Genomic DNA, 54,081 nt, shown 5'->3' with positions numbered 1-54,081 from the left:
GGAATCTCTTGAGGGATTTGTTACATGAGGGCTCGATCAGGCGAGCGTGTCAGTAGGACATCGCGGTTGATGTCTCGCGCCTCAACCAAGAGGCCGTTGAACCGACGGCATAAATCATGCTCACGGCGAATACCGTTGACCGGAAGCTGTTGCGAGGTGGACGGTTGCGCGGGACCGAAGTACACGACCCCTGGATCCCCGCAAACGGATCGATTCTCACCGAGGAACGTGACTATGAAACGGCCCACGCGACCTTTCGTCGTGGAAGTGAAGAAGAGGCGCGGCAGTCCTGCAAAACCGCGGTCGATCTGGGGCGATCTGGACCTTTCGGCTTTAGCGGCAGATCCTTCGGCCGTTACCGAGTTGACCTCTAAGCCGGTCGGAAACGATCGCGATACCGATCCCGCCATCAGGGAAGATGGCGCTGAGCCGGCCATCGCCGATGCAACCTATGCCGAACCGTATCCTGCCGAGGTCGAAGTAGAAGGCGGTGCTGAAGACCGTGTTCAGTCGATTCGAAAACGTGTCCGACGTAGCGACGAACCAAATTTGCCACGCGGGCAGCGTTGGAAGCGTCGACTGCCAAAAGCCCTTCGTCGGTGAACCGACAGATTGCTCTGCAAGGAATTCTGGTCCTGCGTTGGTGCTGATCATGACCCTGGCAGCCCGGTTCGCTCATCGGGATAGCGACGTTCCTCGATGATCGCCTTTGCCTTCTCAATCGCGACAATCGCCTTCGGCAGCCAGCGCTCGAAGTCGACCTTGGATAAACCCATCGGATGGGCGACATAGACCAACTGATCGAACAGCTCCTGGAAGTGGGCGGCCTTGCGCTGGATCGTCTCATGAAACTGCGATGGCACGGCTATTGACTCGGTACGGTAAGCGGCCTCCGCCCCGGGCCAGAGGCCGGTGACGTATGTCTCACCAGCCGTTTCGTAGTCGAATTTTTCGGCGGACCAGTCGTCATCCTGGACGGCCTGACGACAAGCATCGGCAGGCGTCGCGGCATCGTAGGTGCGGTGCCGATACACGGGCAGATGGTAGGTGCTTTCGACAGTGAATTTGGGCATTGCCATTCTCCTGGTGCAATATCCGACGCGCGAGAGCGTCGGACGTGGGTGAGATGTGAGGGCACTCGAATGCGCCTCCCAGGTGTGTTTGGCGGTCGGAGACTGCTTATGATCGTTCCGCATCGCTCGCCCCTGCCCTCCTCGACCGGGCGCGGATGTCCGACATTCGGCTGTCGATCTCTTCGTCGGAAAGATCCTCCAGCAGCTTGAGGACTGTCCCCAGCGCGCCGGCATTGACCAGGATGGTCCGCTTGCCGTGATGCTCCGGCGGCCAGGCACCGGGGTCCGCCTCGCCAGCGATGCCCTTGAAGTCGGCATGGGTGGCGGACCAGATCGCCTCGAGCTTTTCCTCGCGCGTCATGCTGTCGACGGCTCCCGTCCCATGGGCAACGATCGCCGCGCGCATGGCGTCCGGACTGCGTTTGTCGGAAAGGTCGCAGAAGCCGTGGAACCACCGTTCGCGACCGCGGATCCTGATCGCGAAAAACACGCTGGTAACGTTGCCGGCCTTGAATTCGGACATGCCGAACATGCCGGTTCGCTGGAACAGCGGCGGAAGGAGTGCGAGCATGAAGTGGTATTGTTCGGCGGCAATCTCGAAATACTCCCCGGCATAGGGCGTGCCGGAAATTGGATCGATACCCGGGGGTGTCTTTGTGCCGGTTGAAGAGGTGGAACATTTGCTCGCGCGTTGCGACGCCATCGAACACCTTTCGGAATGGGGGATGAGTGGACATGGCTGCTCTCCGATAATGGCCGGTCGCCCGCCACAGCAGCGCTGCAGCGGGCGACTGTCGGCGGTGACGGGATCGGTGGACCGGATTCACGCAGCCCGGCGTTCGGAATCGCGTCCGATGCCGGCGATGGCGCGGACAGCCGCTGCGAGCGCTGGAATGTCGTCGAGCATGGTCAACGCAACGAAGTGATTGGCCCCGCCGGCAAAGTCCTTGCGGCCCTTGCAGGTTCTGATCAGGATGCCGTGTCCCGAGGACATACCGAACTGCCCGATTTGAATGTATGCTCGGTCATGGTGCAGGGTGACTTCACCGGATACGGCGATCCCCGCCCTGTTCGAGCGGATTTCGAAGCTGCCGGGCGGCAGCGCCAATTCGGCGGCAAGTTTCTTCAGCCGCGAACGGGCTGTGGTGTGAAAACGTCGCTTCTGCTGCTCGTCGTAGGAGCAGCTTCTGTTCCAGTCGAACATCTCGATCTCCATGAATCGGAACAGGCCCGGCGCTCGCTTTGCGCGACACCAGGCCCGTCATCGGTTGGTTTATGCAGCGAGGAAGTCAGGCGGCCGTGCGGCCCTCGATGGCGTCGGCGCCGACTTCGTCAGCCGAGACCTCCTCAAGAAAGGCCCGACTGTACGAGTTGTTGGCGAGCCAGCGTTCTGCGGCCCCGCGATCCCTGGCGAGATGCAGGAGTTCCGGGCTGTCGCCGAGATCCTGCAGAACGCGGACCATGCCGATTTTGGGACGCTCGACGACCTCGAAGCGCAGATCACTTTCGACGGACCAGGTGCGCCGGACCGAGACGACGATGATGCCGCCTTGGCCGAAATCGCCTTCATGCAGAGTAAAACAGGCCGGCGAAATGTAGGTCGGCCGCTCGCGCGGTGGTTCCTTCCTTACCAGGCGGCCGGTGCCGTTGCGGCTGTCCCAGGCAGACAGCTTCTTTCTGAAGCGGGCGGGCGGCCTCGCCGTGCCGTCGGAATAGCGGATCACGCTCCCCAGAGAGGCGCAATCGTAAATTGTATGTGCGGACATGCGTATGTCTCCATGTCGGAAAACGAAAAAGGGCCCGGCCGAGATGCCGGGCCCGGTGCGGCGGGAGGCCGATTACTCAGCGGCCTGGAGGTGGTCGGGTTCCTCGCCGGCTTCGGGCGCCAGTTCATCGGAGGAGGTGCCGGTACCGTCGGCGAGGTAGGCAGGCAACTCGGCGGTCTCGCCGTCGAGCGCCGTCTCGTCCGTCACGTCGTGGGCGGCCGCTTCGACGCCTTCACCAATTGCGTCGTCGCCATCGAGGCGCAGCGGCTCCGGCAGCCAATTCGACCCTTCGAGAAGACGAGCGGCCTCACGTGCCATCAAGTCCTTCTTCATATGCTCGATGAGCTGCGCGGAGTCCTCGCCGCGTGCTTCGCGGACTGCCTGAACGATCCGGGCCTTGGTGACGCGGCCGAGATAGTTGTCCACCGCGGGCGACCAGCCAGCCTCGACCATGTCGAAGCCGAGCGTGGCGGCCAGCTCATCGGCATGAGCAAGCGCGCCCGGCCGCTTGTTCCAGGACTCGACCACGGCGTTGAGCGCGAGCGACGCGCAGTGCGCGAACAGCGCCTTGCGGCTCGCCTCGTCGAGACCGAGCAGAAATTCCCACAGCTTGTCGCTGTCTGGCATATCCCTGTCCCAGGCCTCGTGCCGCTCGGCGATCTCCTTCGCCCAGGGCGTCTCGGCGAGACCCTGGACCTGACCGAAGCCGTTGCTGGTCATGGTGATCTCGAGGCAGCTGTCCTTGGCGAACCGGTAGAACACCTGCAGCACCAGCGCATGGAGGACCGTGACGAAGGCGATGTCGACGTCACTTGCGAGCGCATTGCGCAGCGCAAGCGTCTTCTGCGCAGTGAGATCGAAGACGAGCCGTTCGGGCAGCGGCTTGATCCCTTCATCCTCGGGCTCTTCGGTCGTGTCGGATCCGCCGTTCGTGGACCGGCCGTTGACGACGACGCCATTGGCGCCGTCATCGGACTGCGACGGGTCGGTATCCCCGTCGCCGACCTCCTCGTCATCATCGTCTGCCTCGGCCCGCGGCTCGTCCTCGGAACGGACGAATCCCGTCTCGATCTGGAGCTGGCCATTGGCGCCGAGCGTGACGAACGCACCAGCAATGATCTTCTGGGTAGGGTCATAGACTTGGGGACGATCGCTGAAGGCGTCGAGTTCGGCGCCGAGCTGATCGAGCTTGTCCTCGATCTCCTGGTCGGCGTCCTCCATCTCGGCATACTTCCCATCGAGGGAATCATACTCGGCCTTCACCGCATCGTAGCGGGCGATCTCCTCGGTGCTCATCTCCGCGGGCTCGGCATAGACACGCCGCATGCCGGAGGTGTGACCGTACGGAAAGCTGATCGCAGCTTCGACCCACTTCCAGCCATCGGCGCGAACGGCCTCGGCATCGACCTTCAGCTTTTCGAAGACCAGCTGCTCGAGGAGAGCGGCGTCCTGGAACCAGCCACCGGAATCCTGCTCGAACAGGTCGCGCAGGATGACGCCGCCGGCGGCCTCGTAAGCTTCGGCGCCGACATAGACCGCGCGGCGATCGTCGGCACGCACCGTGGTCTCGGTCAGCAGGCGCCTGATGTAGTAGGGCTCCTGCATATTCGGGTTACCGGAGACGCGCTCCCAGACCTGCTCCTGTCGGACATGGTCGTCGGAGATCGAGAACGCCATGATCTGCTCGAGGCGGATCTCGTCCTTCTCGTAAAGCTCGAGCAGCTTCGGCGAGACCGAGGCGAGCCTCAGGCGCTGCTTGACGATCGCCGTCGACACGAAGAAACGGGCGGCGATCTCCTCGATGTCAAGGCCCTGCTCTCTCAGTGCCTTGAACGTGCGAAACTGATCGAGCGGATGCAGGTTCTCGCGATGCACGTTCTCGGCAAGCGAGTCCTCTTCGGCCGAAGTCGTTCCGCTGCGGTTGACAATGCAGGGGATCGGCTCATTCTTCGCCAGCCGCTTCTGCTTGACGAGGATGCCGAGCGCGAGATAGCGGCGGCCGCCGGCGGGCACTTCGAAGGTGCCGGTCTCCTCGCCGTCTCCATCGAGGACGGGACGGACGTTCAGGCTCTGCAAGAGCTTGCGCCGGCCGATGTCGGCGGCGAGCTGCTCGATGGTGACGCCGTCCTTTACCCGGCGGACATTCTCCTGTGACAAGACAAGCTTGTCGTAGGCGATGTTCTCCGAGGGATTCATTGCGATCTTCTGAATGGCGCTTTTTGCCATGGTCAGGGTCTCCTTGACGGGCGGCCCGGGGTCTCTCCTCGAACCTCCAAACCCGTCAGGAATCCTCCCCTCCCCCCTCTGCCTCTCGCCGCGCCGCGCCGGCGCAGGCCGGCGGCCTCAATGCGGTTCGGCGACATCGACCCGACCTGCCTTGCGCAAAGCTTCGAGCATGCGGGCATGGTCCATGAGAATGTGGACGAGTGCTTGTCGGTCTACTGTGACCGTCTTGCTGGTGCTGCGTGTGCGATCGTGCCGCTCATGCAGGGCCTCGAACTCGGCAAAAGTGGTATAGAGTTGCAGGAGAGGCCGACCGCTCATGGCCCGGTCCTCCGCTCGGCGGGCGCGGGCAACGTTTCGACTTCGGGGATGTTCCATATCTCGGCGCCGGCAGCAGCGTAGCGGATGGCGACCGCGTGCAACGGCGCGTAGGAGAGGCCGTGCCAGGGTGCCGGCTCGGGCGCACGGCCGACGGCCACCAGCGGGCCGCCCAGCGTCAGTTGCACCACGACATCGAACGCGACACACCGGCTGTCGATGACCGGGAGGCAGGCAGCGATAGATTGAGCCTTGATCGCGTCGCAGTCATAACCGGAAAGCATGGCGCCGTAGCCGTAGTGAAGGATGAAGCCGCCGCAGCCGAGGGAGAGGTGACCTCCCGGCGTCTCCAGAGCGGCGGCAATGTCGGCGGAATAGTCTGTGGTGAAGTGCTGTTGCAGTATGAGGAGGTCTCCGCGACGACTGGCGGGAGAAATCCCGCCTGGAAAGCCGTCAGGAGAAAAGCCATCCCCTCGACCGAGGGAATGGCGGGAAACCCGTATGGTGGCTGACCACCATGGCGATGCTGTTGCCTACAGGGGTGCGAAGGTTGGCCGTTCGACATTGACCCGATACTTTCGGCGCAGCGCTTCGATGGCCATATCCTGGCGTTCGACCTTGCGCCGCAACCGATCGAGATCGGCCGCGGCACTGTCGGTCAGTCGATCAAGGACTTGGAGATAGGCTTCCTCGTCCTTGCCGGTCCAGTTGGACATGCGGCGGTTGTAGCGACGCATTTTTGGGCGCGAACGAATGGTCTCCTCTTCGCCGCGATCTCGCAGCGATCGTTCGAGTTCGAAGAGATTGTGGCGTGTTTCGCGCAGGCGGGCTTCCATCCGGGTCAACGCAGTGCAGGCTTCAGGATGGCTCATCATGGCTTGCCTCCTTTCGTCCGGCAGAAATCAGCTTTGCGACGTGGCGCACCACGACGGGCCGCGTATCCGCCTCCTGGGCGAGGCGGCTGATCAACTCGAGGTCGGCATCCGAGCAGTCGCAAGAATTGCGGCGGGTCAGCTGGCGAGGTCGAATAGCTTCTTTGCCTTGCCTTCCAGCTCGAGCCGGACATCCTGATGCTGCTTGTCGCGCGCAACCCGTGTGATGCCCTGCACGAAATCGAAGACCGAAGCAGGAGGATGGCCCTCGTCGGCGAGGACTGCGTCGATGATTTTCGTGGTTTCGCCCTTCGAGAAGCCACGCTTGCGCAGGAAAGTGATCCGATCGTCATCGTCGCGTGCGACGATCCGCTCGCGCGCCGCCTTGATGCCGTTTATGAAGGGCATGGGCGAAGATTCGGCGAACTGGATCAGCGCCGGCTCGGCTTCGAGAGCAAAGCGCGAAGCTGCGTATTTGGAGTGGCGGATGGTGATTTCCTGGAAATCCTCGACGCCCCATAGATTCCTGTTGCAACACACGGCACGCAGGTAAAAGCTAGCAATCCCAAGGGTTTTCGAGCCCACCTCGCTGTTCCAGGCATAGAACCCGCGGAAGTAGAGATCGGGTTCGCCGTTCGGTAGCCGACCGGCTTCGATCGGGTTGAGATCATCGACAAGGAAGACAAAGATGTCGCGGTCGGAGGCATAAAGCGTCGTCGTGTCCTTCGAAATATCGACGTTTGGGTTGTAGATGTGGGTCGACCAATCGAGCACGCCCGGCACCTTCCATCGCGTATCGCCGGTACCGTTGCCGGCGATCTTCTGCACTGCCTCGACAAGTTCATGGTCGAAAATTCTCCCGTAATCTGGCCCCGTCACTGCTCGAAGCTCGAGACGGCCGTTCTCGACTTCGAGCGTCTTCACCTGCTCGGCGCGGTGCGTGGAAAGGCCATATTGCAGGTTAATGCCGGCGAGCGATGCCGGAAGCTGGCGCAGATAGGTCGCCGGTGCGCCGACCAGACTGGCGAGCTGGCCGAAACTCCAGTGCGTCGGCGCGACTGGTGCGTGGGCACCCGGCAGCATCAATGTCAGGCGTTCGGGATTGTCGCGGGAAGCCTCGACGCGGATGGCCTCGCTTTCCACGATCCGGGTCTTGCTTCTTGCCGACCGCCGTTTCACCGAATTGTGGAGATCGGTGAGGGACAGGTAGCGTTCGTCGTCTGGCCGGTTGAACCATTCCGACGACACGCGGCTGATGCGCTGGCCGCGGCTGACATCGACCTTATAGCCGTTGGGGGCGATGCGAGTTGGCGCCTGGATTTCCGTATGGGTCATGATCTTTCTCCGCGACGGGAGCCGGGAGCCTCTCTCCCGGTCTCGACCCGCCACCGCATCCCGGCCTACCCTCTGCCTCTAGCCACGCCGCGCGAAGCGCGCGCGGCGGCAGCGCGCCCGCGACGGGAGGAGGCCGGCCCCGGGGCCGGACCGCCGCGAAGCACTGCTTGCGCTCGAAAAATCCTGAGGGTTGCTTCGCCGGTGAAACCGTGAATCAATGAAATCAGGGGATGCGGCGGCGTCCGGAGCGATGGAGGCGATGCGACGTTTCAGGCTTGCTGATCGGGTTATCGAGGAAACAGCACCGGATCTGCAGGACGTGCTTGCCTATGCGTATCGGCATCGTATCCGGCCACTATGCCTTTGCAAGGAACCGGGCCTCGCGATGTACGTCGCACAGGTCGGCGACCAATTTATCGTCAAAAGGATGCCGCTTTCGGGAAGCGAACATGATTCGGCTTGCCCGTCCTACGAACCGCCCGACGAATTGTCCGGGCTCGGCGTGCTCATAGGGAGCGCCATCCAGATCGATCCCGAGAGCGGCCTGTCGGCGCTCAAGGTCGGTTTCAGCCTGACGAAGGTGGGTGCACGCGCAACTCCTGTTACTGGTGCGGACGGTGCCGACAGTGTAGCCGGCGAGACGAAGAAATTGTCGCTGCGCAGCCTGCTGCACTATCTGTGGCACCAGGCCGAATTGACAGCCTGGACGTCGCGATGGGCCGGCAAGCGCCATTGGTGGAACATTCGATGGCATCTGCGCGAGGCAGCCCGGCAGATGACGGTAAAGGGCGGCATGCTGAGCGATGTGCTGTTCGTGCCGGAACCGTTTCGCACCTCGGACAAGGCCGCGATCGAGCAGCGGAGAGCCGCGGCCCTCGCGCCTGCATTGCCGCCAAGGAGCGGTGCTCGAAAACTGATGATCCTGCTTGGCGAGGTCAAGGAAGTTTCGCCGTCGCGGAGCGGTCATCGACTGATCGTCAAGCACATGCCGGACTTCCCGTTCATGCTGGATGAAGAGATCCACCGCAGGCTTCGGGTACGCTTCGAGAATGAACTGATGCTGTGGAGCGCTGACGAAGCTTCCCACCTGACGGCGATCGCGACCTTCGGGCTGACTCCGACGGGGCTGGCCGTCATAGAAGAGATGGCGGTGATGGTGGTTTCGGAGAACTGGATCCCATACGAGTCGGTCTATGAAAAGAAGCTGGTCGAGGCGCTCGCCAAACTGAATACACGAAGCGTGAAGGGCTTGCGCTATGGCTTGGTCGCGGAGCGGCCGAGTGCAGCGGCAGTGGTGCAGCGGCAGCCGCGTCCGCTCGCGCTCTATATTATTCCGCCCACAGTGGACGAAACCTACGAGGAAGCGCTCGATGAGCTCATCGCATCGCGACCGGAAGTCGATGCCTGGACGTGGCGAGTGGCGGACGGAAAAATGCCGTCGCTGATGGGTCGGTGAGGATTTTTTCGAGCCGCGATCCGGTGGTGCTGTTCCGTGTTGTAAATCGAGATTGGTTGCCGCTCCTTGCCCATACCTGGCCAATCGGTTGGGGCACGTCGCCGTTATGAAAACTAGACCATTCTCAGAAGGGCAGGTCAGCATCATACGCCACGATCGCCTCGTGATCTGGCTGCCGTCGATGACAATTCAAAGGCTGGCCGGCAATAGGCTGCGATTCTCGCTGAGGAAGAACTCCACTTGTCGCCGACGCTATCGATGGCATGGTAGAGTTCTTAGGATCGCGAGCGCTGCCGGCTTTGCTGTCATCCGATGCGCCGCGGCGGCCGATCTTTGCCATCAAGCGCTTTTGCGCGGCCCTTCTATGCTCCCAGCCAAGTCACTCGGGCGCCCGGCCTTCTGATAACCCTCGGTTCCATATTGGTCGGGCCGAGTATCGTACATCCGAACGCTGCTGCCGCCCGTGGCCTTCGCCTCATAAAGCGCGCGATCAGCGGTTTCGAACAGCTGGTCCGCGCTTAGCCCATCGAAGGGAGCGATCGCGACACCAATGCTGGCGCCAACCTTCAGCGGCTCGCCGCCGAAGTCGCAACCGGGTTTCAGAGCATCGAGAATACGCCACGCCGTCACCAGCACCTCAGCCTTGCTGTCGATGCCCTCCACGAGCACCGCAAATTCGTCGCCGCCAATCCGGGCGATCGTGTCGGTTGGACGGCACACGTCCCGCAGCAACAAGGCGAACTTGATCAGCACCGCGTCGCCGATTGCATGCCCGAAGCGATCGTTGATCGGCTTGAAACCGTCGAGGTCGAGATCGTGCCGGAACTTCGAGCGGTTTCCGACCGATTTGGTGATGCTTGTTCAATCAGCATTTTGAGCAATAACCTCAAAGACATACTGTATATTGCCAGATCTTGGCGCCCCACAGGGGTGCGCATTTCGGCGACGGCCGGATCACGGTTGCCCGCTTATCTGTCCGGTATGGGGCGCGTCATGCTGGCCAACCTGCACCCCGAGGAGATGGAGCAATACTGGAAGGTATTTAAGCCCGTTAAAGCGACGAGGCGTACAGTTACAGATCGCTGCGAGCTCGAAGAAATATTCGAAGACATTAAAAAATAAGAACTATGCCGTTGTGGCCGATCAGTTGACGGATGGCTTGATTTCCATTGCAATTCCAGTTCGCGGAGTAACGGGGGAAGTTGTTGCTGCGATTAACAAAACAGGTTTTGGCGAAGCAGTGACTGAGGAATTGATGGTCCGCGAGAGGTTACCATACCTGCGTATTGCGCCGATTAACATACAGAATAGGATAATAGATTATCAGATGCTCGAAAGAGCGCTGTCCAGAGCCGTTCATGACTAGAAAATCCCCAGCATCGTTCAAGTGTTATTGACTGTCATTTTGTAGACCCGCCTCGGACCTCAACGATTCCAGAAGGTTGAACTGAATGGCGACGCCCGCATTGTCTCGCGAAACTTGGCCAGTCTGTCGAGTCCCAGGCGGATCCGGTCGACGCCGAGCGCGAAGGAGAGCCTTATGAATGGGCTTCTGCCAAATGCCGCGCCGTGGACGGACGAGATTTCCGCTTCGTTCAGCAGCGCGTCGACGACATCCTTGTCTGAAGTGAGCAGTCTGCCGCGCGCGGTGCGGCTGCCCAGCCATCTCGAGCAGTCCACGAAGCAATAGAAGCTGCCGTCGGGCAGGTGAGGACGCAGCCCGTCGATACGCGACAGACCTGACACAAGAACGTCGCGCCGCTCGCGGAACGTCTGCCGGTTGATCTCCAGGAACGTCTGGTCGCCGGTGAGCGCCGCAAGCCCAGCCGCCTGCGCGATGCTGCTCGGCGCCCCCTGTATCTGACCGAGCAAGCTCGCGATCGGCCGCATGACGGCGCGTGGCCCAGCCGCGAAACCGAGACGCCAGCCGGTCATGCAATACCCTTTCGAGAAACCGTTCACGGTAATGATTCGGCCGGCCAGATCAGTGGCAACCGCGACAAAGGACGCCGGCCGCTCGTCGGTAAAGTATATGTGTTCGTAGAGCTCGTCTGTGACTACCCAGACGTCGGGGTGCTCTCTCAGGACGGATGCAAGTGCGTCGATCTCGGAACGGCTGTAGACGGCGCCGGTCGGATTGACCGGCGAGTTGAAGACCAGGGCCCGCGTACGCGGACCGATCTTAGCGCGCAGGCACTCGGGAGTTAGTTTGAAGCCGTCATCCACCTCCGCGTCAATGATCACCGGTTGTCCGCCAGCCAGCGTGATCAACTCCGGATAGGACGTCCAGTAGGGCGCAGGTACGATCACCTCGTCGCCGACGTCGAGGATCGTAAGCAGCGCGGCGACCAGCAGGATCTTGGCGCCGCCGCCGACCACGACGTCCTCCGGACGTACGGCGATGCTGTTGTGGCGTTGCAGCTTGTCCGCAAGCGCTTCCTTCAGGTCGGCAGTGCCGTCCGCGGCCGTGTATTTGGTGAAATTCCGCTCAATCGCGGCCATGCCGGTCGCCTTCACGAACTCGGGCGTATGGAAATCGGGCTCACCCAAACTCAGCGGAATGATGTCGCGGCCGAGGCGCGCCAGCTCGGCCGCGCGCCGGTTCATTTCGAGGGTAGGAGACGGCTGTACGCCCAGTGCAAGCCGAGACAAAGGAGCGGCCGAAACGATCATGAGAACCTCGAGGTGGCTACCTGGCGCAACCGCTTAATCGTCGGCAATTCCACGAGCTTGCCTTCGAAACGAAGAGGCTGCCCGGGATCCAGGTCGAACGCCGCCACAATCCTTTTGGCACGTTCGATCTGGGTGGCGTCAGGCGTCAGGATTTCATGAATCGCCGCAAGCTGCGAAGGATCCTTGACCACCTTTCCGGTCATGCCAAGGGCGCGGGCCCGCGATGTCCAACGGCGCAGTCCGGCCTCATCGGACAGGTCCGCAAACGGTGCGTCGACAACGTCAAGCGCTGCATGGGCGGCGGCGGCCACGATTGCAGAGCGGGCATGGAGCAACGGCTCCCACTCCATCTCGGCGCCCATGGCGGTGGACATGTCGAATCCACCGAAGATCAGCGACCGTTGCCGCGGATGCGCCCTCGCGATCGTTGCGGCATTCGTCAGCGCCTGCGGCGTCTCGATGATGGTGTGAAGCTGGCAGCCGAGCCCCTTCTCATCCAGGAGTTCGCCAGCCCAGCGCACCTCTTCAGCCGTTTCCACCTTTGGCAGCACAATACCAACCGGCGGGAAAGCTGCCTCGATGCAAGCGAGGATATCACGCAGACCCTCGCCGGAGCACAACCGCGCCGTCGGCGGTGCAAAGCGCTCGAAGCACATGGAAGGCGCCGCGTTCGATATTGCAATGTCGAACCATGATCCGGTTGCGTTCGAGGCGGCCGCGCGGGCGGTCGGATTCCTCGGCTTCGGCTTTTATCCACGGTCGGGCTTCATGCACATCGATCTGGGTCCCGCGCGGCAGTGGGGCGAGCGCTTCCCGCCGCGTGAAACGGCGTTCGCTGCCGAGACCCCACCTGCGCGCGAAGTTCTGGCGGAGAGCCGCACCATGAAAGGCACTGGTGCGGCCGGTGTGGCGACACTGGGCGCCGCGGGTGTCGAGGTGGCGCAGAGCATCCTCAGCGAGACGCAATCAGCCATTCTGCCACTCGTGCCCTACCTGGACACGCTGCGCTGGGTGTTCATCGCGGTCGCGCTTATTGGCATCGCCCTCGCGATCTATGCCCGCATCGACGACTGGAAACGTGGACGGCGATGATCATGGCTTTGCTCGGCGCGATCACCAGCAGCCCGTGGGCGCGTACCGCCCTACGATACAGCGTTCTCGCGCTCGCCGTCCTGCTGTTCCTGTTCTCCCTACGGCGGTCCGGCGAGAGAGCAGGTCGTCTCGTTGAACGCCTCGAAGCCACGGAGAAGCTGAATGAAATCCAACGTCGCATGGTTGAGGCAGCGAGTCGCCGCCCTCGCGATCGTGACGACCTCGCTGAGCGCATGCGCGACGGTCGGTTCTGATCCGGTCGGCGTATCGGTCTGTCCGCCCGTCGTGGAGTACAGCCGCGAGCTTCAGATGCGAGCAGCCGACGAACTCGCTCTTCTGCCTGACCGATCGGCGATCGTTGCGATGATGAGCGACTACGAAGTTATGCGAAATCAGGCGAGAGCCTGCCGAGGTTGATGAGGATCAGCGGAAAGCTCCCAACGGAGGCACGGCAGAAGCGAGGCGGGCCCTCCTTATTCCGCCAATTAGCCGTTGAGCGCTTCAATCACACGACATTCGGCCACGACCCCATTCTGACATTCCGTCAGCATGCGGGTGAGCTCGGTCCGCAGGCTCTGGAGCTTGGCAATTCGGCTCTCGACCGCCTCCAACTGCGCTTGGGCGATACGACTCGCATCTTCGCAGGAGGCTTCGGGTTGCTCTTGCAGGGCAAGAAGCGTGCGCACGTCGGCCAGATCAAATCCAAGATCCCGGGCATGGCGAATGAAGCTCAAGCGGCGGGCGTCGTCCTGGGAGTAGGTACGCCGGCCGTTCACTTGGCGGGTCGCCTTAGGCAGTACGCCGATCCGCTCGTAGTAGCGGATGGTTTCGATGTTGACGCCGGCCGCGCGCGACAGGTCCCCAATCTGCATTTTTTTAGCTCTTGCTCCTGTAGTCGCTACAGGTTGTAGACTCCGGGCCTATATCACCGCAAGGGCGTTCGGCATATCGAGAAAGGAGGCCTTCGCATGGGTGAAAACCTGCTTGGGCTCGTGCTCGATAACCGACGCGCCAGGAAGGAGGGGTCCGAGGGCATCCTTCGACGGCAGCGCGAGCGCCTTGGCGCGATGGTTGCTTTCGCTCGGGCAAATTCTCCCCTCTACCGGCGGCTCTATGCCGATATACCCCAAGGGCCGGTGAGGCTTGAGAATCTGCCGATCACCACCAAGAAGTGGCTGATGAGTGGATTCGACGATTGGGTAACTGATCGGACCGTCACGTTTTCCGACGCCCAAGTCTTCGCCGAAGACCCGGACAAGGTCGGCGAGAAGTTCCACGGCTACACCCTGGCGACCACCTCGGGCACGAGCGGAACCAAGGGCATCTTCCTTTATGACAATCGGGCCATGGCGGTCACACAGTCCATCGCCCTTCGCATGCTCACGAGCTGGTTAAGCTTTGGCGATTTCGTGAAGATCATCGCAGGGTCGGGGCGCATGGCGATGGTGATGGCCAAGGGCGGACATTTCGCCTCGGCTGTGGCCGCCGCCGCCTTGAAGCGTCGGCGTAACGACAAGCTTCTGCAGCTCTCGGTGCATGATCCGATCCGAGAAATCGTGGCTGCGCTTAATGAGTTCCAGCCTGTTCTTCTGGCGCCTTACGCGAGCATTGCAGCCCTGCTCGCCACCGAACAGGAACAGGGCCGCCTACACATTCGGCCTGCGCTGCTTGCACTCGCAGCTGAGGGGTTGGCTCCCGAAGAATACGGGCGCATCGCACGCGCCTTCAACGCCAAGGTAGGTAACAGCTACGCTTCCACGGAAGTGCCGTTCTTGAGCTTCAGCTGCGCGCATGGCTGGCTGCACGTGAACTCCGATTGGGCGACATTTGAAGCCGTCGATGCGAGCCACAGACCAGTACCCAAAGGACAGGTCTCGCACACAGTTCTGGTGAGCAATCTGGCGAACGGCCTGCAGCCGGTCCTACGCTACGATCTTGGCGACAGCATCGTCGAGCGCCCGGACGCCTGCCCCTGCGGCAGCCCCTTCCCGGCAATACGAGTCCAGGGGCGTGCCTCCGACCTGGTGCGCTTCGCCGGCCGCGACGGCCAGACCGTGACAATGCCGCCAATGGTCTTTTATGCGCTACTTGATCCAGTGCCCGGCGTCGATCTCTACCAGGTCGTGCAAACCGCACCCGATGCGGTGCGGGTGCGCCTGAAAGTCTCCGGCACCCCTGACACGGTCTGGCCGCGGGTCGAGGCTGATATGCGCGCACTGCTCGAGCGACAGGGTCTCGACCACGTCAAAATCGAGCGCGGCGATGAGCCACCCGAGCAAACCCAAGGCGGCAAAGTTCGCCCGATTATTCCCTTCGAGCCCAAAGGACCAATCTTATGACCGCTACCGCAACGGCCCGCTATCACGTCACGGGCATGGACTGTGCCTCCTGCGCCGCCAAGATCGAAGGCGCAGCACGCAAGGTCCCCGGTGTCTCCGATGTAAAGGTGTCGATCGCCTCGCAGATCATGACCCTGGAGGTCGATGATGCGGCCACCCGATTGCCCGTCGTCGAAAACGCGGTGAGCGACCTCGGATACCAGCTCGACCGTATAGGCGCGCCGAAGACATCTGCCGATGCCGCCGAGGTTGATGATGATGACCGCATTCCCGACCTCTCACATGTCACGCCGGCCTACAAACGGGCGCTGTGGATCGTCGTTCTGCTGAATGTCGGCTACGGCGTCATTGAAATTGGCGGCAGCTTCCTCGCGGGCTCGCAAGCGCTGCAGGCCGATGCCCTCGACTTCATCGGCGACGGTCTGATCTCCTTCCTTGGGCTGATAGCCGTTGGCTGGGGCCTTGCAGCGCGAGCCCGGGCGGCACTGCTGCAGGGAATTTTCCTGGCGCTGCTCGGCTTTGGCGTGATCGGCTCGACGTTCTACCGCGTCTTCGTCGAGCACGAGCCCCAAACGCTGCTGATGGCCGGCTTTGCCACCGTCGCGTTGATCGTCAACGTGCTCGCGGCCGTGGTACTGCTGCCGCACCGGAAAGGCGATGCCAATATGCGCGCCGTGTGGCTGTTTTCGCGCAACGACGCGATTGGCAATTTCGCTGTAATCGCCGCGGCCGGCGTCGTATGGGCGCTGAATTCGCCTTGGCCGGATCTGATCGTGGCGTTTGCCGTGGCCGGGCTGTTCCTGCAGTCGGCATGGTCGATCATCCGCGATGCCCGCAACGATCTTCGAGAGGCCGCACCGGCGAGCGGCGCCAAGGCCTGACGGAGGAGGACCGCAGTGGACCACTCCGGCGTCGGTATAGCCACGGCTTTTGCCGCGGGCGTCATCTCGTTTCTATCCCCTTGCGTTCTGCCGCTCGTGCCGGGCTACGTCTCCTATGTCGCCGGGCGGACCATCAGCCCGGATGGGCTTGCCCACCAAGTAGGCCTGAAGGAGACGATTCGGACACTCGGTTTGGGCCTCTGCTTCGTGCTCGGCTTCACTACCGTATTCGTCCTCCTCGGGGCCAGCGCAACAGCGCTAAGTGGGCTTCTGCGCGCACACCTCTATGAGGCCAACCTGATCGGCGGTGCGATCGTCATTGGCTTCGGCCTGTTCACGACCGGCCTCGTGCCCATGCCGTGGTTCGAGCGCGATGTGAGATTTCACTCAGGCCGGCCAGGCGGCGGGCCTTGGGCAAACTACCTCTTGGGCCTTGCCTTCGCCTTCGGCTGGACGCCCTGCATCGGGCCGGTCCTTGGTGCGATCCTGGCGCTTTCGGCCGCGAATGCCACCGCCGGAAGCGGAACGGCCCTCCTGGCAGTCTATTCGCTCGGACTTGGTCTGCCCTTCATCCTTGCCGCCCTGTTCATGCGCGGTTTCATGGCGCGAATGACGGCCATGCGGCGAACCGGACGCGTCCTGAAGATCGTCGCCGGCGGGACTATGGTAGTAATGGGTATCGCGATGATTACCGGCCAACTGAGTAGCTTCGCGATCTGGCTCCTGCAGACCTTCCCGGTTCTCGGCCAGATCGGTTGAGCCCAACAACGGAAAGGACAGGCATGCTGAAACTTGGGCTCCCTATCGCACTCCTCGCTCTCACGGCCGATCAGGTATCGAAGTGGATGATCCTCAACCACGTCATGGCCCCGCCCCAGGTGATCCCCATCACCGGCTTCTTCAACCTGGTCCTTGGCCGCAACACGGGCGTGAGTTTCGGGTTGTTTGGCGACGCCTCGCCTTGGGCACTGATCGCTCTCACGCTGGCGATTGTGGCCGGGCTCCTTGTTTGGTTGCAGCGGGCCGAACACCGCCTGACGGCCGTTTCGCTCGGGCTCATTGCCGGGGGCGCGCTGGGAAACCTTATCGACCGGCTGCGGCATGGCGCCGTGACGGACTTTCTGGATTTTTACCTCGCCACCTATCACTGGCCGGCTTTCAATCTCGCCGATGTGGCGATCGTGAGCGGCGTCGGCCTTCTGTTGCTCGAAAGCATCTTGCCCAGAGACGAGGCGAAGGGTCCGAAAAAGCACCCCGATGTTGATCCGATGAAGGCGCCTTGATGCCGCCGCTTCCTCGTGACAACCGGCTCGACGCGACGCTCGCGCTACTCAAGGACCCTTATAGGTTCATCTCGAAGCAGTGTCGCGTCTATGGAGCGGACCTATTCGAGACCCGGCTCATGCTCCGCAAAACAATCTGTATGACGGGGCCGGAGGGGGCCCGGCTCTTCTACGATCAAAGCCGATTTATGCGGCATGGCGCCATGATCGGGCGAATCCAGAAAACGCTTCTTGGAAGGGGTGGTGTGCAAGGGCTGGATGACGCGGCTCACCGACATCGCAAGCAGATGTTCATGTCCCTGATGACGCCCGAGCGGATCGAAGGACTGATCGCAACTACCGCGGAGGAGTGGCAGGCCCGTGCTCGGCCATGGGCGCTTAAGGACGAGATCGTCTTGTACGATGAGCTCCACGAACTTCTGACGCGAGCCGCGTGCGGTTGGGCCGGGGTTCCGCTACCCGAGGCTCAGGTGCGACAGCGGACGCGGGAGATCACCGCGCTTTTCGATGCCGCAGGATCGGTCGGGCCCAAGCACTGGCGAGCTCGGTTGGCGCGCAAACGGGCCGACCGCTGGATTGAGAACGTTGTCGTGCAGATCCGTTCAAGGCAAATCCGCCCGCCGGTAGAATCGGCTGCTCGCGTCATCGCAGAGCACCGGGGTCTGGATGGTGAGCTGCTGAGCCCTCACGTTGCCGCTGTGGAAGTCCTCAACGTGATTAGGCCGATCGTTGCCATCGGTGTCTACATCACCTTCGTCGCCCACGCCCTTCATCACTATCCTGAATGCCGGAGCAAGCTGGAAGCCGGCGGCGACGGTTCTTACCCAGAATTCTTCGTCCAGGAGGTTCGGCGCTTCTACCCCTTCTTTCCCGCTGTCGCGGCGCTGGTGCGATCCGATTTCGATTGGATGGGATACCGCTTCCCTAGCGGGCGACGCGTTATCCTGGACCTTTACGGAACGAACCACGACGCCAGGACGTGGGACTCGCCTGAGGCGTTTCAGCCCGAGCGGTTTCGTGAATGGGACGGCAGCCCGTTCAACTTCGTTCCTCAAGGCGGCGGGGATCACAACGCCAACCACCGCTGCGCTGGCGAGTGGATCACAATCGAACTGATGAAGCAGGCATCAGACTTTCTGACCAGACGGATCAGATACCATGTGCCGGAGCAAGATTTGCGAATCGACTACTCACGGCTGCCCGCATTACCCCAAAGCCGGTTCATCATCAGCCGGGTAAGGTTACACGCCTAAGCTCCTGCCGCCGGGCGTCGTTCAGCTCAGCGTTGATCGTTAGGCGACAGCGCCTCGATGATCCGGCATTCGGCGATTGTGCCGCAGCCGCACTGGCTTAGAATGCTGTCCAGCTCGCGGCGCAGGGCCTGAAGATCCCGGATCTTGCGCTCCACCTCGCCGAGATGCTCGCGCGCGATCGCGTCAACAGCCTCACAAGGTCGATCGCGCTGATCGGAAAGTCCGAGAAGGTCGCGTACCTGCTCGATCGAGAAGCCGAGATCGCGCGCGCGGCGAATGAAGCTGAGACGACCGAGATGCGCGGCCGAATAGCTCCGGTAATTGCCGCCAGTGCGCTCCGGCTCCGGCAAGAGCCTGATGCGCTCGTAATACCGGATCGTCTCTACCTTCGTGTCGGTCGCCTTGGCCAGATCGCCGATCGAGAACTTTTCGCGCGTCATCGTCTTGACCCTGTAGTTGCTACAGGGTCTATATGCGATGTCACATCGAAGAAGTCGAGGTGACATCATGGCAGGTGCGCCAGCCAGTGCGCTCAAGCTCCGCGTCGAAGGCATGGATTGCGGGGCCTGCGCGCTCAAAATCGAGAACGGACTGAAACGTCTGCCCGGCGTCAGCGACATCAATGTGAATGTCGGATTGGAGATGCTCTCGCTCCTTCTGGACGAGGACCGCACGTCGCGCACGGCGATCGAGGAGCGCATCCGCTCGCTAGGCTACACTCCGCATCCCGTGGACGGCGAGCCTATCGCCGACGCAAATGTCCCACTTGGCCGACCTGAGACCGTCGATCGGACCTGGTGGCGCACCCGCAAAGGCCAGCTCGTCCTCGGCACCGGCGCGCTCCTTGTTCTGGCCTTCGTTGTCGCGACGATTGCGCCGGATGTGGCGGAGTGGGCCTATGTGGCGGCGGCGGGTCTCGGTCTGATTCCGATCGCCCGGCGCGCTGTTGCCGGCGCGCGCCATGGCACGCCCTTCAGCATCGAGACCTTGATGTCCGTTGCCGCGATCGGCGCTATCGCGATTGGCGAGGGCGCAGAGGCCGCGGTCGTGGTTTTCCTGTTCGCGGTCGGCGAGCTCCTCGAGAACATCGCCGCAGGACGGGCACGCTCCGGGATCGCTGCGCTGATGAACCTTGTGCCGCGCGTCGCACGGCTGGAGCGGGACGGAGCCGTGTTGGAAGTTCCGGTCGAACGGCTCGGCATCGGCAATGTCGTCGTGGTCCGCCCCGGCGATCGTGTGCCTTCCGATGGAGAAGTTATCGAGGGCACGTCCGAGCTGGACGAGGCGCCGGTCACGGGCGAGTCCGTGCCGGTCCTGAAAGAGCCGGGCAGCGCCGTCTTTGCCGGCAGCATCAACGCCAATGGCGTGCTGCGGGTGCGGATCACGCGGACGGCCGCCGACAACACGATTGCCCGCATCATTCATCTCGTCGAGGAGGCGCAAGGCTCGAAAGCCCCCACGGCGCGCTTTATCGACCGCTTCAGCACCTATTACACACCCGCCGCCATGGCCGTTGCCGCCCTGATCATGGTCGCGCCGCCACTCCTGTTCGGGGCGGAATGGTCGACCTGGATCTATCGCGGCCTGGCGACGCTGCTCATCGCCTGTCCATGTGCGCTCGTCATCTCGACGCCGGCGGCGATCGCTTCCGGACTGGCCGTAGGTGCCCGGCGCGGGCTTCTCGTGAAAGGCGGCGCCGCGCTTGAGACGCTGGGCAAAGTGCGCACGGTCGCCTTTGACAAGACCGGAACGCTCACGGTCGGGCGGCCGCGCGTGACGGATGTAATTGCCATCGAGGGCGACGATGCCGAAATCCTCGCCAAGGCCGCCGCAGTCGAAAGCGAGTCCAGCCACCCGCTCGGCGCCGCCATCGTCGAGGCGGCCGAGGCACGCGGCCTGGAGCTGCCGAAGACGTTCGGCGGGGCGATGGCAGTCCCCGGCAAGGCCGTGACGGCACGCCTCCGCGAGGGCTTCGTTTCGATTGGCTCACCGCGCTACGCGGCTGAGCAAGCCGAGATACCCGAAGAGATCGGTGCCCGCCTGAGATCGCTGGAGCTCGAAGGCAAGACCGCCGTTGTGCTGCTGAGCGGCAAGAGGATCCTCGGCATCATCGCCCTGCGCGACGAGCCGCGCGAGGATGCCGCCGCCGGCGTGGCACGCCTCAACGAGCTCGGCGTCCGGACTGTCATGCTGACCGGCGACAACGCGCGCACGGCTGATGCAATCGCTGGTGGCCTCGGTTTGGAAGCCAAAGCGGAGTTGCTGCCCGACGCCAAGCTTGCCGAGATCGGCGCGCTGAGAGCGCATGGTGGCATTGCCATGGTGGGCGACGGCATCAACGATGCGCCGGCGCTGGCAGCGGCCTCGGTGGGCATCGCCATGGGCGGTGGCACCGAAGTCGCGCTCGAAACTGCCGACGCGGCGCTTCTGAAGAACCGGGTGACGGGCGTGGCCGAGTTGGTGGAGCTGTCGCGTGCGACACTGGGCAATATCTGGCAGAACATCGCTCTGGCGCTGGGCCTCAAGGCCGTTTTCCTGATTACGACGCTCACCGGCACGACCACGCTCTGGATGGCGATCCTGGCTGATACCGGCGCCACCGTGCTCGTCACGATCAATGCGCTGCGGCTCCTTCGCTTCCGTGCCGATCGCGCTTCCACGAGTCGGTCGGGTGGTGCGAGCGCAGTCGAAAACGAAAGAATCGGGGTGACAGGATGAAACTGGTGAAGACCCTCACGCTCGGCCTGATACTGACCGCGGCAGCGCAGGGTGTGCTCGCCCATGACTACAAGGCCGGGCCACTCGCGATCGACCATCCCTGGGCGCGGGCGACTCCGCCCGGAGCGCCAGTCGCCGGCGGCTATCTCACCATTACCAACACCGGGACCGAGCCCGATCGCCTGCTCGGCGGCTCCTCGGATGCCGCCGAGGCCGTGGAGATGCACGAGTCGACAATAACTGACGGCGTGGCGCGGATGCGCCCAGCCGAAGACGGGATTGCAATCGCGCCCGGCGAAACCCTCAGGCTACAGCCCGGTGCCGCCCACATCATGTTCGTCGATCCGGCAAAGCCGCTGAAGGACGGCGAGCGTTTTCCGGCAACGCTCACCTTCGAGAAGGCCGGCGATGTCGCGGTCGAGTTTGCGATCGTGCCGATGGGCGCAACGCCGGAAGCGCCTCAGAACCACGAAGGCCACAGGGTGCCCGTATCACAATGAAAGCGTTGAAGATCATCCGCACCGCGGCCTGGGGCGCGGTGGCGATCGTCGGGGGTGTGCTTTTAGCCTTCAGCGGCCTCCTGCCGGGCGTCGAGAGACCCGGAGCGGTCACTTCGAGCACGGCCACAGGCGTTGCCGCGATCGGCGGTCCGTTCGAGCTGACCACGCAAAGGGGCGAGATGCTGACCAACGAGGACCTGGAGGACACGCCATATCTCGTCTTCTTCGGCTTCACCCATTGCCCGGACGTCTGCCCAACGACGCTGTTCGAGTTGACAGGTCTGCTGGCAGACCTCGGGCCGGATGCCGACAAGATCAGGCCGCTGTTCATCACCGTCGATCCCGAACGCGACACGCAGGAACTGCTCGCAAGCTACATGTCGTCGTTCGACCCCCGCATCCTTGCCCTGCGCGGCACGAAGGAACAGACGGATCAGGCCGCGAAGGCGTTCGCCGCCTACTACGAGAAGGTGCCGCTGGAAGGCGGCAACTACACGATGGACCACACTGCCGGCGTCTACCTGATCGACGCCGAGGGTGAGTTCATGGGCACGCTCGACTTGCACGAGCCAAAGGAAAGCCAGCTTCAGAAGCTCCGCCGGTTGGCCAGCACGGCCGCGTGAACAAAGAGGAAGATGCCATTGGGCGAACTGGGACCGGATGCCGACCCTTAAGGCGTGCTACCGGTGAGCCGCGACGGATTGACCGAACTCTACGCGAGCTATCCCTGATCGGCGGGCCTTAAGACGCAACATGACACCTATCGAGACCGTCTGCTCCGCAATTGTATTGGCCTATATGGCGCTATTCCTGATGCTAACAGCCCGCGCGGCACGGACGTCGGGGCGATCCCTTTGGCTGTTCGGCAAAGGATCGGAGAGGCAGGCACTCCCGGCGCTCCTGTTCCGTCTCGCGTTCGCCGGCGTCGCGGTCTACGCGCTGGCAGCGCTGGCTCTGAGCGACGCGCTGGCCGACCCGGTGCACGAAGTGGTCGATGGCCGTTTCGGCGATCTGGTCGGCGGCGTCCTCGCCTTAGCCGGAGCAGGCCTGGCGCTCTATTCGCAGATCTATATGGGTCTATCCTGGAGGATCGGGGCAGCGTCGGGAGAGCTCGGCACCATTGTGCGAACGGGACCATTTGGCTTGTCGCGCAACCCTGTGTTCGTTGGCCAGGTGATGCTGTTCGTCGGCTTGGCTTTTGCGCTGCCGAACCTCATCCAACTCGCCCTGACCTTCGTGCTGATCGCGGCTGTGCACCTTCAGGTCCGGATCGAGGAACAGGCCTTGAATCGCGATCTCGGTGCCGAATACCAAACGTACTGCCGTAAGGTGCGACGCTGGATCTGACAGTCCCGGATTGTCCATTGTGACGTGCAACGCGATGGCCGTCGGCCCCTGACCCGAAGCGGCAACGGCCGTCAAGACGCCAATCCCCAACGTCGATAGGGGCGCCTTTCAATGCGTCTTGTCCCTCTCGCGTCGGCTCATCTCCGCCTGATATGCGCGCTCCCGTTCCGGCCATGTGCTTTTGATGAAGGCCAGGATGGCGTGGATCTCCTCGTCGCTCATTATGTTCCCGAATCCCGGCATGTCGCTCTCGTACCCGTTTCCAACCACGGCTGCCGGACCCTCCTTGGTGATTCGGAAGAGGACGCCATCGGGATGGTGCCAAGTGTGCCCTGAGGCGTCGTGCGGCGGAGCGGGCATGCGACCCGAAGGAAGTGGCCTCTTCCACTCCGGTTGGCCTTCCAAGTTGGCGCCATGGCAGGCCGCGCAGTGTTCGGCATAGAACTGCCGCCCCTGCGCAATCACCGCGGCCTCACCCGAACCTGCTCCGAATGGCCAGCTCCACGCCACCACAGCCGCTCCCGCAAGCACGGCGACGGTTACCAAGATCGGAGTGCTTCTCATTTCCGACCGCTGAAGAAGAGGTACTTCACGAGCGCCGCGGCCGCGAGGACGAGCACGATGACGAGCAGGAGCCAACCCAGTCCCATGCCCAGCATCATGCCGCCCGTTCCATCCATCATTCCGCCGTCCATCATCGTCGGCTCCTTTCCGGTTCCGGGTGTCCGCTGTCCTATTCGCGCGCGTAGACCCCGCCGATGGCGCCGGATTCCGTGATCTCCAGCATCTCGAAGGGCGCCTCCTTCGCGCCGCTCATACCGGGCGAGCCCATCGGCATGCCGGGCAGCGTCACGCCCTTGATGTCGGGCCGCTCCGTCAGCAGCTTCTCGACCGTGCCTATGGGGACGTGGCCGCTGACGACGTAACCGTCGATGAACGAGAGATGGCAGCCCTGGAACTCGTCCGGAATGCCTGCCTGACGGCTCATCTCGGCAAGGTCGTGCGTGGGCTTCGTCGTGACGGTGAAGCCGTTCTCCCGCAAGTAGTCGGCATAGCCCTCGCAGCACCCGCATTGCGGGTTCTTGTAGAGGGTGACGTCCTTGTCGCCCGCAAGCGCCGGGACAGCGCCCCAGACGAAGCAAGCGAGGACGAGGGTGTTAAGAATGGTTCGCATTTTCGGTTCTCCTTTCGGCGAGAATTGAGGTCAGGCGACGCGGAAAACGCCCATCATCCCGGCGGCCTGGTGTTCGAGGATGTGGCAGTGGAGCATCCAGTCGCCGGGGTTGTCGGCGACGAAGGCGATCTCGATGCGCTCGCGCGGCGACATCAGAACCGTGTCCTGCCATTCGCGGTAGCGCGTCGGCTCGCCGTTCCGGGAAATCACCCGGAACGAATGGCCGTGCAGGTGCATCGGGTGATGCCAGGCCGTCGCGTTGGTCATCGCGATGACATGGCTCTTGTCCCGCGCCAGCGTCAGCATCGGGTCCATGACATGGCCTTCCGCCGCGACGCCGTTGATGAACCAGATGCCGCCGGAATGCATCATGTCCATCATCGCGCCCATGTTGCCCATCATCCCGCCCATCGCGCCTGACGAACCCTCGCCCATGCTGCCGCCCATCTCCTGCATGACCATGGCGCCCATCATGCCGCCGTTGAAGGTGACCTCGTGGCGGGCGGCCGATACGAGATCCGGCTCTGGCAGCGGGTTGGGCGGAAGGGCGACAGGCCAGTCGGGGGCGGTCTCCCGAAGCGGCCGATCGTCATAGGCGAGATCGACCAGGCGATATTCGAGGTCCTTGTAGAAGCGATCGGTCACCGATACCCGGCTTCCGGCGTCCGCCGTCATGTCGAGGATGATGTCCGCGCGCATGGCGGGTCCGAGCACGACGAGCCCGTCCTGCGGCGCATGCGGCTCGACGGGCTGCCCGTCCAGCGCGATCACGACGGGTCCGTGGCTTCCGAAATCAAGGCCGAAGATGCGGGCGTTGGCGGCGTTGATCAAGCGGAGGCGGATGCGCTCCCCTTTCCACACCGGGAAGGCATCCGGCACGCGGCCGTTGATCGTCACCGTGTTGCCGACCCTCCCGTTGTGCATCATGTCGTGGCGGTTGCCGAAGTCATCCCGCATTTCGGCGGATTCGGTCAGCCGCCAGTCCGACAGCACCCAGGTTACATCTCTGTCGACCTTGACCGGATCGGCTTCCTCGATGATCAGCGGCCCGTAGAGGCCACGGCCGACCTGCTCGAAACTGCGATGATGCGGGTGATACCAGAAGGTGCCTGCGTCGACCGCATCGAACTCGTAGGTGAAGGTCCCGCCGGGCGCGATAGGAGCCTGCGTCAGGAGTGGCACGCCGTCCATGGCGTTCGGCACGCGAACGCCGTGCCAGTGCACGGTCGTCTCTTCATCGAGCGCGTTCTCGACCGCGATCCGCAGGCGTTCTCCCTGGCGGACACGGATTTCCGGGCCGGGCAGCCTGCCGCCGTAGCACCAGACCGCTGTATCGCCGTACGGCTCGGGCGCGATCTGGGCGCGGCCCGGGCCGGCGCGAAGTCGGAACTCCCGCAAGCCTGCGGCACGGGCGTTCGATTGCGGTGGAAGCATCGCACCGGCCGAAAGGGCGGCTGCCGATGCGAGAAAGGTCCGACGCGTCAGCGCCGGCAGACGTGGATAGGACATGGATCAATCCTGGAACAGCCTGAGGGGACGCGCGGCGTAGCCAGGCGCGTCGACGGGTCGGCTGCGAGCGATATCGCCGCGGCCGTTCAGCCCAAGCGTATAGTTCGGGGAGGATGGAGATCGGGGGGACCCGAAAGGTCGCTGGTCGGTGTCGGGGTGCCGATCACCACGACATCGGTGACATTCGGCAGATCGGTCCCCGCAGGCGTGCAGATCGCGGCCAAGCTTGTCACGCAGAACTGGTCGCATTCCGACGCCTGAGAGTCATCGCCGGGACAGTCCTGACAGTCCGCCATGCCTCCATCGTCCATGCTCGACATGGACATCATCAGTGACATTTCGGTGGAAGCCGCCGCATTCGCTGCCGTGCCCGCAGCGAAGGCTGCGAGACAGACGAACGCGAGTATGCGAACGAACTTGCTCATACGGTCAAGCTATTCCTGTTAGGGCAACAAGTCGAGATTGGGAATGGCGCGGGCAAGTCCGGTGAGGACCATCGCCGGATCTACGCACGAGCCAGGGTTGCGGAGCCTGTGCAATTCGGAGTAAATCCGCGCCAGAGAAGGTTGGATGGCAGTCCCGTCCCCTCCGCCAAACACCGCCGATTGCCGCACGAACTGAACGACTATCTATTTATTTATCAATGAGATAGCTCCTTACGAGGCCAATGGACTGCGAGGCGTGGTTCTCGCACCCCCGACCAAGTAGGATAGCACTGTCGGCATAACCGCCGATAACGCTCCATAGCCCGCTTCGCTTCTACTTGGGCATAACCGGATTGGGGCCGGAAGCGGACTGGCAGGTTTGGAATCGCACGGGCTCCTAAGCTGACATTCCCAACCCGCGTGGCGGAACCGCTGGGCCCTTTAATAGATCAGTCGGTAGACAATTCCCGACAGCGCGCAGGCGGCCAGCACCCAACCCATCGACACGCCGAACCTGAATATCGCCAGCATGGCCGCCGCCGTCAGGGTGATCGCGGCCCAGTTGGCGCTGGAGAGGACCGGCACGTCGAGGGTCAGGCCGAGGACGCGGGTTTCTATGACGGTGTCGAACAGAACGTGCAGCGCGAACCAGATCGCAAGGTTGAGGATCACACCGACGACGGCCGCCGTGATTGCCGACAGCGCGCCTGAGAGCGCCGCGTTGCTGCGCAGGCGCTCGATGAAGGGCGCGCCGAGGAAGATCCACAGGAAGCAGGGCACGAAGGTCACCCAGGTGGTGAGCACCGCACCGAGTGTCGCGGCCAGCAACGGGTTGAGCCCGCCGGCATCGCGGTATGCGCCGAGGAAGCCTACGAACTGAACCACCATGATGAGTGGCCCGGGTGTTGTCTCGGCCATTCCGAGCCCGTCGAGCATCTCGCCGGGTTGGAGCCAGCCATAGGTCTCGACCGCCTGCTGCGCGACATAAGCGAGCACCGCATAGGCGCCACCGAAGGTGACGACGGCCATCTGGCTGAAGAACAGGGCGATTCGGCTGAACACGTTGTCCCAGCCAAGCGCGACCACCAGCGCGACGAGAGGGACCACCCACAAAGCCAGGAAGATCGCCGAGATGCGCAGCGACCAGCCGACGTTAGGTCTCGCATGCGCCGGAACGCCTTCACCGAGTGCCGAATCCGCATCGGGCAGTGTGGGACCAGAGCTCCCGCCGTGGCCGCCGCCAACCTTGAAGGCGGAAAGCCCGGCGCGTCCTCCGAGGTAGCCAAGCACGCCCGCGGCGAGCACGATCGCCGGAAACGGAGCGCCGAGAAAGAAGATCGCGACGAAGGAAGCGGCGGCGATGGCCAGCATGACATTGTTCTTCAGCGCGCGCTTGCCGATGCGCTGGATGGCATGCAGAACGATCGCCAGCACGGCGGCCTTGAGGCCGAAGAACAGGCCTTCGACGATCGGCACGTTACCGAGGAGCACATAGACGTAGCTCAGCGCCAGGATCGACAGGAAGCCCGGCAGGATGAACAGCGTGCCGGCGACGAGCCCGCCCTTCGTCTTGTGGAGCAGCCAGCCGATATAGACGGCGAGTTGCTGGGCCTCGGGACCGGGCAACAGCATGCAGTAGTTGAGCGCATGCAGGAACCGGTTCTCGCCGATCCAGCGCTTCTCCTCGACCAGGATGCGGTGCATGACGGCGATCTGGCCCGCGGGGCCGCCGAAGGAGAGCGCGGCCACGCGCGCCCAGACGCGCACCGCCTCGCCGAGGGGGATGTTGTGATCGCCGCCGGCGGAGCCAGGCGCAGCAGTCGCGGTCTCGGCGGCCGTGCTCATGATCTGCCTCCGGCCTTTGCCGTCGGCCAGTTATGCGCCTCGCCAGTGGCGTCGCGCACCCAGCGATAGAACGCGTCGTAGAGCGTCATGCCGGCATCGAGCTGGGCGAGATCGTCGGAGAACATGCGCGACAGGCCAAGCGAGGCGGCGAGCAGGCCGGCGGCCTCCGGTTCCAGGTCGAGGCGGGCCGTGTCCGCTGCCCGCACGATTCGGGCCAGCCGCAGCAGCGGCTCGGTTGCGAGGACGAACTCTTCGACCATCACGTCGAATGTGCAGAGCTCGCCGCGATGGCTCCAGAATACGTTCTCGACGTCGAATGGTGTTGCGCCAAAGCGATCCGCGACCGCCTCCACTTCCTGCGGCGCGACGAACAGGAAGACAGCGCCGGGATCGACGAAGCGGCGGATCAGCCAGGGACAGGCGATGCGGTCGATCTTCGGCCGCGCCCGCGTCACCCATATGGAGCGGCAGTCCTTGTCGCGAGTCGGGATGCGCTCGGCGGGAACGGTCGGAAGCCCTGCCGCCGCCCAGGCCTCGAAGCCGCCTTCGAGCGCCTCGGCTGCGATGCCGCCGTGGCGCAGCCATGCGGCGACGCCCTCGCTGAGCTTCTTGCCCTTCTGGCAGATGACGATCGCGGACGAAGCATCCAGGCTGCCGCTCCAGTCAGCGACCGATGCGTGCGGCCTCCGTATCGATCCGGGAACCAGCTGGGGATCGGCGGCAAAGTCCTCGTCTGTCCGGACGTCGATCAGAGATGGACATCCGGGGGTCCCGAACAGGCGGGAGAGCTTGTCGACGGATATGGTGGTGGGAGATGGCATGGCGCGTCCTCCGTTGCCGGGTTGCTGGACGCGATTCTTGGGCCGGAGCCTCGTGGGGAGACCGCGGTCCCCATGAAACCCTTGTCGCGCCGGACAGGAGACCTGTCAAGCGCGCTAGCCGCGTGTCGCGTTCACTGCGACGACGACAAGTACCAGTCCGGCAACGATCTGGATCGAGCGCGTGACCGCGTCGACGGCGCGGGGCCGCGTCGCGAGCAGTCGCAGAAGCTGCTGGCGGAACAGGACGGCTGCCAGCGCAACCGTGCCGAGCACCAGCGCGACCCCGATCATCATCACCGCTGCGAATGCCACGCCCGCCTCGGGCACGCCGCGCGAAATGGCGAAGGTCATGACGAACAGCGTCAGCGGGCACGGAATCAGCCCGGCTGCGAATCCTGCAGCCAAGCCCTGGCCATGAGCGTGTCCGGTTCCACGGAATCCTTGCCAGAGCATCCACAGGCCGATCACGCCGAGCAGCCCACGGCTGATATCTTCCAGCAGCGGCGCGCGGCCGACGCTGCCGAGCGCCACAGAGACAAGCGGCAGCGAGAGAAGTGCGATCAGCACGGACATGCCAACATGGACGAAGGAGAGGATGAGCGACACGGACAGCCCGCGCGGCACGCTGGCGGTCGAGCCCGTCAGGTACGTTGCCAGCACCGCCTTGCTGTGGCCCGGCGTGAGCGCATGCACCGCGCCGAACAGGATTCCCATCGGCAGATAGGCGGCGAGCAGCGTCCAGTCGCCTGTTTCCGCAAAGTCGCCGATGCGGTCGGCGAAGGCGAGATAGATCTCGCGCTGGATGGCGACGAGGTCCTGGAACAGGCCCATCATGCGAACACGCCCAGCGTGGCGGCGGCGAGCACCACATATCGCGCCGTCTTTGCGATGGTGACCAGCACGACGAAGCTCCACAGCGGCTCGCGCAGGACTCCTGCGGCGACCGTCAGTGCGTCGCCGCCGATCGGCGCCCAGGACAGCAGCAGGCTCCAGCGGCCCCAGCGCCGATACCACCCGGTCGCGCGATCGAGAGACGCCGCGCTGACCGGGAACCACTTTCGGTCGCGGAAGCGCTCGACGCCGCGTCCGAGCGCCCAGTTGACGACCGCGCCGACGATGTTGCCGAGGCTGGCAACGGCGACAAGCAAGACAGGCGATTGCGTGCCGGCCACCAGCAGGCCGACCAGCGCCGCCTCCGACTGTGCCGGAAGGATCGTTGCCGCGACGAAGGCGATGGCGAACAGGCCGCCCAGAATGGCTAGGTCATCCATCGCGACAGCGTCGGACACGTCCGCCGATCTCACCGCGCATGCGGCCATGCGGAATGCAGGTCGTCGATGACATAGGCGTGGGCGTGCCTGTTGCGGCCGTCGGCGATGCCCTCGTTCCAGTGCGGATGGCCGGCGGGCAGGCCTTCATGCGAATGCTCGACGATTTCCGGATCGCCGGCGGGCCAGAGCCATGCGGCTGCCGCCACGGCACTTCCCGCGATCACGGCCAGCGTCACCGAATTCGCCGAAAGCCCGAAGGCCGCGCCCGCCCAGCCCGCGAGCGGATAGGTGATCAGCCAGCAGGCATGCGACAGCGCGAACTGGGCGGCGAACAGCGCCGGGCGGTCTTCGGCGTGCGACGATCTCCGCAGCAGCCGTCCCGACGGCGTCTGCGCCATCGAATAGCCTGCGCCGATGATGAACCAGAGCGGCAGCAGCCAGCCATAGGATGGGATCGCCGCCGCGATCAGTGTAGCTACAGCTAGCACCGATGCGCCCGCCAGCATCGCTGTCCTGTCCGGGATGCTGTCGAGAAGCCGCGGAAGGACCAGCGCCACGAGCATCGAGCCGCCGCCGAAGACTGCGAGCGCCAGCGCCGTGTCGCTCTGGTCAAGCCCAAAGGCTGCCTGCACGTAGACGACCGTATTCACGATCACCAGCGCGCCAGCCGCTGCAACCGCCATGTTGATCGCCAGCAGCCCGCGCAGGCGCGGTGTGGCGAGGTAGATGCGTATGCCCCGGGTCGTGCGGTCGTAGATGCCGCGCGGGACCGACGGTTTCGGACTCGGCAGCACGACCGAGACCACCAGCGCAGCCGAAACGAGGAAGCCGACGACCGTCCCGGCGAACAGATTATGGTAGGAGATGACGGTCAGGAGTGCGGCCGCCAGCATCGGGCTGACGAGGCTTTCGAGGTCGTAGGCAAGCCGCGAGAGCGATAGCGCGCGGGTGTAGTCCTTCTCGTCCGGCAGCACGTCCGGGATCGTCGCCTGGAAGGTCGGCGTGAACGCCGCGGATGCGGCCTGCAGCACGAAGATCAGGACGTAGATCTGCCAGACCTCTGTGACGAAGGGCAGGAACAGCGCCACCCCCGCGCGTACCAGGTCGAGCGCTACCAGCATCGCCCGGCGCGGCATGCGCTCGGCGAAGGCCGATGCTATCGGCGCGACGCCGACATAGGCGATCATCTTGATGGCAAGGGCAGTGCCCAGCACCGCTCCTGCGCTCTCGCCAGCGAGTTCGAAGGCAAGCAGCCCCAGCGCCACGGTCAGGAGCCCGGTGCCGAGCAGAGCGATCACCTGAGCAGCGAACAGATGGCGGTAGGTGCGGTTGGCGAGGACGGCCAGCATCACAGATACTTCGCGATTTCCCTGAACTCGTCGACCGAGCCGCGCTGTTCAAGCGACAGAGGGCCGACCGTCTCATCCAGGCAGTGGTCCAGATGGTCGTGGATCAGGGTCCGTTTGGCCTGCGCCACCGCCTTCTCCACCGCATGAAGCTGCTGGGCGATGTCGAGGCATGGCTTGCCCCCCTCGATCATGGCGACGACGCTGCGCAGGTGGCCTTCGGCGCGCTTGAGCCGCTTGACGATCGCAGGATGGGAAGCGTGACGGTGATCGGACATGGGATCGTCCTATCCTCCCCCTCGGGATAGTGTCAAACCTGTACTGCTCCCCTGCCTTTACCTCGCCTTAACCGTGCGTTTATACCGCTCGGGATGATGATGGATCGAATCGCGACCGCCAGGACCCTGCTGATCTGCCTGCTCGCGCTGGCGGTGCTGGGGTTCCGCGCGCCTGTCACCGATCCATCCGGCATGTCACAGGTCGCATCGGTCGCGAGCGACCATGTCAGCCATTCGCACGACCATCACGGCCATTCTCACGAAGACGAGGACGAACCATCCGCGACCTCGGGCCATGACCACGACCGCTACCACGTCGGCGACCACAGCCACGATACGCCGACCGCCGCCGTGCTGATCGGCTTCCGCTTCGGCTCGCCCCGCGACCAGGGTCCGGGAACGCCGGACGACCGCGTCGCTTCGCGGCCCACTCCGCCGGGCGATCGACCGCCCCGAACGGCGTGACGGACTGATTCCGGCTTCGGCTGTCATCCTTCACTGCAATCACGGAACGACACCATGACACTTCTTCCGTCTGGGGGCGGACGGTTCGCCACGCGCGCGCCGATAGCCCTCCCGGTGGCCATCCTGTCGGTCGTCCTGGCCATGCTTCTGTCCACCGGCCTCGCCGCGGCTCACGCCGTCGCCGAGGGGGACAAGGGCTACATCCAGGAGATCACGGGGGTCCACCTCATCCCCTTCATGTATCTGGGGGCCAAGCACATGGTCACCGGATACGACCACCTTCTCTTCCTGCTTGGCGTGGTCTTCTTTCTCTATCGCCTGCAGCACATCGCGATCTATGTCAGCCTGTTCGCGATCGGCCATTCGACGACGATGATCCTCGGCGTTTATTATGGCTGGAACGTCAGCGCCTACCTGATCGACGCGATCATCGGTCTGTCGGTCGTCTACAAGGCGCTCGACAACCTCGGCGCCTTTCAGCGCTGGTTCGGCTTCCAACCGAACACCAAGCTGGCGACGCTGATCTTCGGCTTCTTCCACGGCCTCGGTCTCGCGACCAAGATCCTGGAATACGACATCGCGCAGGACGGGCTGCTGCCCAACCTGCTCGCCTTCAATGTCGGCGTCGAACTCGGCCAGCTCGTCGCGCTCGCCATGATCCTCATCGCGATGGGGTACTGGCGCCGCACGGCCAGCTTCTGGAAACACGCCTACACCGCCAACGTCCTCATGATGACCGCCGGGTTCGTGCTGATCGGATATCAGCTCACCGGCTATTTCGTCGCCTGAAAAAGGAGAACTTCCCATGTACAATTCTGACACTCCCACCCGCGCCGAACTGCCGACCTCGGCGCAGCTCCTCAAGTCAACGATCATCGCAATCGTTGCAGCCATCGCCATCCTCGTCGCCATCGTGCTGCCCTCGGAATATGGCATCGACCCGATCGGAGTCGGCGGTGCGCTCGGCTTGACCGAAATGGGCGAGATCAAGACGCAACTCGCCGAGGAAGCGGAAGCCGACCGCATCCGCGACCAGCAGAACGCGGTGCCGGCAGCACCAGCCGCCCTTCAGCAAGGTTCGAGTCTTCTCGACCGCATCTTCGCTGAATTCCTCGTCGGCAGTGCGCAGGCGCAGGAAATGCGTTCCGACGAGATGTCGGTCACGCTGGCATCGGGAGAAGGAGCCGAGATCAAGCTCGTGATGGTCAAAGGCGCACAGGCCAACTACGCCTGGACCGCAAACGGCGCCGTGGTGAACTTCGACACCCACGGTGACGGCGGTGGCGAGAACATCTCCTACGAGAAGGGACGCGGCGTCGCAGAGGACGAGGGTGTCCTCGAAGCCGCCTTCGACGGCAACCACGGCTGGTTCTGGCGCAACCGCACCGACGCGCCCGTCACCGTCACGCTGAAGACCAGCGGCGCCTATTCCGAAATCAAGCGGATGATGTAGGCGGCGATGGCGATAGCCGACCGTCCCATACGTCCCGGCGGGTCTGGCCCGCCGGGTGCGTTCTTCGTCGTCCATCCGATGAGGCCATGCGGATCAACGGCAGCTTCTGGGATCAGCGAGATTGCCATTGAACGACGGCAAGGAGGGCGCAAAGCGGAAGGCATAGCCATTCACTACCCCTATGCTGTTGTTGGCTATGTGCTCGCCGCGCGTTCGCTGCCGAAACCGCCGATTGCCGCATGGCAGGTGAAACTTCCTTGCGTTTCATCAGGTTCGCAACCGATCTCAAAGGCCGATCGGGAGGGCTATAGAGTAAAAGTCGTGCCCATCAGGTTCCCGCACGGCCCGCCACTTTGGTAAAAACCGGGAACGCCGATTCCCGCCGACTTTCCTCCTTTGGTGGCTACCGGCGTCCTCAATAGGGTGTTTTTTGCTGCCCTCGATGTAGATCGCGTCGTCCGCGATCTCGGCGTGTTGGGCGAAGGCGCGGACATGTTCCCGCCGATAGCCGCCCTTTCCAAGCCGGAGGCGAGTGCGAGCTTCGCTTGCCAGTTCCGGCACGGCCGCTTTGGCGTGAATCTAAATTCAAACAGCAAAGCGCCCGATGGATTGCACCGGGCACTTCTTTCTCAAGTCACCTCGAGATTACTTGGTAGCGAGGATTTCGAAATTGTGGACGTTTGCCACCACACCGTCGTCCCATCCACCTGAGATCAATTCTGAAGCCTTTTCATTCAGGAGTCCGGCGACTTGTCCGGCAAAGTGCGCTTCGCGGCCAGAGTTGTCGGCAAAGATGTCGAAGATGGCGAAGTTGTTCCCGTCAATCTGCAGCGCCGCCCAGAACAATGTCTTGGGTTCAGTTTCTGCGACGATGGGGCCGGCGGCGGTCAGCAAGGCTGCCAATTCGGGGCCTTTACCTGGAGCAGCTTCGAGCTTGATGTAAGTTGCGGTCGTTGCCGTGTAGAGATCAACCGGCGCCTTTACCGACAGGACATCGGAGTTGTTGATATTCGCGACAACACCGTCGTCCCATCCTCCGTCGACCAGCGCGTCGGCGTTTTGCTTCAAAGCCGCAGCAACCGCTCCTGAGAAGTGAGCGTCGCGTGCTTCTTCATCTGCGAAGATGTCAAAGATTGCGAGCATATCGTCGGCTTGCAGAGCAAACCAAAGTACAGTTCCCGTCTCTGTTTCCCGCACGATAGGTGCGGCACCTGCCAGAAACTCCGCGAAGGCTCCGGTCTGGCCTTCGGCGGCGGGCATGGCGATGTAGCTGGCAGTATGATTTTCCATTGCGTTGTCCTGTGCAGTTGCAGAAGTTGTGAACAGAGCCAGTGCGGCGAATGTCTGAAGGATTTGCGCTTTCATGGTCGTCTCCTGATTTGAAGTGCATCGTGTTTGGTTTCGATGCACTCTTGTCCCATGCTGGGTGCGCCGGGCTCCAATTCCGAAATTCTATTCTTTGATAGACGTGGACTATCGAACTTGTTTTGATGGCCTGAAATGAGATGTGACGGAGAATGTGGCGATGGAAATGAACCAGATCAGGTATTTTCTTGCCGTCTGCGAGCACCGAAACTTCACCCACGCAGCCAGTGCCTCCAATGTCTCCCAACCTTCCTTGACGACTGCGATCAAGAAACTTGAAGACGAGCTTGGAGGTGACCTGTTTGTCAGGGACCGTGCGGGATGCAGGCCTACGTCCCTCGGTAAACTCATGCAGCCAAGGTTGCAGAAGGTTCACGATGAGACGCGACAGGCTAAGGCAGAGGCGGTCCGTCATATGCGCTTGGAGCGGGTTCCAATCTCTGTCGGTGTCGGCGAAACGATTGGCCACAACAGGATTTCGGCAGCTATGGAGCGTACTCGTACGCGATTGCCGCGAGCCGAAATCGAATTGATCGTTGCGTCAACCTCCGAGCTTCTTGCCGGGTTACGAGATGGTGAATTTGACGTTGTAGTCACCGCAGAGAAGGTCAGTGAAGACCTCTATCGTATAGACCATCTCTATGAAGAGGACTACAAGGTCGTGGTGTCAAAGTCGCATCCGTTGTCTGAACTAAATGCGATCTCTCTTTCGGCTCTTGCTAAAACTGACATGCTTGACCGCCTAAATTGCGAAATGCGGGATGTTTTGCATGGGGCCTGCGCGGATCATGGTCACGAACTCTACGCGGCCTATCGGTCAAATCGCGTGGATTGGTTAGTTGAACTTGCTCGGCAAGGGTCAGGTGCGGTGATCCTGCCAGCCACCGCTATTCCTTCGGACATGGGCCTGGTGTCGAAACCCATCGATGGCCTTGAAATATCAAGAACTGTTTTGGCCCTTCGATATCGGCACCAAACGACGAGACCAGAGACAAATGATCTGATCCGTGAGATGACGCGCACGCTGGCGTAGTGAGGTCGGTAATCGACATTCGCCCATCGTGCAGCATTCGTCACTTTGGGCTCAGACCAGACTTTCGCGGCATCACGCTCGAACGTCCGTTCTACTTTTCTTCGAGATCTCGCCCGCAATCCGCCACTTAGCGCTGGAGAAATTGCGCCAGATTGCGGTGAAGGTCACAGCGAACCACACCCATTGTGTGCGGTGATAGTCGTCGGTGACGAGGCCGTACTCTTCAAGAAGCCACCGCGCCGCGTGAGGCGACCTTCGGCGCGGGTAACAGTGGGTGGGTTCTTTTCAATCTTGAAGAGCCGCTTGATTTCCCTGATGACCTCTTCAGCAGACGGCCCCGACTTTGCCGTCGGGTGGAAGTGAATGAACGGCAGGTTTCGGGCGCCGAACGCGGCGCTCCGAACGGCGACAATGGGGTCGGAAGCTGTCGCAAAATATGGTCGAAAGATATGTCTTTGTCGTGAAGGTTGTCGCTCCAACAACATGGAGCGCAAGAAATGGAAATATCAGATCAGACTACCTCCCTTGATCCCTACTTCGCGTCGTTCGAGGACAGTCTTTCTGCAAAGAACTACAAACCCGATACCCTGGCGAATTACCGATACCTGCTTCGCCGCTTCGGGCGATTGCTCGAAACCGAGGGCATTGCACCCTCGGCGTTGACGCCAGAACTTGCCGTCGAACTAGGGCGACGGTTGCCGGTCACACCAAAAAGCCAGATCAAGGTTCCCAATCTTGCCAGGCTGTTTGTCGCGCATCTGATTGAGATCGGGGTGGCGACACGGCCACCGTTGACACCTGCGCAGGCCGAACGTGCAGAGTTGCTGAGCAATTTTGAAACCTATCTTCTGCAGCAGCGCGGCCTCAGCCCGCGAACGATTTATCATGTGCTGCGGTTCGCGGATCGCTTCCTCGATCATCGCTTTGGTGACAATATGCTCGATCTTCCGGCGATGAACATCCGGGATGTCGTGGCGTTCATGGAGCACCTGCTCGCGCGCAAGCACCCGTTCCGCGACAAGACGCCGGCCACGCATCTGCGCAGCTTCTTCCAGTATCTGTTCGCACAGGGCCTGACGACGACCAACCTGTCGCTCAGCGTGCCTAGGACGCATAAGCCCTGGGGCGCCAGGCTTCCGCGTCATCTGTCTCCCGATGAGGTGGAGGCAGTTCTGGCCTCGGTACGGGTCAATCCGCGGCGCGGCGCCCGCGACTACGCAATGCTGATGCTGATGGCCCGCCTCGGCTTGCGCGCACCGGAGGTCATCGCGATGCAGCTTGATGACGTGGACTGGCGGGCCGGCGAGTTGCTGGTCCGTGGAAAAGGCCAGCGTCATGATCGGTTGCCAATCCCGCCCGACGTCGGCGAAGCCATCATCGGCTATTTGCAGCAGGAGCGAACGTCAACGACCACGCGCACGCTGTTCGTGACGCCCCACGTTTCGACAACGGTGGCAAGGGCGACGTGCCGCCCTTCCTTCATCCAGCTTTCCGCGATCGACAACGGATCGCGGTGCTGATTGATCAGTTGGGCGTTTTCCATGATGGAACTTTCTCCAAACCGAGTTGCCTGGGTGGCGACGGGTGTCGGTTCGGCGGAAACCTTCAGCTTTCCGGCGCCAGGGCTGGAGAGCGCAATTTCTCGCCGAAATTGTTGAAGAATTGCGTCGCGAGCTTGCGCGCGGTCGAATCGATCAGCCGGCCGCCAAGCTGGGCGATCTTGCCGCCAACGTCGGCTTTGACCGTATAGGACAGGATGGTCGCGTCCGGCCCGTCTTCGGCCAGCGAGACGTCGGCACCGCCCTTGGCGAAGCCGGCAATCCCGCCCTTGCCCTCGCCCTGGATCGTATAGGAATGCGGCGGATTGAGATTGGTCAGTTCCACCGCCCCCTCGAAGCGGGCCTTGATCGGGCCGATCCTCAGCACCACCGTGGCGGCCATCTCGGTGTCGGAACTCTTGTCGAGGGTCTCGCATCCCGGTATGGCCTGGCGCAGGATTTCCGCGTCGTTCAGTGCGAGCCAGACTGTTCCGATCGGAGCTTCGATGCGCTCCGTGCCTGTCATGTCCATGATTAGTTCCCGTTTCTGGTGAGTGATTCTGTTCCTTGGGCACGTTGCCCATGGCGACGGGCAAGCGTGATTTCCGCGAGGATCGAGAGTGCGATTTCCTCTGGCGTAATCGCGCCGAGATCGAGCCCGGCCGGCGCCTTCACGCTATCGACCACCGTTCCGGCGATCCCCTCGCCGAGGAGCTTTTCGCGCAACGAAGCCATCTTGCGGCGGCTGCCGACGAAGCCGCGATAGTCGGCCTCGAACGCGAGGGCCGCTTTCAACGCCGCTTCATCGCCCTTGCCTTGTGTGGAGATGACGACAAAGCGGTGTACGGTCTGCGGTACGTCGAACGCGAAGCCGTCGATCAGCCGATCGACCTCCGGGGCGGCCAACAAGTCGCCAAGCGGCGCCGCAAGCGTGACGTGAAAGCCGAGCGGCTTCGCTTGCTCGGCGAGCGCAAGCGCGACGGGGCTGGCTCCTAGCACCAGCAGGGCCGGGCGCGGCAGCACCGGCTCGACGAAAATGTCCATGGTTCCCTGGCTCGGGCACATGTTCTTTGCGAACTTCACGCCGTCGCGATCGTCGCCTGGCTTGACGCCAAGCTCTGCGAGAAGATCCTCCGGCTGGATCGAGATCAGTCGCGACTGACCGTCGGCCAGCGCCTCGCGAGCGGCCTTCAGCGTGGCGCCGCGCGCACACCCGCCGCCGATCCAGCCGGCCTCGATCCTGCCATCCGGCCAGATGATGGCCTTGGCGCCCGCTTTTGCCGCCGTGACCGAGACGGTACGCACCACCGTCGCCAGCGCAAATGGCTCCTCCGCCGCCTTCAGGCGGGAGACGAGGTCAAGAACATCGACATGGGCGTTCATGGTCGCCTCCGTCACAGTTTCGCCAGATAGGGTTCGAGCGCCGCCAGGCTTTTCAGCGTATGCGCCGGCGCGAACAGGTCGACATGAGGCATTGCCGCCTTGATGCCGGCGGCCTCCGGCGCGTAGCCATCCCAGCCCATCATCGGGTTGAGCCAGACGATGCGGCGGCAGCGGCGGCCGAGCTGCTCCATCTCGCGGCCAAGAAGGGCCGCGTCACCGGTCTCGTAGCCGTCCGAGACGATCATCACGCAGGTGCGCGAATGGATGACGCGCGCCGCATGCCAGCGGTTGAAAGTGGCGAGGCTCTCGCCGATCTTCGTGCCGCCGCCGGCGCCCTGCGCCATCATCGACAGCCGGTCGAGCGCGCGCTGCGCGTCGCGTTCCTTCATCGCGTCGGAGACATGGACGAGACGCGTGTGGAACAGGAACGCCTCAGCCTCGCGGAATTCGTCGAGCACGCCGTGGATGAAGCGCAGGAAGACGCCCGTATACATGTTCATCGAGCCGGACGCGTCGAGCAGCATGACGAGGCGAAGCGGCTTTTCCTTTCGCTGCCGATGCACCAGCGCGATCGGCACGCCGCCATTGCTGATATTGCTATGAATCGTGCGGCGCAGATCGAGGCGGTATCCCCGGCGCCGGGCCAGATCGCGACGGGTCAATCGCGTGCGCATCGTCTTCGCCAGCCTGGCCGCGATGGCGTGGGCTTCCTCCATCTGTGCGCGGTCGGCGATTTTTCGGAAGTCCGTTTCCGCGAGGTTTTCAGTGCGGGAAGCGCCTTCCGCGCGGCCCTCTCCGGATCGTTCGCTCTCGTCCACCCCGCCGCCTGAGGGAAGCTGGTCGAGCACAGGACGTCCGTTCGAGTTGGCCGCCTTGCCTTGAAGCTCGGCGACGTTCGGGTCTGCGCCCGCCTTGGCAGAACCGGCGGCCGCCGAGCGCGAGCGGACATGTTTGCCCAGCCAGAACGCATCGAACAGACCGTCAAACTTTTCCCAGTCGGACTTTTGGGTCGAGAAGAGGTGCTTGAATGCGGAGCGCAGCAGTCCCGGCTTTTGCGCGTAGCCGGACGCCATCAACGTGGTGGCGTCCTGCCCTTCACGGAGACCTACCGCGAACGCGTTGTCGCGCAAGGTCTTCAGGAACGCGGCAAGCTTGGTGGAAACGAGACGGGAGACCTCGTTCAGCTCATCGAGAGGGGGAGGCGTGCCGCAGCAGCTCATCAGGCGACCTTTCCCAGCAGGCGGTCGGTGACTTCGCGGGCCATGCGCATCTTGTCTTCATGGGTCTTCAGGAGACACATCAGCGTCGCATGCACGATCTCGGGCCGGTCGTGCAGATCGGCGACGTCGAGACCGACAAGAGCCGCCGCCCAGTCGAGCGTTTCCGCCACGCCCGGCACCTTGCGCAGATCCTCCTTGCGAATCTTCTCTACCATCCGCGCGATCTGCAACGACAGCGAGGCGGTCGCGCCGGGAATCCGCGACGCGACGATGCGCGCCTCGCGGTCGACGTCGGGGTAGTCGACATAGTGGTAGAGGCAGCGACGCCGCAACGCGTCGGAAAGCTCGCGCGTGCCGTTCGAGGTCAGCACCACATGGGGAATGCTCTTCGCCTCCACGGTGCCGAGCTCGGGGATCGACACCTGCCAGTCGGAAAGCAGCTCCAGGAGAAAAGCCTCGAACTCCTCGTCGGCGCGGTCGACCTCGTCGATCAGCAGTACCGGCGGCGTCTTGCGCCGGATGGCAGCCAGCAGCGGCCGCTCCAGCAGGTATTTTTCGGAGAAGATGCGTTCTTCGATGTCGTCCGGCGCGCGGCCCTGATGCGCCTGGATGGCGAGAAGCTGGCGCTGGTAGTTCCACTCATAGAGCGCGGCCGACTGGTCGAGCCCTTCATAGCATTGCAGGCGGATCAACTCCGTGCCGTGGACGGCGGCCAGCGCCTTGGCCACCTCGGTCTTGCCGACGCCTGCTTCGCCTTCCAGCAGAAGCGGGCGCTTCAGCAACTGCATGATCGAGATTGCAGTCGCCAGATCCGGGTCGGCGATGTAGCCGGCATCGGCGAGGCGGGCGGCGATCTCGTCACGGGAAAGAGCGGTCATCGATCGTTCCTATCCTACGACGCCCAGCGCCTTGGCCGCCTGCCAGTTGCGCCAGTAATCGTGCGGCATCTGGATGTGCGTCGAGCCGAGGAAGGAGAAGGCGTCGTTGACGGCGTTGGAGAAGCAGGGCACGCCGCCGACATTCGGGCTCTCGCCGACGCCCTTGGCGCCGATCGGATGGTGCGGCGACGGCGTGACGGTGAAGTCGGTCTCCCATTTCGGCGTCTCCACCGCAGTCGGGATGAAGAAGTCCATGAACGAGCCGGACATCACATTGCCGGTGTCGTCGTAGCGGATTTCCTGCCCCATCGCGATCGCGAAGGCTTCCGTCAACCCGCCATGCACCTGGCCCTCGATGATCATCGGGTTGATGCGGGTCCCGCAATCGTCGAGCGCATAGAAGCGCCGGACCTTGTAGACACCCGTGTCGACGTCGATGTCCATCACGCAGAGATAGGCCCCGAACGGATAGGTCATGTTGGGCGGGTCGTAGTAGCTGACCGCCTCCAGTCCCGGCTCCATGCCGGGCGGCGGCGCGTTGTAGGCGATCCAGCAGATGTCCTTCATGCCGAGGACCTTTTCCGGCAGGCCCTTCACGCGGAAACCGTCGATGTCCCATTCGAGATCGTCCTCGTGAACTTCGAGCTTGTAGGCCGCGATCATCTGCGCCTTGGCCTTGATCTTGCGCGCGGCCATGGCGATGGCCGCACCCGCAACCGGCGTCGAGCGCGAGCCGTAAGTTCCCAAACCATAGGGAGCCGTATCGGTGTTGCCTTCCTCCACCGTGATGTCGTCGGCCGGAATGCCTATCTCGGTGGCGATGATCTGTGCCCAGGTCGTCTCATGGCCCTGGCCCTGGCTCTTGGTGCCGACGCGTGCGACGCCGGACCCGGTCGGATGCAGCCTGATCTCGCAGCTGTCGAACATGGCGATGCCAAGAATGTCGCAGTTCTTCGACGGCCCGGCGCCGACGATCTCGGTGAAGAAGGAGACGCCGAGCCCCATGATCTCCCGCGTCTCGCCGCGCCTGAAGGCCTCGCGCTTCTCGGCCTGCTCTTTCCTCAGCCCGGCATAGTCGACCTTCTCCATCATCTGCTTCATGGCGGTGTGGTAGTCGCCAGAATCATATTCCCAGCCGAGTGCCGACTGGTACGGGAACTGCTCTGCCTTGATGAAGTTCTTCAACCTGAGTTCGGCCGGGTCCATGCCGAGCTTCTGGGCGAGGATGTCCATCGCCCGTTCGATGCAGTAGGCGGCCTCCGTCACTCGGAACGAGCAGCGGTATGCGACGCCGCCCGGCGCCTTGTTGGTGTAGACCCCGTCGACCGCCAGATGAGCGACCGGAAAGTCGTAGGAGCCGGTGACGATGTTCATGAAGCCGGCCGGCCATTTCGACGGATCGGCGCAGGCGTCGAACGCGCCGTGGTCGGCCAGCACATGCACACGCAGGCCGGTGACCTTGCCTTCCTTCGTGGCGGCGATCTCGGTCGTCATGTGATAGTCGCGGGCGAACGACGTCGACGTCAGGTTCTCGATGCGGTCCTCGACCCATTTCACAGGCTTGCCGGTAACGATCGAGGCCACCGCCGAACAAACATAACCTGGATAGACCCCAACCTTGTTACCAAAGCCACCGCCGATGTCGGGCGCGATGACATGAATCTTGTGCTCGGGGATCTTGGCGATTAGCGCCACCACGGTGCGCACGACATGTGGCGCCTGGAACGTGCCATAGATGGTCAATTCACCCTTGATCTTGTCGAAGGAGCAGAGGGACTGACAGGTCTCCAGCGGCGACGGATGCGTGCGGTGGTAGGAGATCATCTCCTTGATTGTCACGTCCGCTTTACGGAAGGCGGCGTCGGTCAAGTCCTTATCGCCGACCGTCCACTCGAAGATGTGGTTGTGATGTTTGCGCGGGCCGTGCGCCCCGGTGTTCTTGCCGGTCAGATCCTCGCGCAATACCGGCGCGCCGGGATCCATCGCCGTGAACGGGTCGATCTGCGGCTCCAGCTGTTCGTATTCCACCTCGACGGCGTTGATGCCGTCGTCGGCCGTATAGCGGTCGGTGGCGACGACGAAGGCGACCTCCTGGTTCTGGAACAGCACCTTGCCGTCGGCCAGCACCATCTGCACGTCGCCGGCCAGCGTCGGCATCCAGGCGAGGTTGACGGTCTTCAGGGTCTCGGCCGTGATGACAGCCAGCACGCCCGGTACCTTCAGCGCCTTCTCGGTGTTGATCGATTTCACCCGCGCATGGGCGTAGGGCGAGCGGACGAAGTCGCCGTGCAGCATGCCGGGCAGCTTCACATCATCGACGTATTGGCCCCGCCCTTGCGTGAAGCGGATGTCCTCGACTCGCTTCCTCTTGCAGCCCATGCCTTCCAGTTTTGCTTCGCGCTGTTCCCGCGTGGGAGTCATGTCGTTCATTCCGCTGCCTCCTGGAATTCCGTGCCGTTGATCTTGGCGGCCGCGTACTGGATCGCCCTGACAATGTTCTGGTAGCCGGTGCAGCGGCAGAGATTGCCGGCGATACCGAAGCGGATCTCCTCCTCGGTCGGGTCAGGGTTCTCCTGCAGCAGCCGGTGCGCGCGGGTGATCATGCCTGGCGTGCAGAAGCCGCATTGCAGCCCATGCATCTGCCGGAAGCCCTCCTGCAGCGCCGACAGGGTGCCGTCGGCATTGGCGATGCCCTCGATCGTGGTGATCTCGGAGCCGTCGGCCTGCACGGCGAACATCGTGCAGCTCTTCACTGACAATCCGTCGATGTCGACGGTGCAGGCGCCGCAATGCGTCGTCTCGCAACCGATATGGGTGCCGGTTAGCTGCAAATTCTCGCGGATGAAGTGGACGAGCAGGGTGCGCGGCTCGACAAGGCCGTCGACCTCTACGCCGTTCACCGTCATGCTCACCTGGGTCTTTTTTGCCTGGGTTGCCATCTGGATTTCCTCCTTAGGCCGCTCTGGCCGCGGCACGTTTCAGCGCTCGCTCGACCATGATGCCGCCGACATGTTTGCGGTATTCAACCGGACCTCGCCCGTCGCCTGCCGGCGACATGACCGTGATGGCGGCTTCCGCCGCCCGCTTCAGGGACGCGTCGTCCAGTACCGTACCGATCACGGCCCGCGCAGCGTCCTCGGCGAGTAGCGGCGTTTCGGACAGGTTGGTGAGACCGATCGAGCAGGTGGCCACCTTGCCGCCGCTCATGGTCAGCACGACGGCCGCAGCGGCGGTTGCATAGTCGCCGATCTTGCGCTTCAGTTTTTCATACGCGTAGCCATGGCCGGGAGGCTGCGCTGGCACGGAAACCGCGGTGAGGATTTCGCCCGGCTCCAGCGACGTGAAATAGGCGCCCTGATAGAAGTCGCCTGCAGCCTCCTCTCGCACGCCGTCTGGTCCTTCGAGGCGATAGGTTGCGCCCAGCGTCATCATCAGCGCCGGCATGTCGTTGCCGGGATCGCCATTCGCCACATTGCCACCGATCGTGCCGCGATAGCGCACCTGCGGGTCGGCGATAAGCAGTGCCGTCTCTCGCAGGATGGGCAGGGAGGATGCGATCACGTCGGAGGCAAGCAGTTCGTGCTGTGTGGTCATCGCGCCGATGACGATGTTGTCGCCTTCCTGGCGAATGCCTTTCAGTCCCTCGACGGCGTGAAGGTCGATCAGATGCTCGGGTGTCGCCAGCCGCAGCTTCATCATCGGGATGAGGCTGTGACCGCCCGCGAGCGGACGTGCTTCTTCGCCAAGGTCCGAGAGCAGCTTGATGGCGTCGGCCATCGAAGCCGGACGATGATAGGTAAAGTGTCCCGGTATCATGCTTCCTCCCTTCATCCTTGCGTCTTACAGGCACGGATGTTGGGTGGATGCTGTCGCGGTCATCCTATGTCAGGCAAGCAGATGGACGGCTAAGTCTCACCAATGCTGGGCTTTCGCACTAAACACCGGTATTCACGCACGAATTGTGACAGCAATCCTGACCTGTCGGCGATCATGCCGGATCGACGTTCCGACGGGTAAGGCCCAACCGGGCTCTGAGCTCCGCTGTTCTGGCACGGCTTACGGGAACCAGGTGCCGAACCGGCCCATCCAGTTCGACCACCGCTCCCTCGCCTTCCTTGCGGACGAAAGCGACATGCGAGATGGCAATGATGTGGCTGCGGTGAACCCGCATGAAGAAGGCCGGATCGAGATTCGCTTCCGCTTCCGAAATGGACCAGGGCGACATGCGTTCGCGGCTGCCATCATGGACCATCGAGTAGTGGGTATTGGCCGTCACGCTCCTGATATCCGCCATGTCGATGAAGTGTACTCCGTCGGCGCCTTCAAGGGGTATGCGTGGCGAAGGCACGGGCCGCGGCTGGCCCAGTCCGGCGAGGGGCAGTGGCCTGCGGCGCAACGGGATTGTCGTATCGTGGTCAGAGGCGGCGTCTTCTACGGCGATCGCGGTGGCTGCGTCCTGCCCTGGAGCCGCGGGAATCGCTCCCGAAAGCGCCAGACCATCGTGCGGGCGCGATTCCGGAATCAGGAAAAGCAGGAAGCCGGCGGCGATCAGGAAGCACAACAGAGACACCACCAGTGCGAGTGCCTGTGGAGAGGCGACAAATCCGTCCGCGCCATGATGAGCCAGCTCCAGTGCCGGTTGAAAACGCATCCCGTACATTGCGGTGTAGTGCATGCCGGAGACAGCGATGCCGAAGGCAACAGCGCTCAACGCCAGTCGGGTTCCGACCTGCCGCGCCAGGAAGATGCGGAGCCCTCCATAGGCCGTTCCAACCGCGATCAGGGCTGCAAGCATGATCATGGAGTGCTGGTGCTCGATATGAAACGCGCCAGCCAATCCGTGTATTCCGACATAGTGCATCGAGACGATGCCCACGCCTAAAAGCAGCGCTGAGACAGTCACTCGTCCTTCGGAGGGCTCACCTATGCTGACGAAAAAAAGCGAAATGCCGACCACCAATGCGCAGATCAGGAACGATATGATTGTCGGAAGCACGAGGTAGGTGGTGTCATCGGGGATCGGCGCGGCAAGCATGCCGACGAAATGCATCGTCCATATGCCGATCGCCAGAAAGCCGGCGGCCCAGGCAAGAAGTTTGCGACGATTCACGCCCTGCGCGGTGCGAACTCGCGCGGCCAGACCGAAGCCAGTATATCCTCCCGCGATCGCGATCACCACCGAGAGCGCGATCAGGTAGGGGTTGTGCCCTACAAACATATCGGTACCGGCGCGCGAGACGTCCTCCCGGCCGCGCGCTCTCTCCCTGCCGGGTATTTTACATGTGGTTCGTGTGGATTGACAATGCGCAGCCTGAAGGCCCCGGCGATGCGCGCTGTCATAGCCAACGAAAGAAGAGATTTCCTCGCGGCGGCGCGCGCCCGAAGGAAGTTGTGATCTCGAGCCAACGCCATGTGCCACAACGTCGACGTACGAACCGCCGCGGATACGGCGGTAGTCGGTCCGGTCTTCCATCGCGACAGTCGCTTCGACGGCACCATGGGAAGAACCATTGTCTTCAATCGCGTGTCGGCCGCTGAGGCCGGGCAAGCTGCGGCAGGTGAGAACGGCGGTGGAAAACTAGACCACGGTAGCGGCGGGATAGTCCTGCTGCGGGCGGCGTAAAATCCGGCCACCTCGTGCCGCTGGCGCACCCGGCCGGGCACGCACAGGCCGACTTTGGCGAGGCTATGGTGGTCATCGGCGGCGTGGAGCAGAAGGCGCACTTCTTCGTGCTCGATCTGCCGCATAGCGACGCCTGCTATGTTCGCGCCTATCCTGCGGCTGTGGCCGAGGCCTGGGTGGACGGCCATATCCATGTGTCGCTTTCCATTTAATTATGCGAATCGGACGTCAACGATTTCAGCATGTTGCCCGAGCAGTTAATTTGAGAATGGGCATTTAATTTGATAATCCAACTTGGACTTTGTCACTTAATGTGAGAATGAGGTTTGCGATGGTTTTCCTCGCGAGCCTGCTATGAGCGATCCACTTCCAGACGAGATTGAGGACGTACTTTGGGATGAAGCGTGCCGACGGGGGGATGCGATCCGCAGCTTTCTGGAGCGCAATCCTGACGGCGCAACGGCCGGAGATGTGGCGGAACTCGCGGCTGCGCTCAATCTTAGTCAGGCGACAGCATACCGGTTGATCAAGCTGTTCCGCGCCGGCGGGACCATCCTGTCTCTGGTCGATCGTAAACGTGGGCGACCACAGGGGCACCGCGTACTGGACGATAAGCGGGAAGAGATAATCCTCACCACGATCAAAGCATATTACCTGAAGCGGACCCGGCCGACGGTTTCGCAGCTGGTCCGCGATGTGCAGACGAACTGCATATCGGCGGGGTTCAAGCCACCGCATCGCCGGACGATAGTGGCTCGCCTTGAGGACATCGACCTGCAACAGCGTGCCAGGCGACGCGGCGAACAGAAGATCGTCAAGGCGACAACGCCCGTTCCCGGGACGTTCGGTGCCTCCCGCCCCCTGGAGATGGTCCAGATCGACCATACGAAGGCCGACGTCTTCGTTGTTGACGAGGAGACCCGGCAGCCGGTCGGTCGACCGTGGCTGACCCTGGCGATGGATGTGTGCAGCCGGATGGTCACCGGTTTCTATCTCACCATGGACGCGCCGTCCCGGCTGTCGACCAGTCTGTGCCTGTTGCACTCCGTCTTCGACAAATCGGCATGGTTGAGAGAACGCGAGATCACTGAGCCTTGGCCCGTTGCCGGGCTGCCGGACACGGTGCATGTCGACAACGGCGCCGACTTCCGCAGCCGGGCGTTCAAGCGCGGATGCCAAGACGCCGGCATCGCCATTGAGTGGCGGCCACCGGGTGAGCCCCGCTTCGGCGGTCACATCGAGCGCCTGATCGGCACACAGATGGGAAGGCTGCACCTGCTCCCAGGGACCACGTTCAGCAACGAACAGGACCTGGGAGACTACGACTCGAAGCGGCACGCGGCACTGACACTGCATGAACTCGAGAGGTATATCGCACTCGACATCGTCGGCTCCTATCATCATTCGATCCATGGTGGACTGGGCCGCCCGCCGATTGCCGTCTGGCGAGACCATGAGGGTGAGATTCCACTTCGACTGCCACAAGATCGAATGCGCTTCTGGCTCACCTTCCTGCCCGAACAGGAGCGAACACTACGGCCGACCGGCGTTCATTTGTTCGGCCTGCGCTACTGGTCGGCGGCACTCAGCGCAGACGTCGGGCGTTCCGACCGGCGCCTGCTTGTCAAATTCGATCCACGCGACATGGCGCGTATCTTCGTTCGACGGCCTTCAGGAAACTTCGTGGAAGCCCGCTATGCCGACTTGACGTTGCCTTCGATCACCCTGCACGAGGCGGTGACCGCGCGACGCACCCTGCTGGCGAAAGGCCGCCGTGAAGTCGACACCCGCGCAATTGTCCGCACCGCCATCGCACAGCGGGAATTGCTCGAGACGGCCACCAGGAAGACGGCAGCGGCACGACGCGGGACAACTTCTTCAAAATCGAAGGTGGATGATCGGGGATGGGGCTCGCTCCGCGGTGTCGATTCCAGCAAACCTGTACCCTTTGTTGAGGATGCAGATTGAGCTGGAGTAAAAATGAACGACGAAATCTCCCATCTCACCGCTGGAGCTGTCGCGCTCCTTTCCGAAAGCGATGAACGCCGTATCAGAGCCATACGGTCACGCCGCTGGGTGCTCTACCCACGCGCCAAGCAAGCGCTCGACCGGCTGAGTGCGCTCCTTGATCATCCGCGAGGCACGCGCATGCCCTCGGTCGCGATCTACGGGGACAGTGGCATGGGCAAGACCATGATCATGAAGCGGTTCCGAGACAAGCACCCACCGAGCTTCAATCCTCTGACGGGCACACTGAAGACACCGGTCCTGGCTATGGAGATGACCAGCCGCCCGGGCGAGCGACGCTTCTACGCCGAACTGCTCACCCTTCTCGGCGCGCCTCAACGGCCGCGCGCCGACATTGCCCAGATGGAGCAGGCCGCCTTGCGGATTATGGAAGCGATCGGCGTGCAGGTGTTGGTGATCGACGAAGTGCACAACATCCTCGCTGGAACCTACCGCGAGCAGCGTATCGTGCTGAATACGCTGCGCTTCCTCAGCAACCGACTCCAGATCTCGCTGGTCTGTTTCGGCGTCAACGAGGCGCGCGAGGCTATCGGTGGCGACGTTCAGCTTGCGCGCCGGTTCGAGCAGTTCACACTGAGCCGGTGGGCCGCGAACGAACAGTTCGAGAACCTGGTGGCGTCGATCCTGCGCAATACGCCGCTGCGTCGGCCCTCAGTTCTCACGGCGAAATCGCTGCGGCGAATGCTGCAGATCACAGAAGGCATCACAGCCAATATCTTCCACATGATCAACGTTCTCGCCATCGAGGCTGTCGAAAGCGGCCGCGAGCACATCACAGACGAGATGGTGGAGAACTGGGAGCCTGAGTTCGACGCCGAGGCGGCATTCGCATGATGAAGCACACACGGCAGTTGCCTGTGCGGTTGCCGCCCTACCCCGACGAACTCCTGTCCTCCTGGATCAACCGGCATGCAACCTTCTACGCAGTTCCACCGCTGGTCATGTTGCGGCATTGCCTGCCGGAGGCCTCCACGATGCGAGCAGCCGATCTCCATCTGTGCAATGATCAGGAAATCCGCTTAGCCAACATGTTTGCCACCGAGCCGGCCGTCGTGCATCGGATGACCTTCACAAATGTCGCGCAATCATCGCGTCGGCTCATCTCCACGCGGCCAACGCAGGTCTGCCCATGTCCGGCGTCAGCGCTGATGGGACCAAATTGGCTTAACTGAGAGAGGAGGATTTCTGGCTCATCGTAGCCCTTCAAGAGGAGCGAAGATGAGACAGAAAGCCGGGACAGGGAAAGCGCCAGCGGAGAAGGTCATCAAGGACATCCGCCGGGCCACCCGCAAGCAATATGGAGCGGAAGAGAAGATCCGCATCGTGCTGGAAGGCTTGCGCGGCGAGGAGAGTATTGCTGCGCTGTGCCGGCGCGAGGGGATCGCCGAGAGCCTCTATTACACTTGGTCGAAGGAATTCCTGGAAGCTGGCAAGAAGCGGCTTGCCGGCGATACGGCGCGTGCCGCGACCAGCGACGAGGTGAAGACGCTGCGCAAGGAGACCCGCGACCTCAAGGAGGTCGTCGCCGAACAGGCGCTGGAGCTTCGGATTCTCAAAAAAAGCATGATCGCGGATGGGGGAGACGACGAATGAGATACTCCGCATCCGAGAAGCTGGAGATCATCCGGCTGGTCGAGCAGTCGCACCTTTCGGCGCGTCGCACGCTGCAGAAGATCGGCATTCCGCGTTCGACCTTCAATCGCTGGTATGACCGATTCCTCACCGGTGGCGCCGATGCGCTGGAGGACCGCAAGCCTCGACCGACGCGGGTCTGGAACCGTGTCCCCGATGAGGTTCGGGACCAGATCATAGAGCTGGCGCTGAACGAGCCGGAGCTGTCGCCTCGGGAGCTGGCGGTCACCTTCACCGACACCAAGGGCTACTTCGTCTCGGAATCCTCGGTCTATCGCCTGCTCAAGGCTCATGACCTGATCACCAGCCCTGCCTTCATCGTCATCAAGGCGGGCGACGAGTTCCACGACAAGACGACAGCGCCGAACCAGCTCTGGCAGACCGACTTCACCTATTTGAAGGTCATCGGCTGGGGGTGGTTCTATCTGTCCACCGTGCTCGACGACTTCTCCCGCTACATCATCGCCTGGAAGCTGTGCACCACGATGAAGGCCGACGATGTCACCGATACGCTGACTATGGCGCTGCAGGCTTCCGGCTGCGACAGCGCCAGGGTGGTGCAGCGGCCGCGGCTGTTGTCCGACAACGGCCCCTCCTATGTGTCTTCGGACCTGGCTGCCTGGCTATCCGGCCAGGGCATGGAGCACACGCGCGGATCGCCCGCTCATCCCCAGACGCAGGGTAAGATCGAGCGCTGGCATCAGACGCTCAAGAACCGCATCCTGCTCGAGAACTACTTCCTGCCGGGCGATCTCGAGCAGCAGATTGCGGCCTTTGTCGAGCACTACAATCACAGCCGCTATCACGAGAGCCTCGGTAATCTCACACCGGCCGACGTCTACTTCGGGCGTGGCCATACCATCATGCTGGAAAGGGAAAGGATCAAACGCGAAACAATCAGGCATCGCCGCTTGCTGCACCGGCAGGCAGCAGCCTAAAATGACAATCCTGATGGGCCAGAGCCTCCGTTAGCTCACCGCGCCATTTGTCCCAAAATCCCTGACGACGGACACGCAGTTGGAACGGGAGGATGGACAGCGGTGAGTGCGGTCTTGCCGAGCATGGCGGTGCTCCAGGTCAAGAAGAGGAAAGCCCGGCTCGGGGCCGGGTGAACGGTTGGTGGGTGCGGGTGATCCCGACCGGCGTTCGTCGTCATTCGTCGGCGCGCGTCGGCGCATCCGGTGGAACGTAGGCTTCGTAGGGATTTCCATCGGCGAGGTGCCCGAATGGGGTGAACAGGTACTCCTCGCCGTCGAAGGAAACGGTGCAGATGACGTAGCGGGGCTGTCCGGTGATCGCGTCGGAGCACTCGAGAAGTGCGAGGTCATCATTTTCGGCGGCGCGCAGCATCGTCCTGAAATTCGCGCTCGCATGATCGGGAATGCTCATGGCATTTCTCCTTAAGGGAACCGGAGGAAAGGCGGCCCCTCGCCTCGCTCATGTCCGGCCGGGGTTTTCCTTCCCTCAGGTGATGAAGATGCCCTTCGAGCGGCCGCCTCGCGGGCGGCGGGTCAAGGGCCGCGAAGCGGGCGAAGCATCCCTTGACGCGTCGACGGCGCATGCGGCAGCCAAGCTCAACTCCCTGCTACTTCCAATCGACCTGTTGTCAGTCTATATTCTGGTCAAAAGGAGCGCCCGATGAAACTTACCGAACGCGTCAGACCCATCAGCTACCTCAAGGCCCACGCACCGGAGATCATCCGCGGACTGGCGGACGGTCACGAGCCGGTCGTCATCACCCTGCACGGCGAGGCGAGGGCGATACTGCAGGACGTTGCGCGCTACGAGGAAACGCAGGAGACACTGGCTCTGCTCAAGGCGCTGGCGCTGACCAATGCGCAAGTCGAGGCCGGCAAGGTCAGACCGGCGGGCGAGGCCTTCAAGCGGATTCGCGAGCGCGTGAAGCGCTGAGCATGGCCTATCGCGTGCTCCTGGCCGAGGATGCCGAACGCGATATCGAGGACATCTTTCGTTTCATCGCCCAGCGGGAGTCGGTCGCCCGAGCCGACCAGGTGCTCACTGGGCTCGATGATGCCTGTGGCCGGCTCGTCGACATGCCTGAACGCGGCAACGTTCCGAAGGAACTGGCGAGCCTCGGAATCACCGATTATCGCGAGGTCCACTACAAGCCCTTCCGCATCATCTACCGGGTCTTGGGGAGGAACATCGTCGTGTACTGTGTCGTCGATGGGAGGCGCGACATGCAAAGCTTCCTCGAACGGCGTCTCCTGCGCTGACCGGATCTCCCGCCAGCGCCCGCCATGCCTCAGGCAGCCTGAAGTGATGCGCGCAGATCCTCGTTCCAGTCATCGCCGCGTGGCGAAAGGCGCTCGTGTGCGCACCCCAGTTCCTCCCCGATCGCCGTGATGCGTCTGGCGTAGACGTCGCCCTGGCGGTTGTTGTCCGTGGCGGCGACAAGCAGAATGCCCTGGATGCGCGCATAGTCGCGGATCGCCGCCTGGGTCGCGGGCGCCCATCCACCGGCGGTGCTGACATAGGCCGTATCCAACCTGAGGTCTTCAAAGGTGGCAAGGCTCATCGCGTCGATCGCTGCTTCGGTGATACATAGGCGGCCAGGATTGGCCGGCCCCAGCCGGAACAGCTCCTTGTCGCCGCCGGTCGCGAAACCACGCCAGTTCGGCCCGCGCTCTTCCCATCCGACGACAAGGTTCGTGGCCGTCATGTGCGCTGCCCACATGCTGCCATAGGGTCCCTCGCGTAAAAGGCCCTGGCGGACAGCAGCGGTGATCACCGCGTCCGGTATGGCACGCTGGCGCGAAAGATACCGCCAGGACGCCGATCCCGGCCAGGGCCTTGCACGGCCGCCCCAGCGGACCTCGACTGATGCCGGGGAAGCCTTCGGCCGCTCCTGGACATGGGGTTTCTGCGCCGGAACGTATCCGACGAGATTGCCCACGCGGTCCAGTGCCTCCGCAAAGCTCGCGGTACCGAGCCTTCGAGCAAGGTCGAACACGTCGCCCTTGTCCTCGGCCGACAGCGGATCGAACCAGCCGCGGCCGCCGTGAATGACGATGATAATCTCGCCCTCGCCGCGCCTGTACTTGACCGCCCCGCGGGTGCTTTCCTTTACGTCGATCGCCCACCCGTCATCATCGAGCAAGGCTTCGCAGGAGACCTTCTCCCGCAGCTCTTCAATTTCCCTTCTTTCCATTCTCTTTTTCGCAGGACCGCCTCGTGGGCGGTCCTGCGCCTTTCCTCGCCTGGGGTTGCTTCTTCCGCTCGTGGCGGAACGCCACCCCGCCGGGCGCGAAGCCGGCCGGAGGCAAGGGCGCGGGCGCGATCCCGCGAGAACTCGCGGAAGCGGCCGCGGCCGCGGCGAAGCTTCCCTTGCGTCCGGCCAGGCGCAAGCGGCACCGGCCGCACAGCCGGTTCGCTTGAACCCCGGACCTGCTGTTCCCCTGCCTGATGCGCGGATCGCCTCCTCTCGGGTTGCTGTTGAGGAAATTTCGTGAATCAATGCATGTGCGGAGGTGGCGGACCTCGGAGCGATGGAGGCGATGCGGCGGTTCAGGATTGGGAAGAGCGATTTCGAGGAGGACGGTGTAGGCTTGGGGGAAGCGCTAGCCGATGCCTATCGGCGCAAGGTACGACCGCTGTGCCTGTGCAGCAAACCTGGGTCGCGGATGTACATCGCCAAAATCGGC

At 62.9% G+C, this 54,081-nt stretch carries 61 protein-coding genes and 2 pseudogenes (1 of these 63 only partly in view); 27 read left to right on the top strand and 36 right to left on the bottom strand.

Annotated features, from left to right (window positions below):
• Positions 1–234 precede the first annotated feature (234 nt).
• Complete coding sequence (locus tag FY036_RS07840) at positions 235–603, top strand: hypothetical protein (protein ID WP_148914152.1); 369 nt, start codon at positions 235–237, stop codon at positions 601–603.
• Between the two features lie 47 nt (positions 604–650).
• On the opposite strand, the gene FY036_RS07835 is transcribed toward FY036_RS07840, so the two are convergent.
• The 9 genes and pseudogenes from FY036_RS07835 to FY036_RS07795 form a co-directional block, all read right to left on the bottom strand.
• A complete protein-coding gene (locus FY036_RS07835) occupies positions 651–1,073 on the bottom strand; it encodes a hypothetical protein (RefSeq protein ID WP_148914151.1) in 423 nt (140 codons plus the stop codon).
• A 106-nt stretch (positions 1,074–1,179) separates the two neighbouring features.
• Positions 1,180–1,753: pseudogene (locus FY036_RS07830) on the bottom strand (DUF1419 domain-containing protein).
• 143 nt (positions 1,754–1,896) lie between these two features.
• A complete protein-coding gene (locus FY036_RS07825) occupies positions 1,897–2,277 on the bottom strand; it encodes a hypothetical protein (protein WP_148914150.1) in 381 nt (126 codons plus the stop codon).
• Positions 2,278–2,362: 85 nt separating this feature from the next.
• Complete coding sequence (locus FY036_RS07820; protein WP_148914149.1) at positions 2,363–2,839, bottom strand: hypothetical protein; 477 nt, start codon at positions 2,837–2,839, stop codon at positions 2,363–2,365.
• A 72-nt stretch (positions 2,840–2,911) separates the two neighbouring features.
• A complete protein-coding gene (locus FY036_RS07815) occupies positions 2,912–5,065 on the bottom strand; it encodes a ParB/RepB/Spo0J family partition protein (RefSeq protein WP_148914148.1) in 2,154 nt (717 codons plus the stop codon).
• A gap of 117 nt (positions 5,066–5,182) precedes the next feature.
• Positions 5,183–5,383, bottom strand: coding sequence for a hypothetical protein (locus FY036_RS07810; protein WP_148914147.1), 201 nt, complete (start codon positions 5,381–5,383; stop codon positions 5,183–5,185).
• Positions 5,380–5,664, bottom strand: coding sequence for a hypothetical protein (locus FY036_RS07805; protein WP_235897581.1), 285 nt, complete (start codon positions 5,662–5,664; stop codon positions 5,380–5,382). Before FY036_RS07805 ends, FY036_RS07810 begins: the two co-directional genes overlap by 4 nt.
• 249 nt (positions 5,665–5,913) lie before the next feature.
• Positions 5,914–6,252, bottom strand: coding sequence for a hypothetical protein (locus FY036_RS07800; RefSeq protein ID WP_235897580.1), 339 nt, complete (start codon positions 6,250–6,252; stop codon positions 5,914–5,916).
• A gap of 138 nt (positions 6,253–6,390) precedes the next feature.
• Positions 6,391–7,587 (bottom strand): DUF932 domain-containing protein, encoded by a 1,197-nt coding sequence (locus tag FY036_RS07795; RefSeq protein ID WP_148914144.1) that lies wholly within the window; start codon positions 7,585–7,587, stop codon positions 6,391–6,393.
• Between the two features lie 259 nt (positions 7,588–7,846).
• On the opposite strand from FY036_RS07795, the gene FY036_RS07790 reads away from it, so the two are divergent.
• A complete protein-coding gene (locus FY036_RS07790) occupies positions 7,847–9,043 on the top strand; it encodes a DUF1173 domain-containing protein (protein WP_148914245.1) in 1,197 nt (398 codons plus the stop codon).
• A gap of 339 nt (positions 9,044–9,382) precedes the next feature.
• Here FY036_RS07790 and FY036_RS07785 read toward each other — a convergent pair whose 3' ends face one another.
• Positions 9,383–9,796, bottom strand: coding sequence for a diguanylate cyclase domain-containing protein (locus FY036_RS07785; protein ID WP_235897579.1), 414 nt, complete (start codon positions 9,794–9,796; stop codon positions 9,383–9,385).
• 15 nt (positions 9,797–9,811) lie between these two features.
• Here FY036_RS07785 and FY036_RS23755 point away from each other — a divergent pair, with 15 nt between their 5' ends.
• Positions 9,812–10,165, top strand: a complete 354-nt coding sequence (locus FY036_RS23755) for an IclR family transcriptional regulator domain-containing protein (RefSeq protein ID WP_161601113.1) — start codon at positions 9,812–9,814, stop codon at positions 10,163–10,165.
• A gap of 303 nt (positions 10,166–10,468) precedes the next feature.
• Here the strand turns inward: FY036_RS23755 and FY036_RS07775 are convergent, their stop codons facing one another.
• Together FY036_RS07775 and FY036_RS07770 are read right to left on the bottom strand one after the other, a co-directional pair.
• Positions 10,469–11,716, bottom strand: a complete 1,248-nt coding sequence (locus FY036_RS07775) for a pyridoxal phosphate-dependent aminotransferase (protein WP_148914142.1) — start codon at positions 11,714–11,716, stop codon at positions 10,469–10,471.
• Positions 11,713–12,372, bottom strand: coding sequence for an HpcH/HpaI aldolase/citrate lyase family protein (locus FY036_RS07770; protein ID WP_148914141.1), 660 nt, complete (start codon positions 12,370–12,372; stop codon positions 11,713–11,715). Before FY036_RS07770 ends, FY036_RS07775 begins: the two co-directional genes overlap by 4 nt.
• Between FY036_RS07770 and FY036_RS07765 the strand changes: the two genes are divergently transcribed.
• Both FY036_RS07765 and FY036_RS07755 read left to right on the top strand, forming a co-directional pair.
• Positions 12,371–12,808, top strand: coding sequence for a DUF882 domain-containing protein (locus FY036_RS07765; RefSeq protein WP_201744711.1), 438 nt, complete (start codon positions 12,371–12,373; stop codon positions 12,806–12,808). The two genes, FY036_RS07770 and FY036_RS07765, sit on opposite strands and share 2 nt — an antisense overlap.
• Before the next feature lie 162 nt (positions 12,809–12,970).
• Positions 12,971–13,225 carry a hypothetical protein gene (locus FY036_RS07755; protein ID WP_148914138.1) on the top strand — a complete coding sequence of 85 codons (255 nt, stop codon included), beginning with the start codon at positions 12,971–12,973 and terminating at the stop codon, positions 13,223–13,225.
• A 68-nt stretch (positions 13,226–13,293) separates the two neighbouring features.
• On the opposite strand, the gene FY036_RS07750 is transcribed toward FY036_RS07755, so the two are convergent.
• A complete protein-coding gene (locus FY036_RS07750; protein ID WP_148914137.1) occupies positions 13,294–13,680 on the bottom strand; it encodes a MerR family transcriptional regulator in 387 nt (128 codons plus the stop codon).
• A 96-nt stretch (positions 13,681–13,776) separates the two neighbouring features.
• Between FY036_RS07750 and FY036_RS07745 the strand changes: the two genes are divergently transcribed.
• The 5 genes from FY036_RS07745 to FY036_RS07725 are packed head-to-tail and all read left to right on the top strand — an operon-like array spanning position 13,777 to position 18,564.
• Positions 13,777–15,147 carry a phenylacetate--CoA ligase family protein gene (locus FY036_RS07745; protein WP_148914136.1) on the top strand — a complete coding sequence of 457 codons (1,371 nt, stop codon included), beginning with the start codon at positions 13,777–13,779 and terminating at the stop codon, positions 15,145–15,147.
• Positions 15,144–16,028: a cation diffusion facilitator family transporter gene (locus FY036_RS07740; protein WP_235897578.1), complete on the top strand. Its 885-nt coding sequence runs from the start codon at positions 15,144–15,146 to the stop codon at positions 16,026–16,028. Before FY036_RS07745 ends, FY036_RS07740 begins: the two co-directional genes overlap by 4 nt.
• A gap of 15 nt (positions 16,029–16,043) precedes the next feature.
• Complete coding sequence (locus FY036_RS07735; protein ID WP_148914135.1) at positions 16,044–16,787, top strand: cytochrome c biogenesis CcdA family protein; 744 nt, start codon at positions 16,044–16,046, stop codon at positions 16,785–16,787.
• Positions 16,788–16,810: 23 nt separating this feature from the next.
• Entirely contained in the window at positions 16,811–17,311 is a 501-nt protein-coding gene (gene lspA / locus FY036_RS07730) for a signal peptidase II (RefSeq protein ID WP_148914134.1), read from the top strand.
• The gene (locus FY036_RS07725) at positions 17,311–18,564 is read left to right on the top strand and encodes a cytochrome P450 (RefSeq protein ID WP_148914242.1); all 1,254 of its coding nucleotides are present in this window, start codon (positions 17,311–17,313) and stop codon (positions 18,562–18,564) included. Before lspA ends, FY036_RS07725 begins: the two co-directional genes overlap by 1 nt.
• A 26-nt stretch (positions 18,565–18,590) precedes the next feature.
• Here the strand turns inward: FY036_RS07725 and FY036_RS07720 are convergent, their stop codons facing one another.
• A complete protein-coding gene (locus FY036_RS07720; RefSeq protein WP_148914133.1) occupies positions 18,591–19,004 on the bottom strand; it encodes a MerR family transcriptional regulator in 414 nt (137 codons plus the stop codon).
• A gap of 67 nt (positions 19,005–19,071) precedes the next feature.
• Here FY036_RS07720 and FY036_RS07715 point away from each other — a divergent pair, with 67 nt between their 5' ends.
• The 4 genes from FY036_RS07715 (at position 19,072) to FY036_RS07700 (ending at position 23,129) form a co-directional block, all read left to right on the top strand.
• Complete coding sequence (locus FY036_RS07715) at positions 19,072–21,282, top strand: heavy metal translocating P-type ATPase (protein ID WP_148914132.1); 2,211 nt, start codon at positions 19,072–19,074, stop codon at positions 21,280–21,282.
• Complete coding sequence (locus FY036_RS07710; protein ID WP_148914131.1) at positions 21,279–21,782, top strand: copper chaperone PCu(A)C; 504 nt, start codon at positions 21,279–21,281, stop codon at positions 21,780–21,782. Before FY036_RS07715 ends, FY036_RS07710 begins: the two co-directional genes overlap by 4 nt.
• A complete protein-coding gene (locus tag FY036_RS07705; protein ID WP_148914130.1) occupies positions 21,779–22,405 on the top strand; it encodes an SCO family protein in 627 nt (208 codons plus the stop codon). The genes FY036_RS07710 and FY036_RS07705 overlap by 4 nt, the downstream gene beginning before the upstream one ends.
• A 130-nt stretch (positions 22,406–22,535) precedes the next feature.
• Entirely contained in the window at positions 22,536–23,129 is a 594-nt protein-coding gene (locus FY036_RS07700; protein WP_148914129.1) for a methyltransferase family protein, read from the top strand.
• 108 nt (positions 23,130–23,237) lie between these two features.
• Here FY036_RS07700 and FY036_RS07695 read toward each other — a convergent pair whose 3' ends face one another.
• The 11 genes from FY036_RS07695 to FY036_RS07650 all read right to left on the bottom strand — a co-directional run bounded on the left by FY036_RS07695 (position 23,238) and on the right by FY036_RS07650 (position 31,798).
• The gene (locus FY036_RS07695; protein WP_148914128.1) at positions 23,238–23,693 is read right to left on the bottom strand and encodes a c-type cytochrome; all 456 of its coding nucleotides are present in this window, start codon (positions 23,691–23,693) and stop codon (positions 23,238–23,240) included.
• Positions 23,690–23,827 carry a hypothetical protein gene (locus tag FY036_RS23895; RefSeq protein WP_201744722.1) on the bottom strand — a complete coding sequence of 46 codons (138 nt, stop codon included), beginning with the start codon at positions 23,825–23,827 and terminating at the stop codon, positions 23,690–23,692. Before FY036_RS23895 ends, FY036_RS07695 begins: the two co-directional genes overlap by 4 nt.
• A gap of 35 nt (positions 23,828–23,862) precedes the next feature.
• Positions 23,863–24,303 carry a DUF411 domain-containing protein gene (locus FY036_RS07690; protein WP_148914127.1) on the bottom strand — a complete coding sequence of 147 codons (441 nt, stop codon included), beginning with the start codon at positions 24,301–24,303 and terminating at the stop codon, positions 23,863–23,865.
• Positions 24,304–24,333: 30 nt separating this feature from the next.
• Positions 24,334–25,812 (bottom strand): multicopper oxidase family protein, encoded by a 1,479-nt coding sequence (locus FY036_RS07685; protein ID WP_148914126.1) that lies wholly within the window; start codon positions 25,810–25,812, stop codon positions 24,334–24,336.
• Positions 25,813–25,898: 86 nt separating this feature from the next.
• The gene (locus FY036_RS07680; protein ID WP_148914125.1) at positions 25,899–26,237 is read right to left on the bottom strand and encodes a hypothetical protein; all 339 of its coding nucleotides are present in this window, start codon (positions 26,235–26,237) and stop codon (positions 25,899–25,901) included.
• Between the two features lie 441 nt (positions 26,238–26,678).
• Positions 26,679–28,082 (bottom strand): chromate efflux transporter, encoded by a 1,404-nt coding sequence (chrA, locus tag FY036_RS07675; protein ID WP_148914124.1) that lies wholly within the window; start codon positions 28,080–28,082, stop codon positions 26,679–26,681.
• The gene (locus FY036_RS07670) at positions 28,079–28,903 is read right to left on the bottom strand and encodes a chromate resistance protein ChrB domain-containing protein (RefSeq protein ID WP_148914123.1); all 825 of its coding nucleotides are present in this window, start codon (positions 28,901–28,903) and stop codon (positions 28,079–28,081) included. The genes chrA and FY036_RS07670 overlap by 4 nt, the downstream gene beginning before the upstream one ends.
• Before the next feature lie 114 nt (positions 28,904–29,017).
• The gene (locus FY036_RS07665; RefSeq protein ID WP_201744721.1) at positions 29,018–29,728 is read right to left on the bottom strand and encodes a HoxN/HupN/NixA family nickel/cobalt transporter; all 711 of its coding nucleotides are present in this window, start codon (positions 29,726–29,728) and stop codon (positions 29,018–29,020) included.
• Between the two features lie 5 nt (positions 29,729–29,733).
• Positions 29,734–30,174: a YqaA family protein gene (locus FY036_RS07660; protein WP_148914240.1), complete on the bottom strand. Its 441-nt coding sequence runs from the start codon at positions 30,172–30,174 to the stop codon at positions 29,734–29,736.
• Positions 30,175–30,203: 29 nt separating this feature from the next.
• Positions 30,204–31,523 carry an MFS transporter gene (locus FY036_RS07655; RefSeq protein ID WP_148914239.1) on the bottom strand — a complete coding sequence of 440 codons (1,320 nt, stop codon included), beginning with the start codon at positions 31,521–31,523 and terminating at the stop codon, positions 30,204–30,206.
• Positions 31,523–31,798: a metal-sensing transcriptional repressor gene (locus FY036_RS07650; RefSeq protein WP_148914122.1), complete on the bottom strand. Its 276-nt coding sequence runs from the start codon at positions 31,796–31,798 to the stop codon at positions 31,523–31,525. The genes FY036_RS07655 and FY036_RS07650 overlap by 1 nt, the downstream gene beginning before the upstream one ends.
• A 99-nt stretch (positions 31,799–31,897) precedes the next feature.
• Here FY036_RS07650 and FY036_RS07645 point away from each other — a divergent pair, with 99 nt between their 5' ends.
• From FY036_RS07645 to FY036_RS07635, 3 genes are all read left to right on the top strand, one after another.
• Entirely contained in the window at positions 31,898–32,263 is a 366-nt protein-coding gene (locus FY036_RS07645; RefSeq protein ID WP_148914121.1) for a hypothetical protein, read from the top strand.
• A gap of 141 nt (positions 32,264–32,404) precedes the next feature.
• Complete coding sequence (locus FY036_RS07640) at positions 32,405–33,052, top strand: HupE/UreJ family protein (protein WP_148914238.1); 648 nt, start codon at positions 32,405–32,407, stop codon at positions 33,050–33,052.
• Positions 33,053–33,068: 16 nt separating this feature from the next.
• On the top strand, positions 33,069–33,716 hold the full coding sequence (locus FY036_RS07635) for a transmembrane anchor protein (RefSeq protein ID WP_148914120.1): 648 nt from the start codon (positions 33,069–33,071) through the stop codon (positions 33,714–33,716).
• 645 nt (positions 33,717–34,361) lie between these two features.
• Here the strand turns inward: FY036_RS07635 and FY036_RS07625 are convergent.
• Positions 34,362–35,081, bottom strand: a complete 720-nt coding sequence (locus tag FY036_RS07625) for a hypothetical protein (protein ID WP_108462684.1) — start codon at positions 35,079–35,081, stop codon at positions 34,362–34,364.
• 160 nt (positions 35,082–35,241) lie between these two features.
• Between FY036_RS07625 and FY036_RS07620 the strand changes: the two genes are divergently transcribed.
• Positions 35,242–36,114: a LysR family transcriptional regulator gene (locus FY036_RS07620; protein WP_148914119.1), complete on the top strand. Its 873-nt coding sequence runs from the start codon at positions 35,242–35,244 to the stop codon at positions 36,112–36,114.
• Between the two features lie 497 nt (positions 36,115–36,611).
• Positions 36,612–37,634 (top strand): tyrosine-type recombinase/integrase, encoded by a 1,023-nt coding sequence (locus FY036_RS07610; protein ID WP_148914118.1) that lies wholly within the window; start codon positions 36,612–36,614, stop codon positions 37,632–37,634.
• Positions 37,635–37,719: 85 nt separating this feature from the next.
• Here FY036_RS07610 and FY036_RS07605 read toward each other — a convergent pair whose 3' ends face one another.
• From FY036_RS07605 to FY036_RS07570, 8 genes are all read right to left on the bottom strand, one after another.
• Entirely contained in the window at positions 37,720–38,184 is a 465-nt protein-coding gene (locus FY036_RS07605; RefSeq protein ID WP_148914117.1) for an SRPBCC family protein, read from the bottom strand.
• 2 nt (positions 38,185–38,186) lie between these two features.
• On the bottom strand, positions 38,187–39,035 hold the full coding sequence (locus FY036_RS07600; protein WP_148914116.1) for an XdhC family protein: 849 nt from the start codon (positions 39,033–39,035) through the stop codon (positions 38,187–38,189).
• 11 nt (positions 39,036–39,046) lie between these two features.
• Positions 39,047–40,255, bottom strand: coding sequence for a vWA domain-containing protein (locus FY036_RS07595; protein ID WP_148914115.1), 1,209 nt, complete (start codon positions 40,253–40,255; stop codon positions 39,047–39,049).
• Positions 40,255–41,133 carry an AAA family ATPase gene (locus FY036_RS07590; protein WP_148914114.1) on the bottom strand — a complete coding sequence of 293 codons (879 nt, stop codon included), beginning with the start codon at positions 41,131–41,133 and terminating at the stop codon, positions 40,255–40,257. The genes FY036_RS07595 and FY036_RS07590 overlap by 1 nt, the downstream gene beginning before the upstream one ends.
• Positions 41,134–41,142: 9 nt before the next feature.
• A complete protein-coding gene (locus FY036_RS07585) occupies positions 41,143–43,563 on the bottom strand; it encodes an aerobic carbon-monoxide dehydrogenase large subunit (protein WP_148914113.1) in 2,421 nt (806 codons plus the stop codon).
• Entirely contained in the window at positions 43,560–44,072 is a 513-nt protein-coding gene (locus tag FY036_RS07580; protein ID WP_148914112.1) for a (2Fe-2S)-binding protein, read from the bottom strand. Before FY036_RS07580 ends, FY036_RS07585 begins: the two co-directional genes overlap by 4 nt.
• Before the next feature lie 13 nt (positions 44,073–44,085).
• The gene (locus FY036_RS07575; RefSeq protein ID WP_148914111.1) at positions 44,086–44,949 is read right to left on the bottom strand and encodes an FAD binding domain-containing protein; all 864 of its coding nucleotides are present in this window, start codon (positions 44,947–44,949) and stop codon (positions 44,086–44,088) included.
• A gap of 172 nt (positions 44,950–45,121) precedes the next feature.
• Complete coding sequence (locus FY036_RS07570) at positions 45,122–46,351, bottom strand: MHYT domain-containing protein (protein WP_148914236.1); 1,230 nt, start codon at positions 46,349–46,351, stop codon at positions 45,122–45,124.
• 419 nt (positions 46,352–46,770) lie between these two features.
• Between FY036_RS07570 and FY036_RS07565 the strand changes: the two are divergent.
• From FY036_RS07565 to FY036_RS07545, 5 genes and pseudogenes are all read left to right on the top strand, one after another.
• Positions 46,771–46,950: pseudogene (locus FY036_RS07565) on the top strand (IS21 family transposase); the annotation flags it as partial.
• Positions 46,951–47,110: 160 nt separating this feature from the next.
• Positions 47,111–48,724 carry a Mu transposase C-terminal domain-containing protein gene (locus tag FY036_RS07560; RefSeq protein ID WP_148914110.1) on the top strand — a complete coding sequence of 538 codons (1,614 nt, stop codon included), beginning with the start codon at positions 47,111–47,113 and terminating at the stop codon, positions 48,722–48,724.
• Between the two features lie 12 nt (positions 48,725–48,736).
• On the top strand, positions 48,737–49,618 hold the full coding sequence (locus FY036_RS07555; RefSeq protein ID WP_148914109.1) for a TniB family NTP-binding protein: 882 nt from the start codon (positions 48,737–48,739) through the stop codon (positions 49,616–49,618).
• A complete protein-coding gene (locus tag FY036_RS07550; RefSeq protein WP_235897577.1) occupies positions 49,615–49,956 on the top strand; it encodes a TniQ family protein in 342 nt (113 codons plus the stop codon). The genes FY036_RS07555 and FY036_RS07550 overlap by 4 nt, the downstream gene beginning before the upstream one ends.
• A 46-nt stretch (positions 49,957–50,002) precedes the next feature.
• A protein-coding gene (locus FY036_RS07545) for an IS3 family transposase (protein ID WP_148914108.1) occupies positions 50,003–51,354 on the top strand; the annotation gives its coding sequence in 2 pieces (ribosomal slippage) (positions 50,003–50,339 and positions 50,339–51,354; 1,353 coding nt in all).
• A 214-nt stretch (positions 51,355–51,568) separates the two neighbouring features.
• On the opposite strand, the gene FY036_RS07540 is transcribed toward FY036_RS07545, so the two are convergent.
• Positions 51,569–51,805 (bottom strand): DUF6117 family protein, encoded by a 237-nt coding sequence (locus FY036_RS07540; protein ID WP_148914107.1) that lies wholly within the window; start codon positions 51,803–51,805, stop codon positions 51,569–51,571.
• Positions 51,806–52,054: 249 nt separating this feature from the next.
• Here FY036_RS07540 and FY036_RS07535 point away from each other — a divergent pair, with 249 nt between their 5' ends.
• Positions 52,055–52,327: a type II toxin-antitoxin system Phd/YefM family antitoxin gene (locus FY036_RS07535; protein ID WP_148914106.1), complete on the top strand. Its 273-nt coding sequence runs from the start codon at positions 52,055–52,057 to the stop codon at positions 52,325–52,327.
• Positions 52,328–52,329: 2 nt separating this feature from the next.
• Entirely contained in the window at positions 52,330–52,653 is a 324-nt protein-coding gene (locus tag FY036_RS07530) for a type II toxin-antitoxin system RelE/ParE family toxin (RefSeq protein ID WP_148914105.1), read from the top strand.
• Between the two features lie 29 nt (positions 52,654–52,682).
• Here the strand turns inward: FY036_RS07530 and FY036_RS07525 are convergent, their stop codons facing one another.
• Complete coding sequence (locus tag FY036_RS07525) at positions 52,683–53,588, bottom strand: DUF3991 and toprim domain-containing protein (RefSeq protein WP_148914104.1); 906 nt, start codon at positions 53,586–53,588, stop codon at positions 52,683–52,685.
• A gap of 346 nt (positions 53,589–53,934) precedes the next feature.
• On the opposite strand from FY036_RS07525, the gene FY036_RS07520 reads away from it, so the two are divergent.
• Positions 53,935–54,081 carry the 5' end (the start) of a DUF1173 domain-containing protein gene (locus tag FY036_RS07520; protein ID WP_148914235.1) on the top strand. Its footprint extends 1,044 nt past the window's final position, so 147 of the gene's 1,191 nt are visible here — the first part of the coding sequence; it begins with the start codon at positions 53,935–53,937; its stop codon lies beyond the right edge, outside the window.

Source organism: Neoaquamicrobium microcysteis, assembly GCF_008180155.1.
Lineage (GTDB): Bacteria > Pseudomonadota > Alphaproteobacteria > Rhizobiales > Rhizobiaceae > Aerobium > Aerobium microcysteis.
Note: the sequence above shows the minus strand (reverse complement) of the source record. Positions and strands in the feature narration are given on the sequence as shown.

Excerpts from the sequence above, each read along its gene's own strand:
- FY036_RS07840 (WP_148914152.1), top strand. The coding sequence starts at position 235 with ATGAAACGGCCCACGCGACCTTTCGTCGTGGAAGTGAAGAAGAGGCGC.
- FY036_RS07835 (WP_148914151.1), bottom strand. The coding sequence starts at position 1,073 with ATGCCCAAATTCACTGTCGAAAGCACCTACCATCTGCCCGTGTATCGG.
- FY036_RS07825 (WP_148914150.1), bottom strand. The coding sequence starts at position 2,277 with ATGTTCGACTGGAACAGAAGCTGCTCCTACGACGAGCAGCAGAAGCGA.
- FY036_RS07820 (WP_148914149.1), bottom strand. The coding sequence starts at position 2,839 with ATGTCCGCACATACAATTTACGATTGCGCCTCTCTGGGGAGCGTGATC.
- FY036_RS07815 (WP_148914148.1), bottom strand. The coding sequence starts at position 5,065 with ATGGCAAAAAGCGCCATTCAGAAGATCGCAATGAATCCCTCGGAGAAC.
- FY036_RS07810 (WP_148914147.1), bottom strand. The coding sequence starts at position 5,383 with ATGAGCGGTCGGCCTCTCCTGCAACTCTATACCACTTTTGCCGAGTTC.
- FY036_RS07805 (WP_235897581.1), bottom strand. The coding sequence starts at position 5,664 with ATGCTTTCCGGTTATGACTGCGACGCGATCAAGGCTCAATCTATCGCT.
- FY036_RS07800 (WP_235897580.1), bottom strand. The coding sequence starts at position 6,252 with ATGAGCCATCCTGAAGCCTGCACTGCGTTGACCCGGATGGAAGCCCGC.
- FY036_RS07795 (WP_148914144.1), bottom strand. The coding sequence starts at position 7,587 with ATGACCCATACGGAAATCCAGGCGCCAACTCGCATCGCCCCCAACGGC.
- FY036_RS07790 (WP_148914245.1), top strand. The coding sequence starts at position 7,847 with ATGCGACGTTTCAGGCTTGCTGATCGGGTTATCGAGGAAACAGCACCG.
- FY036_RS23755 (WP_161601113.1), top strand. The coding sequence starts at position 9,812 with ATGCCCGAAGCGATCGTTGATCGGCTTGAAACCGTCGAGGTCGAGATC.
- FY036_RS07775 (WP_148914142.1), bottom strand. The coding sequence starts at position 11,716 with ATGATCGTTTCGGCCGCTCCTTTGTCTCGGCTTGCACTGGGCGTACAG.
- FY036_RS07765 (WP_201744711.1), top strand. The coding sequence starts at position 12,371 with ATGGAAGGCGCCGCGTTCGATATTGCAATGTCGAACCATGATCCGGTT.
- FY036_RS07770 (WP_148914141.1), bottom strand. The coding sequence starts at position 12,372 with ATGTGCTTCGAGCGCTTTGCACCGCCGACGGCGCGGTTGTGCTCCGGC.
- FY036_RS07755 (WP_148914138.1), top strand. The coding sequence starts at position 12,971 with ATGAAATCCAACGTCGCATGGTTGAGGCAGCGAGTCGCCGCCCTCGCG.
- FY036_RS07750 (WP_148914137.1), bottom strand. The coding sequence starts at position 13,680 with ATGCAGATTGGGGACCTGTCGCGCGCGGCCGGCGTCAACATCGAAACC.
- FY036_RS07745 (WP_148914136.1), top strand. The coding sequence starts at position 13,777 with ATGGGTGAAAACCTGCTTGGGCTCGTGCTCGATAACCGACGCGCCAGG.
- FY036_RS07740 (WP_235897578.1), top strand. The coding sequence starts at position 15,144 with ATGACCGCTACCGCAACGGCCCGCTATCACGTCACGGGCATGGACTGT.
- lspA (WP_148914134.1), top strand. The coding sequence starts at position 16,811 with ATGCTGAAACTTGGGCTCCCTATCGCACTCCTCGCTCTCACGGCCGAT.
- FY036_RS07725 (WP_148914242.1), top strand. The coding sequence starts at position 17,311 with ATGCCGCCGCTTCCTCGTGACAACCGGCTCGACGCGACGCTCGCGCTA.
- FY036_RS07720 (WP_148914133.1), bottom strand. The coding sequence starts at position 19,004 with ATGACGCGCGAAAAGTTCTCGATCGGCGATCTGGCCAAGGCGACCGAC.
- FY036_RS07715 (WP_148914132.1), top strand. The coding sequence starts at position 19,072 with ATGGCAGGTGCGCCAGCCAGTGCGCTCAAGCTCCGCGTCGAAGGCATG.
- FY036_RS07710 (WP_148914131.1), top strand. The coding sequence starts at position 21,279 with ATGAAACTGGTGAAGACCCTCACGCTCGGCCTGATACTGACCGCGGCA.
- FY036_RS07705 (WP_148914130.1), top strand. The coding sequence starts at position 21,779 with ATGAAAGCGTTGAAGATCATCCGCACCGCGGCCTGGGGCGCGGTGGCG.
- FY036_RS07700 (WP_148914129.1), top strand. The coding sequence starts at position 22,536 with ATGACACCTATCGAGACCGTCTGCTCCGCAATTGTATTGGCCTATATG.
- FY036_RS07695 (WP_148914128.1), bottom strand. The coding sequence starts at position 23,693 with ATGAGAAGCACTCCGATCTTGGTAACCGTCGCCGTGCTTGCGGGAGCG.
- FY036_RS23895 (WP_201744722.1), bottom strand. The coding sequence starts at position 23,827 with ATGATGGACGGCGGAATGATGGATGGAACGGGCGGCATGATGCTGGGC.
- FY036_RS07690 (WP_148914127.1), bottom strand. The coding sequence starts at position 24,303 with ATGCGAACCATTCTTAACACCCTCGTCCTCGCTTGCTTCGTCTGGGGC.
- FY036_RS07685 (WP_148914126.1), bottom strand. The coding sequence starts at position 25,812 with ATGTCCTATCCACGTCTGCCGGCGCTGACGCGTCGGACCTTTCTCGCA.
- FY036_RS07680 (WP_148914125.1), bottom strand. The coding sequence starts at position 26,237 with ATGAGCAAGTTCGTTCGCATACTCGCGTTCGTCTGTCTCGCAGCCTTC.
- chrA (WP_148914124.1), bottom strand. The coding sequence starts at position 28,082 with ATGAGCACGGCCGCCGAGACCGCGACTGCTGCGCCTGGCTCCGCCGGC.
- FY036_RS07670 (WP_148914123.1), bottom strand. The coding sequence starts at position 28,903 with ATGCCATCTCCCACCACCATATCCGTCGACAAGCTCTCCCGCCTGTTC.
- FY036_RS07660 (WP_148914240.1), bottom strand. The coding sequence starts at position 30,174 with ATGGATGACCTAGCCATTCTGGGCGGCCTGTTCGCCATCGCCTTCGTC.
- FY036_RS07655 (WP_148914239.1), bottom strand. The coding sequence starts at position 31,523 with ATGCTGGCCGTCCTCGCCAACCGCACCTACCGCCATCTGTTCGCTGCT.
- FY036_RS07650 (WP_148914122.1), bottom strand. The coding sequence starts at position 31,798 with ATGTCCGATCACCGTCACGCTTCCCATCCTGCGATCGTCAAGCGGCTC.
- FY036_RS07645 (WP_148914121.1), top strand. The coding sequence starts at position 31,898 with ATGGATCGAATCGCGACCGCCAGGACCCTGCTGATCTGCCTGCTCGCG.
- FY036_RS07640 (WP_148914238.1), top strand. The coding sequence starts at position 32,405 with ATGCTTCTGTCCACCGGCCTCGCCGCGGCTCACGCCGTCGCCGAGGGG.
- FY036_RS07635 (WP_148914120.1), top strand. The coding sequence starts at position 33,069 with ATGTACAATTCTGACACTCCCACCCGCGCCGAACTGCCGACCTCGGCG.
- FY036_RS07625 (WP_108462684.1), bottom strand. The coding sequence starts at position 35,081 with ATGAAAGCGCAAATCCTTCAGACATTCGCCGCACTGGCTCTGTTCACA.
- FY036_RS07620 (WP_148914119.1), top strand. The coding sequence starts at position 35,242 with ATGGAAATGAACCAGATCAGGTATTTTCTTGCCGTCTGCGAGCACCGA.
- FY036_RS07610 (WP_148914118.1), top strand. The coding sequence starts at position 36,612 with ATGGAAATATCAGATCAGACTACCTCCCTTGATCCCTACTTCGCGTCG.
- FY036_RS07605 (WP_148914117.1), bottom strand. The coding sequence starts at position 38,184 with ATGGACATGACAGGCACGGAGCGCATCGAAGCTCCGATCGGAACAGTC.
- FY036_RS07600 (WP_148914116.1), bottom strand. The coding sequence starts at position 39,035 with ATGAACGCCCATGTCGATGTTCTTGACCTCGTCTCCCGCCTGAAGGCG.
- FY036_RS07595 (WP_148914115.1), bottom strand. The coding sequence starts at position 40,255 with ATGAGCTGCTGCGGCACGCCTCCCCCTCTCGATGAGCTGAACGAGGTC.
- FY036_RS07590 (WP_148914114.1), bottom strand. The coding sequence starts at position 41,133 with ATGACCGCTCTTTCCCGTGACGAGATCGCCGCCCGCCTCGCCGATGCC.
- FY036_RS07585 (WP_148914113.1), bottom strand. The coding sequence starts at position 43,563 with ATGAACGACATGACTCCCACGCGGGAACAGCGCGAAGCAAAACTGGAA.
- FY036_RS07580 (WP_148914112.1), bottom strand. The coding sequence starts at position 44,072 with ATGGCAACCCAGGCAAAAAAGACCCAGGTGAGCATGACGGTGAACGGC.
- FY036_RS07575 (WP_148914111.1), bottom strand. The coding sequence starts at position 44,949 with ATGATACCGGGACACTTTACCTATCATCGTCCGGCTTCGATGGCCGAC.
- FY036_RS07570 (WP_148914236.1), bottom strand. The coding sequence starts at position 46,351 with ATGTTTGTAGGGCACAACCCCTACCTGATCGCGCTCTCGGTGGTGATC.
- FY036_RS07560 (WP_148914110.1), top strand. The coding sequence starts at position 47,111 with ATGAGCGATCCACTTCCAGACGAGATTGAGGACGTACTTTGGGATGAA.
- FY036_RS07555 (WP_148914109.1), top strand. The coding sequence starts at position 48,737 with ATGAACGACGAAATCTCCCATCTCACCGCTGGAGCTGTCGCGCTCCTT.
- FY036_RS07550 (WP_235897577.1), top strand. The coding sequence starts at position 49,615 with ATGATGAAGCACACACGGCAGTTGCCTGTGCGGTTGCCGCCCTACCCC.
- FY036_RS07540 (WP_148914107.1), bottom strand. The coding sequence starts at position 51,805 with ATGAGCATTCCCGATCATGCGAGCGCGAATTTCAGGACGATGCTGCGC.
- FY036_RS07535 (WP_148914106.1), top strand. The coding sequence starts at position 52,055 with ATGAAACTTACCGAACGCGTCAGACCCATCAGCTACCTCAAGGCCCAC.
- FY036_RS07530 (WP_148914105.1), top strand. The coding sequence starts at position 52,330 with ATGGCCTATCGCGTGCTCCTGGCCGAGGATGCCGAACGCGATATCGAG.
- FY036_RS07525 (WP_148914104.1), bottom strand. The coding sequence starts at position 53,588 with ATGGAAAGAAGGGAAATTGAAGAGCTGCGGGAGAAGGTCTCCTGCGAA.